We start from the raw sequence: 57671 nt of genomic DNA on the forward strand, positions 1-57671 counted from the left end.
ATAAGTAATCTAAACTAAGTTCTTCAAAGTTAATTATCAGAAATTTTTCTAAAAGTTTTGGTTCTTTTTTTAGAATATTAAAGTATTCTCTGACCATTATTCCAGATATAATATGAACGGCATCAGGCGTGACAGGGATATTTTTTTTATCATTTAGTCCGGCGAATATTTCCGATAAATTTTTAGATTTTCCTTTTAATAAAGTGATTACTTGCCCTATATAAGCATCAAGACCTGCATGGATAAAGTAGATGTCTTTAGGAATCTTATTATAAAGTATATTTCTGGAGGTGTAATTATCCAAACAGTCAAAAACAACTACGTTTTTGAAATCAAACACAAAATTTTTATCAATTGCTGTATTTATTTTTATGATATTACAACTTGAATTTATGGCGTTAAGTTTTAATTTTGCTATATCTACTTTGTATTTTCCTAAATCATTTTCATTATATAATGATTGTCTGTTGAGGTCTGATTCGTCAATTATTCCAGAATCACAAATGATTATAGTACCTACTCCTGCCCTGGTTAAAGATTCTGCAACTATACACCCGAGTCCCCCTATTCCTGCGACAAAAACGGACTGTTTAAACAGTAAATTCTGAAATTCTTCAGACCAGTATACGATTTGTCGACTATATCTGCTAATAAGTTATCCTCCAGCACCGGGTGGAAATATAACTACTTCATCATTTTCATTTAATTGTGTTTCAAGTAGATTAAGATGAAAGATATTTTGTTTGTTGACTAAGATTATTGTACCGGGGATAATTTTACCGTCATTGTCAACTAATTTTTTTTTGAAGTCAATTTTTATTTTTTCTTGCAATATGATTAAGAGTTGTTTTACGTCCATTTCAGAGAAATAGGGAATTGACATTTCCTTTGTTTTTAGCAGCGCTTGTAGTGTCCCATAAAATTTAACTTTTATCATTAGGAAATCCTATACAACTTATGTGCATATGTATTATGTTTTGATAATAAATGGCTTTCTGGAAATCTTTCTCTTGTTTTTATCATATCATAATATATTCCGGCTTCATTAGTATTGTTTAGCAATGTGATACCTATGACTCTGTTATCCGAATCTAAAAAAATTTTCCTATAAATTCCGGTAAATTCATTAAAAAATGTTTTAATTTTTGGTGCATCATCATTGAAGTATCCTATTACTGCGAGGTCATAGCCGAAAACTTCAGTAGTATTATTCTTTAAGCTACCTTCATATTTGGTTTTTATTCCTATTGAATTAAGTCCAGCTATTTCACCTTGCTCTATTGCTGTAATCCAGTTGCCCTGTATAGTCTTTTCCCCTGTTATAAAATCATTGCCTTCAGCCACGTCTCCTGCTGCATAAATGAAGTCAATGTTTGTTTGACAGTATTCATTTATTAATATTCCATTATTGCAATCAATACCTGACTTTAAAGCAAGTTGAATATTTGGTGTAACACCTTTTCCAATTAACAGGACGTCGGTATCCACACTTTTTCCTGATTTGAGTTTAATGTGTAATTTACCATTATCTTTATAAGACGATATATCGTCATTCTTATAAATAGTTAGCCCCTTGCATTTTAGTTTTTCTTCAAGGATTAATGAAGCGTCTTTGTCAAGGACTCTGCTAAATATTCTGCCTGAGCCAACTATTAGATTTTTCTCCACATCATCTTTTAAATGAGATAATACCGGTATACTTACAAGCCCTGCACCTATCGCGGTGACACTTTTTGCACCACTTAGTAGTTTGTCAAGTTTATCCGCGTCGGACATATGCCTTAATACAGTAGACCTGTCAGATAAAATATCTATGGATGTTGCTTCCGCACCAGTAGCAATTATCAATTTGTCAAAATAAACTTTGCTTGAGTCACTTAAAATTACATATTTAGCTTCTGTGTTTAATTCAACAGCTTCGAGTCCAAAAAAAGTGGTAGTATTAAGGTCTTTATAAAACTGTTCATCGGTAAGATATAAGGACTCTCTTGAACATTTTTTCCCAATAAAATAAGGGGTCATTACTCTTGAATAAGCAGGACAATTTTCTCTGTCAATTATTCCCAAAGAAACGGTTTTATTATGTTTACGAATAGATTTGATGGCACTTATGCCGGCAGCACTGTTTCCAATTATTAGTATATCAAACACTTCCATTGCCAAACCTCAAGAAAAAGGTGGCTTTTATGCCACCTTTATTATTAAGTTTACAGTCCCAAATCCTTTAATTTTTCCTCTGTAGGCACCCCGTTTTCCCAACCCCTTAATTTGTAATATTCAGGGAGCATTTCATTAAGTTTTGCAACATTTCCCTTCATCGCTCCATCAGGTAGTGGTTCTTCAAGAAGACGTTTAGGAAGAGTATCCTGAGCAGGGTCAATGCCCGCTTTTAAATTGAATAATCTTTCCAAGTTCCATATTCTGTCACCAATTTTTAACACATCTTCATCTGTAAGGTTGAAGCCGCAAGCAGCATTGAGAAAATCTTTAAATTCCGGGACTCCTAATGCAAATGTAGTAAACAAGCATATTCCTGTTGAATCAACTACCGCAGTAAAATCTTGAAATGTTTTAGTCCACTCTGCTTTACCTTTTGTTTCTTGAGGATCAAGTTTTTCAGGTAAACCTAATATTTCAGGAGAGACCATATAGCCTCTTACGTGGCAAGCACCCCTGTTAGTAGTGGCGTAATTTAGTGCCATCCCTTGTATGCCTCTTGGGTCATAAGCAGGAAATTCAAGTTTTTTGACAGACATGGACAGCTCTTTTGTTTTGTAAAGCTCAGCTAACCTATATGAACCAAGGGCGATTTTTTTCCCAAACCCCTCACCTTTGGCAGTCATTTCTGTTAATGCTATAAGAGCTTCGGCATTTCCAAAATTGAGTTTGAAGCCCACTTCATCCTCTTTGATTAAGCCTTTCTCGTATAGCTCCATTGCGCAAGCAATGGTACCCCCAAGAGAAATTGGATCCATCCCATATTCATTACAAATATAATTTGCTTTTGAAATTGCAGCTAAATCACTTATTCCACAGTCTGCGCCAAGTGCCCAAATTGGTTCGTACTCAGGCCCCTCCCCGGCATATCCGTACTTAGGATCGACAACTTTTGTAACCCTTCCGCATCCGATAATACATCCCATGCAACTTTTATTTCTTTTCAAATATTTTTCGGCTAAAGTTTCGCCCGATATTGCTTCGGCAGATTCAAAAACGCCTTCCTTAAAATTTCTTGTTGGTAAGGAGCCACTTTGATTTATTACGTTTACTAAAATTGCTGTGCCGAGAGCTGGTAAACCTTCAGAAGTTACAGGGTTTTGCTTTAACATAGAATAGGCTTTTAATGCAGCATTTCTGTAAGCTTTAGGGTCGGCAACTTTAACCCCGCCTGTACCTCTTACAGCTATTGCTTTTAAATTTTTAGAACCCATTACCATACCCACGCCACTTCTTCCAGCAGCTCTATGTTTGTCATTAATTATACATGAAAACATTACCTGATTTTCACCGGCAGGGCCTATGGATGCAATCTTTGCATCACCATGAAATTCTGAGTGTATAATATCTTCCACTTCACCGGTAGTTTTCCCCCATAAGTGAGATGCATCTGCGAGTGAACATTTATCATTATAAATTTTTAAATATACTGGTTTTGGCGATTTCCCCTCGACAATGATCATATCAAAGCCGGCATATTTGAGCTCACTTGGGAAGTATCCGCCGGAGTTTGAACTTGCAATAGTTCCGCTTAGTGGGGATTTTGTTATTACCATATACCTGCCGTTTGCAGCTCCGTAAGTTCCTGTAAGAGGGCCAGCTGCAAAAATTAGTTTATTTTCCGGCGACATCGGATCGATATTAGGCTTAATTTCTTCTGTCAAATATTTGACAGCTAAACCTCTTCCCCCTATAAATTTATTGGCCCAATCCATATTAAGATTTTCTATTTGGCATGTCCCTTTTGTTAAATTAACTCTTAAAATTTTTCCTGCCCATCCAGCCATATTACACCTCCATCTGCCCTTCTTTCATTGTTTTTGCAAAAGTTAGTATTTTTTGACGAAGTGGTTTGTCCTCTTCAGAGAAAGTTAAGCACTTAGTAGGACAGAAAGTTACACATTCAGGAAAGTCATCTCCGCAAAGATTGCATTTATCTACTTTTCCAATCTCAGGAACATACTTTATCATTCCAAAAGGGCAAGCACTTACACAAGTGCGGCAGCCAACACATTTATTGTGATCAACGGTAACAACGCCTGAAGTAGCATCTTTGGAAATGGCATTTTTGGGGCATGCTTTAAGGCACCACGGCTCATCACACTGCATACAGGTAACTGTAATAAACTTTGCTTCTTCAAGAAAAACTTCATTGTAGATTCTTGATTTACTTGGCGCGAATTCTCCGTAATTCTTAAATGAGCAGGCAAGTTCGCAAGCTTTACACCCCACGCATTTAGAAGGCTCGATTCGTATAAGTTTTTGCATATTAACCTCCCATTTAGGCTATTGTATATAAATTATATCACATAAAATAAAATTTACCATAAAAAACTGCAAATTGAATAAATTTTGTTTACAAAACTTAAAAATTATAGTTTATAAGTGAGAAATAGTTTATTTTAGGAGTTGGTATGGACGAGAAATGGTTAAATGAGTTTGCCGAAAAATTAAAGGTTTTAGGGCATCCTGCACGTCTTAAAATGGTGATAGGGTTGATGGAAAATGAGTGTAATGTAAGTAAAATTTGTGACGGGTTGAAAATTCCACAAGCTACAACAAGCCAGCATATTTCTCTTTTGAAGAGCAAGGGTATCCTTGAGGGACGCAGAGAGGGAACAACAATCTGCTACAAGCTTGCGGATAAAGCTGTAGAGGGTATGTTGAGAAAACTCATTGAAATTACCGGTTTTGAGATAGACTGCAAGTAGGCTAGGCTTATACACCAAGCAGAGATTGACATTCATAATATTTTTCTATATAATCTAACACTTAGGCTAGTAAGAAATTAAGGTGTGTTTACTGATTGTGCATAGTATCGCGTTTTATACAATAGTAATTCTGGGTTTATAAAATCAAAAAATGAAATAGAAAGGGGAAAAAAATGAAAGTTACAGTTAATGATGCAGAAAAGTCACAAAAAGAGTTGTTGGTAGAAATACCTTATGAAAAGTATGAGGAAGCTTTTGAGGCTGAGTACAATAAAATAAAGCCAAATGTCAAAATTCCTGGCTTTAGACAGGGGAAAGCTCCAAAAGAAATTGTTATTAAAGAGTACAAACACAAAATTAGTGTAAATGCACTTGAAAAGCTTGTAAACAATAGCGTCCATGAGTCGATTACAAAAAACAATATTACACCTTTAAGTACTCCTAATGTGAAAGATGTTAAATTTGAAGAGGGTGAGCCAATTACTTTTAAAATATATGTAGATGTTTATCCTGAAGTAAAAGTAGAAAAGTATAAAGGCTTTGAGTTTGTAAAGGAAGTGGAAAAGGTAAAAGAAGAAGATGTAAATAGAGTTATAGAGCAGATAAGAGAGAAAAACACCTCTTTTGAACCCGCAGAGGATGATTACGCTGTTGCTGAAGGCGATATGGCAGTAATTGATTTTGTAGGTAAAGTTGATGGGGTAGAATTTGCTGGGGGGTCTGCAAAAGATCAATCTATTGTTGTAGGAAGCAATACCTTTTTGAAGGATTTTGAAGATGGTGTTCTTGGTATGAAAAAGGGTGAAACAAAGGCAGTAGAAGTAAAATTCCCTGACAATTATCATGAGAAATCTTTAGCCGGGAAAGTGGCCATATTTGATATTACCGTAAAAGAGGTAAAAAGAAAGTCCGTCCCTGAGCTTAATGATGATTTTGCAAAAGATGTGGATGAAGAGTGTGAAACATTAGAAGATTTGAGAAAAAAAGTAGAAGAAGATTTAAAATACGAAGTAGATATGATGGCAAAAGAGAAGCTTTATGATGATATTTTAAAGAAGCTTACCGATGAGAATCCATTTGAAATCCCTCAGTCTATGATTGATGACCAAGCACTAAGGCTTGCTGATCAGACTTTACAGCAGTATCAATATATGTATGGAGTATCTCCGGAAGCATTGGGACTTAATCGCAATCAGGTAGCTGAAAGTATGAAAGAAAGAGCTGAGTTTCAGATAAAAGGTGCACTCATTTTGAACAAAATTGCTGAACTTGAATCTATTAAAGTGGAAGAATCGGACATTGATGAGAAGATAAAAGAAGTTGCAGAAAGAATGAAAAGAGATTTTGAAGAGTATAAAAAAGAGCTTACTGATAGGAAAGTAATTGGAAATGTAGAAAATAATGTTCTTACTGAGAAGATTTTTGAATTTCTCCAAAAGGAAAATAAAGTTGAAGAAAAGATAGTCGATAAGAAGGAAGAAAATATAACCGAAGATGGCGAGGAAAAAGCTGAATAATAAAGGTGGTCAAATGAGCTATTATGTACCTTATGTAATTGAACAAACAGGGCGTGGAGAGAGAGCCTACGATATTTATTCAAGGCTTTTAAAAGACAGAATAATTTTTCTTGGTACTCCTATAGATGACAATGTGGCTAATGTGGTAATTGCTCAACTTTTGTTTCTTGAGGCAGAAGACCCGGACAAAGATATTTATATATATATCAACAGCCCTGGCGGTGTAATTACCAGTGGACTTGCGATTTATGATACTATCAGATATATAAAGCCTGATGTATCAACAATTTGTCTTGGTCAAGCAGCCAGTATGGGTGCTGTGCTTCTGGCAGCAGGGACAAAAGGTAAAAGATTTGCTGTGCCAAATGCGAGAATAATGATCCATCAGCCACTTGGTGGTTTTCAAGGGCAGGCAAGGGATATAGAGATTCAGGCCAAAGAAATTCTGCGACTGAAAATGATATTAAATGAAATACTTTCAGAGGCAACAGGTAAGAGTATTGAACAACTTGAATATGATAGTGACAGAGATTTCTTTATGAGCAGCCTTGAGGCTAAAGAGTATGGGCTTATAGATGAGGTTATAACAAAAAGGGGTTGAAAATAAGTTTAATTAACTTATTTTGAGCATTTGGAAAAAGTCCCTTTTTTGTTTGTGAGGTGAATATGGGTAAGAAAAAAGAAATGCTGTATTGTTCTTTTTGCGGCAAACAGCAGGATGAAGTAAAAAAGCTTATTGCAGGGCCGGATGTTTTTATCTGCGATGAGTGTGTGGAACTGTGCAATGATATTTTAAGTGAAGAAGCTTTAGAAACAAGCAATACAGGTGATATAAAACTTTTAAAACCTGAAGAAATAAAAAAACTTCTTGATGGGTATGTCATAGGCCAGGATGAGGCTAAAAAGGTTTTGAGCGTTGCTGTCTACAATCATTATAAAAGAATATTATTCTCTAAGAAGACAGAAGTGGAGCTGGAAAAATCAAATATTTTGATGATTGGGCCGACAGGTACTGGTAAAACATTGCTTGCTAGGACACTTGCAAGGATACTTAATGTTCCTTTTGCAATAGCTGACGCTACAACATTAACTGAAGCAGGATATGTGGGTGAGGATGTTGAAAATGTAGTCTTAAAGCTTCTACAGGCTGCCGATTACGATGTTGAAAGAGCACAAAAAGGGATTATTTTTATCGATGAGATAGATAAAATTTCCAGGAAAACAGACAGCCCTTCGATAACGAGAGATGTAAGTGGTGAAGGTGTTCAACAGGCGCTTTTAAAAATTGTTGAAGGAACTGTTGCAAATGTTCCACCTCAAGGTGGACGTAAGCATCCTAACCAGGAATATATACAGGTTGATACAACCAATATACTTTTTATCTGTGGTGGTGCATTTGATAAGCTTGATATGGTTATTAAAGAACGCTTAGGTAAAAAGGCAGTTGGTTTTAATTCAAAGTCTGTTAATGTGAGTAAGATGAAATTCTCCGAGATTACCAAAAATCTTCAACCTGAGGACTTGATCAGGTATGGGCTTATTCCTGAATTTGTAGGAAGGCTTCCTGTGGTTGCAGTGCTTGATGATTTGACAGAGGAAACGCTTGTTAAGATTTTAAAAGAGCCTAAAAATGCAATTGTCAAACAGTATGAAGAGTTTTTTAAGTTTGATGATGTAAAGCTAAGTTTTACAGATAGTGCGCTAAGGGCTGTTGCCAAGAAAGCGATTGAAAGAAAAACAGGTGCCCGCGGTCTCAGGTCTATTATGGAAGATATAATGATAGATATTATGTATGACATACCTTCAATGAAAGGTTTGAAGGAATGTGTCATAAATGAAGATGCGGTAAATAAAAAGGGTAAACCAATACTAATTTTTGAAAACGAAAAAGAATCAGCATAAGGGGGCGCTTTAAGCGCCTTTTTTTGTCTCTTAGCGCCAATAGTTTAAAAGGAGAAAGTGTATATGGAACAGTATACGTTAATCCCTTTGAGAGATATTGTGGTTTTTCCAACAATGATAACTCCTATTTTTGTAGGACGGAAAAGGTCTCTTAATGCGGTTGAGATAGCTAACGATACAGATAAAAAGATATTTTTGACACTGCAAAATAAAGCAGACAGTGAGAACCCCAAAAAGGAAGATGTCTATCAGGTTGGTGTGGTTGCCGAAATACTGCAAACATTAAAACTTCCGGATGGGACTGTAAAGGTTTTAGTGGAAGGGTTATATAGGGCTAAAATAATTGATTTTACTGAAGATATTGATTGTAACTATGTTACTGTCGAGAAGCTTGAGGAGATAACCAAGGATGATAGCATCAATGAAATTCTAAGGGAAAGCCTTTTAAAGACATTTTCCGAATATATTAAACGTTTTGGTAAAGTTCCAAAGGAGTTATTTGAAACAATTTCAGAAGTTAAAGATTTAACAAAGCTTATTTATATGGTTGCTTCCAATGTGGCTACAAAGATAAATGAGCTGCAGGAGGTACTTGAGATAGATGAATTGGATGGTAAGATTGAAAAACTGATTGAAATAATTGAGACAGAAATTGAAATTTCTAAGATAGACGAGAGAATAAAGCAGAGAGTAAAAGCTCAAATGACAAAAGCTCAGAGGGAGTATTACCTTAATGAGCAGATAAAGGCAATAAACAAAGAGCTTGGGCGGGACGAAGATCTGAAAGCTGATCTTCAAGAGATGGAAGACAAAATAAATTCTTTAAAACTTAATGAGCAGACAAGGGAAAAGGCACTTAAAGAGCTAAAAAAGTTAAAAGCAATGCCACCGATGAGCTCTGAAGCCACTGTTGTAAGGAACTATCTTGACTGGATTATTTCTTTACCTTGGAATGAATACACTGAAGATAAACTTGATATAAATAATGCAGAAAAGATACTGGAAAGGGATCATTTTGGGCTCGAGAAACCTAAAGAGCGAATATTGGAATTTTTAGCGGTTAAACAGCTTTCAGAGAGCCTTAAGGGGCCTATTTTATGCTTTGTTGGACCTCCGGGTGTGGGTAAAACTTCTCTTGCAAAATCCATTGCAGAATCAATGGGAAGGAACTTTGTCAGAGTGAGTCTTGGGGGTGTTAGAGATGAGGCAGAAATAAGAGGGCATAGAAGAACATATATCGGCTCTTTGCCAGGTAAGATAATACAGTCAATGAAAAAAGCAGGCAGTATGAATCCTGTTTTTTTGCTTGATGAAATTGATAAAATTGGAGTTGATTTTAGGGGTGACCCTGCTTCAGCACTTTTAGAAGCGCTTGATCCCGAACAGAATTCAACATTTGTTGATCACTATTTAGAAGTTGAATTTGATTTATCGAAAGTATTTTTTATTACGACAGCTAACAGCCTTGAGACGATTCCTCATCCTTTGCTTGACAGGATGGAGGTAATAAGAATTTCAGGTTACACCGAGAAAGAAAAATACAATATTGCAAGGAAATTTCTTATTCCTAAGCAGCTAAAAGAGCACGGGCTCGATGACGACAGGGTTAAAATAACTGATAGTGCAATTATGAGCATAATCAGACACTACACTAAGGAAGCAGGGGTAAGAAATTTGCAACGGGAGATAGGCTCAACTATCAGAAAAGCAGCCAAGAAGATTGTATCTGACCCAAAGGTTACAAAAGTAGAAGTTACAAGCAGGAACATCGAAAAAATTCTTGGACTTAAGAAATTTAGAACAGAAGAATACAAGGAAGATAAAGGGATTGGGGTTGCTACCGGGCTTGCATGGACACCTTTTGGCGGGGAGATTCTTCAGACGGAAGTTGCTGTATTTGAAGGAAACGGTAAACTTATTATCACGGGGCACATCGGAGATGTGATGCAAGAGTCTGCACAGATTGCTTACTCTGTTGCCAAAAGCAGAGCTTCATCTTTTAATATACCTGGTTATATGTTTAAAGAGTATGATATACACTTACATGTCCCTGAAGGTGCTGTGCCTAAAGACGGACCATCAGCCGGTATAACTATGGCCACAGCCATAATTTCAGCATTATCCGAAAAGCATGTAAACTTAAAATTTGCAATGACCGGGGAATTAACACTAAGAGGGAAAGTGCTCCCTGTCGGAGGGATAAAAGAAAAGGTCTTGGCTGCCCACAGGAATGGCATAAAAGAGATTATTTTACCTCTTCAAAATAAAAAGGACTTGACAGAAATACCCGAAGATGTTAAGAGTACAACCTGCTTCCATTTGGTTGAAACAATCGATGAAGTGTTAAGTAAAGTTATATTAAAATAAAAGGGGTGATTAGTTTGGCTACTAACGCAGTTGTAAAAGTTGAAGGCGACAATGTAGATTTCGCTATAAGGCTTCTCAAGAAAAAAGTTGAAAGAGAAGGTCTTATTAGAGAGATCAAGAAGCATGCTTATTACGAAAAGCCAACGGAAGTTAGAAGAAAGAAAATTCTTAAGGCTCGTCGTAAGCAGCAGAAGCTTGTTAGAAAACTTCAAGAAAAATATAAATACTATTAATGAAAACCCGGCTGAAAGCCGGGTTTTTTATTGTTGGTAGTACCCAAAAAAGTATTCTTTAATCAATTTCAAAATAAAAGTCAATTAATGCACTCATAAAAAAATTGAAATCACTCTATTTTACAAGAATTTAGTATTTTAAGGTAAACTTATACAAGACATCAAAGGGGTAAAATTAGATAGCGCTATATTTGTCTGCACTTACTGCAGTTATAAAAGATGATTAGCCAGAAGAGCAGACTGAGTGGTGAGGAGAAAAATATTTAAAATTTAAAAAATAATATAACGAATTTTCCGTCGTTATCTGTGCCCCCAGTGGCTAAATAAAAGAAAAAATCAAACTTTTACTCAGGTGTGCAAAAAATTGGGTAACGGCAATAAAGAAAATTGATTGACAATCATGTTAATACCATTTATTTACAGTTATCTCTTATCGAGAGTGGCAGAGGGAACGGGCCCGCTGAAGCCACAGCAACCGGTTTTTAACGTCAGGTGCTAAGTCCCGCCCTGAAGTGCAGGGGTAGATAAGAGGGCTGAGTATAAATATTCAGGCCTCTACCGAATAAGGATTAGAGGCCTTTTTTAGTATATTCTTGACCCTTTGTACCCCCTTAATGAAGTAAGGAGGATAGATGAAAAAATCAGTAGGGATAGTAAAACCTCAATACAAAACATTTAAAGATGATTTCTTTTTTGAAAGTGGGCGAGTGTTGTCCCCTATTACAGTTTGTTATGAAACTTATGGACAACTAAATGAAGATAAAAGTAATGCAATTTTAATTTGCCATGCATTGACAGGTGACGCTCATGCCGCTGGTTATCATTCGGTAGATGACCAAAAGCCTGGATGGTGGGATGAAATGATTGGGCCAGGCAAGGCTTTTGATACGGATAAATACTTTGTGATTTGCCAAAATTTCTTGGGATCATGTTGCGGTACTACTGGACCTGCCTCTATAGACCCATATACTGGTAAACCGTATGGATTAAAATTTCCTGTTTTTACAGTGAAAGATATGGTTAAGCTTCAGAAAAAATTGATAGATAGTCTTGGTATACAAAAGCTTCTTACTGTAGCGGGTGGTTCAATGGGTGGGATGCAGGCACTTGAATGGGCCGTTACCTTTCCTGAAAAGGTAAAGTCAATAATCCCTATTGCAACTTCAGGAAGAATTACACCTATGGCGATAGCTTTCAACACAATCGGGAGAAATGCCATAACGAAAGACCCTAATTGGCAGGGTGGCGACTATTATGGAAAAAGTTTCCCGAGAGATGGGTTAGCCATTGCCAGAATGGCAGGGCATATTACATTTATGAGTGATGCCTCGTTTCATAAAAAATTTGGGAGAAGGTATGCAACCCTTGAAGGTATTTACGATTTTCATGGATATTTTGAAGTGGAAAACTACCTAAGATATAATGGCTACAAATTTACGGAGAGATTTGATGCCAACAGTTACCTATATATAATAAAAGCGATGGATATATTTGATCTTTCTTACGGTTTTGGGTCATACGAAGAAGCCGTAAGTAAAATCAATGCAAAATCTCTCTTTATTACTTTCACATCCGATTTTTTGTTTCCAACGTACCAAACAGAGGAGATTGTAAACATACTAAAAAAGCATAAAAGGGATGTAAAGTGGGTTAATATTGAGTCAGATTATGGGCATGATGCATTTTTACTTGAGTTTGATGTTCAGACAGAGGAGATAAAAAATTTTTTGGAGAGTGTTTAGGTGAAAGAAGGGTTTGATTTTGCAAGTTTAAACTATTTAAATAGTAGTGACCATGTTTCCGGTGCAGATTTGTCATTTATAAAAAGTTACTTTAAAGATAAAAGGTTTGGATTAATTCTTGATATTGCAACTGCTGCCGGGCACTGCAGCAAAGTGTTTGAAAGTAAACTTAAGGTTGGCATAGATTTGAGTCTTAATATGCTAAAAACTGCAAGAAGTGAATTCGGCATAATTCCCGTATGTGCAACTTCCACGCAAATCCCTTTTTTAGATCAAACGTTTGACCTTGTCAGCTGTAGAATTGCCATGCATCATTTTGAAAATCCGGGGCGATTTTTTTCTGAGTCCAATAGAGTACTTAAAGATAGAGGAATTTTAGTTTTGGTTGATAGCATAGTAGACGTAGAGGATGGGTATTTGAATACTATAGAATATTTTAGGGATAACACACATATCAGAAGCCTTACGGTAAAAGAAGTCATTAATTATGCCAATAATTTTAGACTTTTAAATTATGTGCAGACTAAGAGGAAGCATACCTTTTACGATTGGGCCAAGAGGCTTAATGCCGACGATGAAAAGGTTAAGCAAATTGAAACTAAATTTATTAATCTGCCAGAAAATATTAAACAAGAACTTGATGTTTGTATGGAAAATGGTAAGGTGATTAGTTATACAGATAAAAAAGGGATATTTATATTTGAGAAATACGATATCAGAGCTTAGATTACAGTCTGTTTCTGTAGCAAATATATTTAGTAATATAAGTTTAACCTTCAAATCCGATAAAATTTATGCAATTTTTGGTAAAAGTGGCGCCGGTAAGTCTACACTTATAAAAGCCATAAGTGGTAATATTAAGTACAATGGCGATATTTTTCTTGATGATTTAAATGTAAAGCAGTTAAGCCCTCAAAAACATCGGGTATTAATAAATTATCTGCCTCAGGAGTCATATCTTACGGGAAGAGTAGTAAGAGATAGCTTTGAAGATTTGAAAAAGCTAAAGATTCATAAAAATCTTGAGATAAACTTTGAGTATATTTCTGAACTTATTCAAAAACTAAAATTGCCTAAAGAGATATTAACCAAAAATATTAACCAACTCTCCGGTGGTGAGAGGCAGCGTATTGCATTAATCCGTTCAATTTTGCTAAAGCCAAAATATATCCTACTTGATGAGCCGACATCTGCACTTGATGTGTATAGTGAGGGGGTGACTCTTGATTTCTTTAAAGAGCAAAATAAGCACAGGGGTGTAATAATTGTCTCTCATTCTGTAAAAATTATAAAGAACTCTGATGTGAAAATATTCATGGACAAAGATGGTATTAAACTTTTTGAAAACGATATAGACGACGATTTTATATTAGAAACTATAAGGGACAAGGATGAAGACTGAGATAGTAGATATATCGTTAATATCTATGATTATTGTATATTTTTTGGCTTTTATTTTATTTTTGGTTTTAAAAAAAATAAAGTCAGGAAATGAAAAAAAATTTCTAAAGGCTTTAACAAGGATGAGTATCCAACTTTTTATAGTTGGTTACGTACTTAAATATATATTCGCAGTAAACAGTCTTACAATTATAATTATTATTTATCTTTTTATGTCGGCTTTTGCTACCTACACTATCATAAGTAAGGTAAATTTTAAAATAAAGCATCAGTTTGTAATTGTATTCTTCCCGATATTTTTTATAGGACTTTTGCTTACTGTATTCTTTTTGCTGTTTATAGCGAAAACATCCCCTTGGTATGATGCGAGGTACTTTATCCCTATTGCAGGCATGGTGTTGGGCAACTCTATGAATGCCTGTGCTTTGAGTATAGAGAGATTAGTAAGTGAGATAAAGACAAATACTTTGAAAATTGAAACACTTATAAGTTTAGGTGCAACACCTTTTGAATCGGTATCGGATGAAATTTTCAAATCAATCAGGGCTGCAAGCCTGCCTATTATCACAAATATGAGTGGCATTGGGGTTGTATTTTTACCAGGACTTATGACAGGACAGATACTTTCAGGGACAGATCCGATTATCTCTATTAAGTATCAAATTGCCATAATGATTTGCATAGTTTCCTCTTTAAGTTTTTCTTCTATTGCGATAATATTTTTGACATACAAAAACTTTTTTACTATACGTGGTCAATTGAAAAAGGAAATTATAGGTGAACAAAGTGTTTAAGAGGGTTAATCTTCCCGTTGTGGGCAGATGGTTTGTACTTGGCACTATTGTAGGATTGGTGGCAGGTATCGGTGCGATTATATTCTTTACTCTTTTGCAAGGGTGCGCGTACATATTTATGGACTATATTGTTGGTTTGAGAATAGAAGAAACTGCCGGAGAGCCTTCGCTGTTTGGCCATGCTACGACTGAATTTAAGAGATGGATGTTATTTATTATGCCTGCATTTGGCGGTCTAATTAGTGGCTTTTTGGTGTATAAGTTTGCGCCTGAAGCAGAAGGGCATGGAACTGATGGTGCGATAGAAGCTATTCATAATAAGAATGGTTTTATACGATGGCAGGTGCCTATTGTGAAAACAATAGCAAGTGCAATAACTATTGGTACCGGAGGCTCGGGTGGTAGAGAGGGTCCGATAGCACAGATAGGAGCAGGATTTGCATCATTTTTGGGTAATTTTTTACACCTTACCGACAGGGAAAAGAGGATTTTGACAGCTGCGGGAATGGGTGCAGGAGTAGGAGCTATTTTCCGCTCACCCCTTGCTGGTGCAATATTTGCAGCTGAGGTATTATATTCAAACTCAGATATGGAATATGAGATTTTATTGCCTTCAACAATTACTTCCATTATTGCCTATTCCGTGTTTTGTAGTATGTATGGTTGGGAGCCCCTTTTTGCAACGCCTAACTTCAGGTTTGCGAACCCACTTGAATTAATAGGCTATTCAATTTTGGGGTTTGCCTGTGCACTGTTTGGTTATATATATGTTAAAATATTTTACTCAACCCATAATTTCTTTAAAGAGTGGAAGATAAACAGATATTTTAAACCGGTAATAGGCGGATTTTTAACGGGAGTTATTGGTTTTTTTATACCTCAGGCACTGTCCGGCGGGTATTCTCAAATTGAACTTGCGATGTTGGGTGAGCTTAGCATCTGGTTTGTTTTTGTGCTGATATTTGCAAAGATTTTGACTACGTCGTTTAGTATCGGGAGTGGCGGTAGTGCTGGTATTTTTGGACCATCAATGGTAATCGGTGCATCTGTCGGCGGTTTTGTAGGTCTTTTGTTGAATAAGCTTATTCCGTTTGCTGTTTCAGACCCGGGAGCTTATGTTGTAGTGGGAATGGCAGGGTTCTTTTCGGGGATAGCCAGCACCCCTTTGTCCACAATAATTATGGTTAGTGAGATGACAGGAAATTACCATCTCCTTGTTCCGGCTATGTGGGTAAGCTCTATGTCTTTTTTACTCCTTAGAAAAGTCAGTATTTATAAAAGTCAGGTTGACTCAAGAAGTGATTCTCCGATTCACCGTGGTGAGTTTTTTATAAGAGTGCTGCAAGATTTGAAGATTAAAGATATTATGAGAAAAGATCCGATAGTGATTAGAGAAGATATGAAGTTTATGGATATAGTGCATTTTATTCCTACCACAAAACATAACAGTTTCCCTGTGGTGGATGAGCACTATAAACTTATCGGAGTTTTAAAATTTGAAGAGATAAGGGAGTTTGTATTTGAGGAGGGGCTTGAAGATATTGTCGTGGCTAAAGAGATTTGCGACACTCACCCGGATGTCGTTTTTCCTGACAATAGCCTTGCTGATGCCATAGAGAAAATAGGCTTCAAAAATACCGAGCTTCTGCCTGTAGTCGATTCAGAGGAAAATTTAAAACTGCTCGGAATTATCACCAGAAGAGACATTATCTCCACGTATAACAAGGTAATGCTCAAACAGAAAGATGCACAAAAAGGAGAATTTTAAGGGATAAAAAAAGTCCCTCCGGGTGGTAAACCCAAGGGACTTTATATTTATCTTTTTAATACCTTAAAGACTCTTGCCGTAGGAAAGTTGTTGTAAACTTCTTCATACAGATCTTTGTCATAGTTCCCAAGTATATACTGCTGATTAAAATTTGATTGGTAAAGGATTTCAGGTATTAGCTGTATGGAAAATATATTATTGTTTCTCATAAGTAGCTGCAGGGTATTACCTGCCTCTTTTATCTCCGATTTATTAACAATTTTACCGTTATTGACAAAAACTATTCTTCGCAAGAAAAAGTTGTTCCCACCGGCTGTTGCAATTCCTGAACTTAGATTGATAGTTATGCCTGTACAGTAAAGGGTATTGTTTTCAATTTTGGAACAACTGAGTTCATTATAAGGTGTCGGATATGCCTTTTTCTCTTTAAAGTCCCAATTTCCGAAAAAAGAGATGGCACCAAATTTACCTATCATATCCCTTGTGTAAAGGATGTAAACATTCTCACCTTTAAAACCATCATTGTAACCGTAAATTTCCTTCAGCATATCTTCGGCACTAATATTATCTTTCACGATTGCCTCATTTAAATAATCAAAACCGTAATTTTCAAGATAAGCTAACATTTTATACAGATTTTTTTGGTTTGTTTCCGTAAAACCTCGTGCTACAAGTGTAGTTCTGAGTCCACCATGGGCTCCCCCATCATGATAGGTGGCAAACTCAGGGATGTCCATTAATGCATATCCGTAATCCCACCAAGTGAAAACTGCAGAATTTTTAGGGAGTTGTTGTTTTAGCTCAATAAAACTTTTTGTAATATCCGGTGCAATTGAAGGCCTTATTACATAAGAATATGCAGTATAATTGGCAGTGGCAAAGAACAAGATAAACATCAAAGAGATGCTGACTATGCTTGTCACAATTTGCTTGAATTGCAATAGCTTTTCAACATGTTTGATAATTTCCATAATTATTACGCCTATGCCAACACCTACAAATGGGACTAAAAACATTGCAAATCTGTTTGAGCCTACAAGGGACAACATACCCAAAATAATGACAGGTGTAATTGGGAGCATTTTTACAAAATTTTTAAGGTATAGATAGGCTAAGCCAGCAAATCCTACTATGACAAATCCCCAAATCTCGTGAATCATTTTAAGCGTCTGTATTAACCCTCTCTTTTGACTTTCAGTGATTGTTTGCATAATATCAGGCCAAGAAATTTGTCCTGTGGGTTGTGGGAAAAAATATGAATTAAAGAACCCAATTAACTGAGCTATACTGTTTACAACGTATAGTGGGTTTGAAAAAAGTAAAAACAGAGCGGAGAGTATCAGCAAATCTTTTAGTTTAAACTTTTGGAAAAATAGATAGAGCGTCAAAAATACCAAGTAGACAAATATAAACCCGGGTTTCTGATACCACCATACAAACCCTGTCATTGAGATTCCAGCCAATGCCGAATGTATATAATTTTTTATTTTATTGTTCTCTTTTGCAATAAATAAGATAAATAAAGAGATAAGTATTGGGAAGAATATATTTAAAAGGTCGGTGTCAACTCTTCCCATTGTGCTCCTTACGTAATAAGCGTAGCTGAAACTTCCCAACAGTCCGCCTAATACGGATGATTCACCGTAGTCAAGACGAAAAAAGTAGAAAAATAGCGGGATACAAAATAGCCCTGCAAGAAAAGGGATTAGCAGCAGTCCGGATTTGTAATAATCTAATCCGGTAATTCTATGCGTAAAACTTATCATCCACACGAGCATGTTAGGACTTTTATTATAACAAGTCATGTCAGGATATTCTTTAAGAGGATTGATATAATCTTTTCCCAGTTTGCCATTATCGTAATCTTTTGCCATTTTCAGCCAGTAGTAAGCATCAAGTGTAGTCATAGCAGTGATATTGTCCACAAAATAGAGAGAGCGATTTTCCTCCCATTTTTTGTAAACTTCGTATCTTTTATAACCGGATAAAAAATAGACTGCGAAAATAGAAAATAATATAATTAAAAATGTAATTTTTTTCATAACTTCCTCCGCTGACAAATCTTTTAATATACCGGACTTTCTTTTACAATAGAAAATAATTGAAATGAATAATTTCTTTTTAATACAAAAAATCAGTTGAAATTTATTATGTTTAGTACTAATGAGCATCTTGAAGAAACGTTTCAAGAGGTGGAGAAAGGTATATGAATATAACTGCTACAGTTATGTTGCTTGTATTAAGCAATATTTTTATGACTTTTGCATGGTATGGTCATCTGAAGACATTAGGCTCAAAGCCTCTTATTATTGCTATTTTGGCGAGTTGGGGGATAGCTTTTTTTGAATATATTTTACAAGTGCCGGCAAATAGAATTGGGCATAAGGCACTCAGCTTAGGCCAGCTTAAAATTATTCAGGAAGTAATAACTTTATCTGTTTTTATCCCTTTTTCGGTTCTTTACATGAAAGAAAAGCTTACAATGGATTATCTGTATGCCGGAATTTGTATTTTAGGTGCGGTATTTTTTATCTTCAGATCAAAGTTTATGTAAAGCTTTCTTCATTTTAAGGGCGCTGCATCCGTCGCCATAATAGCATGGGATCTCTTTTACTGTTTTAAATCCGTATTTTTCGTAAAGTGCTATAGCTGGAATATTATCTTTTCTAACTTCAAGACTTATATAATTAAGTCCGCAAGTTTGTGACAAAATATGCTCTAAAAGGGTTGATGCAACCTTTTTCCCTCTAAAATAAGGGTTTGTCGCGATACTGTAAATTCTAGCATATTTTTTTCTTAAAAAGACTACGCAGTAGCCGGCGATTGTGTTGTCAATTTCCGCAACGGCTATCATGTTATTTACTTTTAAGTGGTATTGTAAGTTTCTGATTGACATGGGGAAGTTGCTTTTATCAAAAATTATCTTTTCAAGATCTGCAATAGTTTTGAGATCTTCCTTTTTTGCTTTTCGTATAATCATATTTTTTGATAAATTGTATATTTTGGCAAAAGTGTGTGTGGTCTGTAAGACATTTTAACCTTTTTCAGGTTTTCAAGCCCCATATCATCTCCGACGTTTATGAAAGTAATATTATAAGTATCTCTTAAAATTTTGGAAAATTCCCAAAATATATATTGTGCAGCCCCAAGAGTAAAGAAATCCGTTTTTTCAATTATAACACTTGCGGTTTTTTCGTTTAGCTTCTCCCCAACTGTAAATCCTACAATTTTTTCGTCGAATTTCAATACAATCCCTAATATCTCAAGTTTATCAAAGTAATGTAGCGTTCTCTTTATTGCAGCTCTTTCCCAGTTTATCCCATCTATGAATGTGTCCATATCTACATTGGGAAGATATTTCATCCTGTTTACCACCCAGTTGTTGGTTAGTTCAAGTATTCCGTTGTAGTGGGCTTCAGGGTTAAGCATTTCGATGGATATATTTGGATAATTCTTTTTAAATTTATTTATTTCATTTCGCTTAGTGGCATATGAGTTCCCTCTTAAATTTATGAGGTCATCTGCAAGGTAGACGTAATCTATATTTTTCTTTTCGATTATGTAGCTGTCGAGTGCCTGGAATATGTCGGCATCCTCAGAATACTCAATAAAAGATTGAACGAAATATGAGCTTACATATTCTATTTTCGATGAAGTAATTGAAGAGTTGTTTTTGTTCATTATATCAAAGCATATCATCATCGCATCATTAACATTTTCAACTTTTCCTATTGGTGGTAAGAGCATGCTAAGCTCTCCGCCTGCAAGATTGAACAGACAGAATGTATCATTAACAATAGTATAAAAGCCTGAAGTTCCTGACAGCCAAATAAAATTTGCCGCAAAAGAGTAGTCACTTACATCTACGTCGGAAGTAATATACTTAAGATATGATTCCATTAAACTTTTTGTTTCGATTGTAAAGGGTTTTAGGTGATAACCTTCGATGGATAATTCGGTCATAATGACCTCCCATATATGATTTAGCGGAGAATAGTAAAAGAAATAAATAAATCAAGCGAAAAATGTAGTATGATAGAAAAATTATTTGTTTCAATTGGTGTGAACTTTTTTTATTCAAAGAGATTGTGTATAATATGTATAACAGGTATAATATAAAAAAAGGGGGATGTAAAATGAATTTCAGAGAGTTTTACGTAGGGATAAATTTCCCTGATAAATTAAAGAAACTTGAATCTTTGGCCTATAACCTTTGGTGGACGTATAACAATCCTGCCAAAGATTTGTTTAAAATGATAAATCCCGATCTTTGGGAAGAGAGTGTCCATAATCCGATTGCAGTCCTTGCTTCCCTTGACCAAAAGCGGATTAATGAGATTGCAAGCGACCCGGTATTTTTATCAAGGCTTGAAAGCGTATGGGATTTGTATATGGAGTATATCCAGACTCCAAAGTGGTTTGAAATAAGAGATGACATCCCAAATAAGGATAAGATGCTTGTAGCTTATTTTTCAATGGAATATGGTTTACATGAATCTATACAAACTTATGCGGGCGGACTTGGGATATTGTCAGGAGACCACTGCAAATCAGCAAGCGATATCGGTCTCCCTTTTGTAGCTGTCGGGCTATTATATAAAAACGGCTATTTCCACCAGTATTTAAATAGTGACGGTTGGCAGCTTGAAGACTATCCCAATAATGATTTTTCTATGATGCCTATACTTGAGTCATCCGATGAAAACGGGAACAAAAATTATATTGAAATAAACTCTTCCGAAGGGGTTATAAAGGCAAAGATTTGGCATATACATCTCGGTATGGTGAGATTTATCCTGCTTGATACGGATATCCCGGAGAATAGTGAAAGTATAAGAAAAATAACAGGTAAGCTTTACGATGGTGATTTTGGAATGCGGATAAAACAAGAGATTTTACTCGGAATCGGTGGTGTAAAGGCGCTGGAAAAATTGGGTATTAAGCCCACAGTTTTTCATTTAAATGAAGGTCACCCTGCTTTTGCTATATGCGAAAGGATAAACCAATTAATGCTATTAAATAATCTTAGCTTTGATGAGGCTTTTGAATTTGTTAAAAAAACTACCCTTTTTACTACGCATACACCTGTGCCTGCAGGGTTTGATGTTTTTAGCGAGGGTGAGATATTTAGATATCTTGGGAGTATCTATTCAGGGGCTCCTTTGAAGGTAGAGGAAATTATTAGGTTTGGACGATATGAGCCTAATAACAGAGCAGAGCCATTTTCTTTGGCAATTTTTGCTATCAAAGGGAGTGTGTATAGAAATGGTGTCAGTAAGCTTCATGGTGAAGTATCTAAAAATATATTTAAAAATTTATGGCAGAATATTCCTCAAGAATTTATTCCGATAGATTATATCACCAACGGTGTGCATCTGCCTACTTGGGTGTCAGATGAATGTAAAAGATTATATAACAGATATCTGGGGGAAGAGTGGCATCTGAAACCACATAAATTTGAAGTATGGGAAAACATTGATGATATCCCTGATCTTGAATTGTTTGAGACAAAAAACTTACTCCGCTCAAGGCTTATTGAATATGTTAGAAGAAGGCTGAAAAAAGAGGTTAAGAAAAAGGGTGGCTCACACAGTGAGATGCTGAGTGCTCAAGAAGCTTTGCGCTCGGATGCTTTAACCATAGGCTTTGCAAGAAGATTTGCCACATACAAAAGAGGGTATCTCCTTTTTAAAGATTTGGAAAGGTTATCCAAAATACTTAATAGCTCAAAAATGCCGGTACAAATAATAATCGCCGGTAAAGCACACCCAAAGGACAATGGTGGGAAAGAGATAATAAAGCAGATAAAGCATATTACAAGACAGTCAGAGTTTAAAAATAAGGTTATTTTCCTTGAGGACTACGATATACAAATGGCAAAATATCTGGTGAGAGGTGTGGATATATGGCTTAATAACCCGAGACGTCCAATGGAGGCAAGCGGCACAAGCGGAATGAAGGTGGCTGCAAATGCGGGGATAAATTTTTCGATATTAGACGGTTGGTGGGATGAAGGTTATAACGGCACAAACGGCTGGTCAATTGGGTTTGGAGAAGATTATACCGATGAGAATTACCAGGATTTTGTGGAGAGTGAAGAGATTTATGATAAGCTTGAAAATGAAATAATACCGTTATTTTACGATAGAGATAAAACAGGTATCCCGCGGGAGTGGATAAAGGTCATGAAAAGCTCGGTAAAGTCAGTATCTTCATTTTTTAACACCACGAGGATGGTAATGGAATATACTGACAAATTTTATAACGAACTAAACAATATGTATTTTGAGATGTCCGCCAATGATTTCAAAGAGCTGAGGGGGTTTGTTGATTGGAGAAGAAAAATTAGCGGTATGTGGCACTCCGTGCAAGTGGGTGAAGGTTATTTTGAATATGATGAACTTATGGTTGGGGAAAATATAAAACCTATTTTGAAGGTTGATATAAACGGTTTGGTGCAGTCTGATATTGAAGTGTTGTGTTTTATTAAAAGGGAATGTGACAAAGGGGAAGCATATCGTATTATCCCTTTAACCTTTTCTAAAATGGAAAATAACTTTTCCGTATATGAAGCTGATGTTACACTTGAGTGCCCGGGAAGATTTAAAGCAACATTTTGTATTTTGCCAAAGCATAAATTTATAAAAAACAGATTTGAAAATAACATATTCATCTGGGCTTAAAAGGGGGATATTATGAAAGCGATAGTTATGGCCGGCGGGTTTGGCACGAGGATTCAGCCTCTTACCACTTCTTTACCAAAGCCGATGTTGCCAATTTTAAATAAACCGATGATGGAGTATATAGTTACAAAATTACGTGATGTCGGAATAACGGAAATAATTATTCTTCTTTATTATAAGCCTGACGTTATTAAAAGTTATTTTGGTAAAGGGGAAAAATTTGGAGTAAATATCAAGTACATTTTGCCGGACAGTGATTACGGCACAGCCGGGGCGGTCAAAAAGGCGGAAAAACTTGTTGGCAATGATGATTTTATAGTCATTAGCGGAGATCTTGTGACCGATTTTGCTTTGAATGAGATAACAGGATTTCACAAGCTCAATGATGCTTTTGGCACTATTTGCCTGACTCAAGTGGAAGATCCTTTGCAGTTTGGTGTTGTTATTACGGATAAAAATGCCAAAATCTTAAGATTTCTTGAAAAGCCCGGCTGGGGAGAAGTATTTAGCGATACTATAAACACAGGGATTTATGTATTCAAATCGGAAGTTTTTAAATATATACCTGAGGACAAGCCATTTGATTTTTCAAAAGATCTTTTTCCGGCTCTAATGTCAAGGAATATCGATCTTTATGGATTTACTGCAAAAGGTTATTGGCGTGATGTAGGTAACCCAGTTTCTTACAGAGAAGTTTTTCAAGACATATTTTCAGGTGCATTAAATCTTAATATAGGCCAGGTTGTCCATGATTTAAATCATGCAAAGGTCTACTGCCTTGAGGATTGTTCATTTGATGAGTCTAGTGTGAGCGGTATCGTTTTTATGGGGAAAAATGTTAAAATTGACCCGAAAGGGATTGTTAAAAACAGCAGTATAGGTAGCAATGTTACAATAGGTAAAAATTGTGTCATAGAAAATTCGGTAATCTGGGATAATGTTGTGATAAATGACGGCTCTGTGATAAACAATTGTGTCATATGCAACGATGTAATGTTGGGTAGAAATGTAAATATATTAAGAGGCGGGATTATTGCAGAGCATACCGAAGTGGGGGACAATGTAACTTTTGAAAAGGACATAATGGTCTGGCCTAACAAACATATTGAGAGCGGCTCCATACTAAGCTCCAACCTTATTTGGGGGGACAAGTGGAAAAAATCAATATTTGAAGGCGGAAAGGTTTCAGCAAGGACAAATGTAGAGTTATCTCCTGAGATGGCAGCCAAATTAGGAGCTGCCGTTGGCAGTGCGCTTTCCAAAAATTCTTATGTAATTTTAAGCAGAGACTATCACAGTGCGTCAAGAATGATAAAGAGGTCTTTTTTGGGTGGGATACTTTCAACAGGAGTTAATACTTACGACTTAAAACTTGCTACCCCTTCAATGGCAAAATGGTACATGAAAAATCTCAATGCTTCGATGTGCATATATTTCAGGCAATCTCATATATCATCCACGGATACGGAGATAACATTTTCCGATGGGGACGGAATGCCAATCGATTCAAATATGGAGAAAAATATTGAGCGGATATTTTTTCGTGAAAATTTCAGAAGAGCTACTCACGAAGATATCGGTAAGTTGATTGATCTACCTCCAAAGAGTGATGAATATATTGCTAATATTTACAATAATCTTGACCTTGATTGCATAAAAAGGGGGAATTTTAAGATAGTAATGGACCTTTTCAATGGCACAGGCTCTACTATTATCCCTTCCATTATGACAGGTGCAGATATTGAGACTGTAGTATTGAACGCTTATTTTGATGAAAAAAAGTTATCAAGGAGCTTTCAAGGGATTCATGACTCGATGAGTCAGGTTTCACAAATCATAAAGACTTTAAAGGCAGATTTAGGTTTTATTATTTATCAAAATGGAGAAAGATTGCAGATTTTTGCTGATAACGGTCTTGCACTTTCGCACGACAGGGCTGTAATGGTTATTTTAAAACTGTTAAGCATGTCTACTGAAAAGAGATTAAAAGTATATTTGCCGATAATGATGCCAACTGTTTTGGATAACGAGTTTGAAAATATCGATATCGTTAGAGGTAAATCGAGCGGGCTAAAATATGATTTTCTCAAAGAGTTTAATTTTATAGGTTGGGATAAACTCTTTATGAGCTTCCCAAAATATGCCATCTGCCCTGATGCCGCTTTTAATGCTTTGAAACTTCTCGAGCTGCTTGCAAAGACCGGAAAATCATTGAGTGAAATAGAAAAAGATATACCTGAGTATCACTATGCACATAATATAATTAGTTGTCCGTTAAGTAAGAAAGGCTACATTATGAGGAAGATGAGTGAAGATGCAATGGATAAAGATGCTTCTTATATTGACGGGGTCAAAATAAAATTCAGAGATTCGTGGGTACTTATGATACCCGACCAATTTGCCGCAGATGTTCATCTTTATGTTGAAGCAAAGAGTGAAGAGAGAAAAGAGGAATTGTTGAAGGAATATATTGAAAAGATAAATACTTGGTTAATGGAAGAATGAAAAAACTTTATCTTCAATTTATATGGCATATGCATCAGCCATATTACAAAGAGGCATCAACGGGCGAGTATTTGCTCCCTTGGGTGTTTTTGCACGGTATAAAAGATTATTTGGAAATGCCTCGATATTATGAACTTTATGATATTAAGGGGACATTCAATTTTGTCCCTTCACTGCTTATCCAATTAGAAGATTACAAGAGTGAAGATGTAAACGACAGACTTATCAAATTAATTAAGAAAGACGTCAAAACTCTCGAAGATAAAGAGATAGAATTTCTTGTCCCATCCCTTTTTATGGCAAATTTAAAAAATATGATTTCATCTTCTGTCAGATACAAAGAGCTTTATGACAGATATTCCGGCAGTGAAAAATCTGAGAATAAGCTTTTCATTTTCAATAGTCAGGAGATTTTGGATTTGGAGGTACATTTTCTTATAGCTTGGACAGGCGCCTTTATTAGAAGTGAGTCATCATTTATAAAGTCATTAATTGTAAAGGACATGAACTTTACTGAGGATGATAAGAGGTCTCTTTTAAAGATTCTTTTTGGTAAAATTTCTTATATTTTTGAGTATTATAAAAAACTTTCGGATATGGGGCGAATTGAATTAAGTGTCACCCCTTATTATCATCCTATCTTCCCCCTCTTGTTAGATATGAATTGTGCATATGAATCAAAAAAAGATATTAAATTACCTCTGGAAAATCTGCGACTTGATGAGGATGCTAAATGGCACCTTAATGAAGGGGTTAAAGAGTTTGAAAGAATTTTCGGGGTAAATCCTACCGGTGTTTGGCCTGCGGAAGGCTCTGTCAGTGATGAAACAGTTACAATTTTTTCTGATAAGTTTAAATGGTGTGCCACGGACGAAGATGTGCTTGGTAATTCCCTCGGAATAGATTTGAAAAGGAGTGACAACAGAAAGAGACTTTATAAGAGGTACATTTTTGGGGATGAGAAGATTTCTGTGTTTTTTAGGGATAAGTACTTAAGTGATTTAATAGGGTTCACTTATGCAAATATGGAGCCTGTTGAGGCTGCATGCGATTTTATAAAAAAATTGCAGCATATTTATGAAATATGTGATTTTGATCCTATAGTTTCCGTAATATTGGATGGTGAAAATGCGTGGGAATTTTACAAAAATAATGCGTTTGATTTCTTTTCGGCACTTTATGAAAGGTTGATGAAGCTTGATTTTATACAAACAGTTACCCCTAAAGAGATGTTAAAAGCTGATGGGGTAAAATTAAAAAAGGTTGTTGCCGGTTCTTGGATTTACGGTGACTTTACTACATGGGTGGGGCATCCTGAAAAAAATAAAGCATGGGAATATTTGTATGAAGTGAAAAAAGATTTAATTAAATTAAAGGGGGATGATAATATTGAGGAGGCGGAAAAGTTTTTACATATAGCAGAAGGGAGTGATTGGTTTTGGTGGTATGGTGATGATCACTACACTGTGCAAGCTGGAACATTTGATTATCTTTTCAGGAGCAATTTGATTAATGCTTATAGGCTGTTAAATGAAAATGTCCCCGGATTTTTGTATGAGCCAATAAAGAAAAATGGTAAATCTATCCAAAGCATATCAAAGCCGAAAAACTATATATATCCTAAAGTAAATGGTAGAATTGACAGCTATTTTGAGTATCTTGGCGCAAGTCGTGTTAATTTAAAATACGATATGTCATCCATGAATGTAGGGGAAAGTATATTAACCTCACTTGTGTGGGGTTTTGATGAGAGGAATTTTTACTTTTGTCTTGAGCTTGACAAAGAAAAGGTCAATGAGGATGACACATTTGTTGAGCTCAAAATTTTATCCCCATTTGAGCATGTTATTAAATATTATTTTAAAAATGGTAAAATAGAATCAAGTATTTCAGATGATTTGTTTCAAATTGTTTATGAAGAGGTTCTTGAAGGGTCTATTGGGTTAAATTTATTTGAAACTAAAAGGGTGAGCATTTCATTCTGTGTTGTCCGAGGTGGTGCTATTTTAGATAGGGCACCTGTGTATAATCCGCTCGAAATAAAATTAGACAGTCTTGATTCAAAAGATTGGTTAGTATGAGGTAATTATGGGAATACCTGTATTGTTTGGTATCCACTGCCATCAGCCGGTGGATAATTTTAAAAATGTGGTTGATGAGATAATTGAGAAAAGTTACAAGCCTTTTTTTGAAAAAGTTTTTCCACACAAGTGGTTTAAATTTTCGGTACATTTTAGCGGCTGGCTACTTAACTATATAAGGGTGAATTCCCCTGAAACTTTTCAGCTGATGAAGAAGCTTGCTAATGAGGGGAGAATAGAATTTTTTACGGGTGGTTTTTATGAGCCTGTGTTATCGGCTATCCCCAAAAAGGACAGAATAGGGCAGATAGCAAAACTTTCAATGTTTATAAAAGATTACTTTGGTCAAAAACCAAAAGGGTTGTGGCTGACCGAGCGTGTATGGGACCCTTCCATTATTCCTGATATTGCTGAATGTGGTGTTGAATATATGTTGGTGGATGATTACCACTTTCTTTCCGTCGGATTTCATAAAGACAGTTTGAATGGATATTTTCATACGGAGCAGGACGGATATTTAATGAAACTTTTTCCAATAGACCAAAAGTTAAGGTATTTTGTTCCTTTTAAGGAGCCTGAAGTTATACTGAATTATCTGAACGATGTTGAAAATAAGGGTGGCTATTGCGGTATATTGTTTGATGACGGAGAAAAGTTTGGCGTATGGCCTAAGACATATGAGTGGGTTTATGAAAAAGGGTGGTTTGATAGATTTATGTCCCTTTTTGCAGACTCTGAGCATAAGTTTAAATTATATTCGGAGTTTGCCGAAAAAAATAGGCCGAATGGCTTTGCTTATCTTCCTCTTACATCTTATATGGAGATGGGGGAGTGGTCACTTTTTGCGGATAAATTTATAGAGCTTAAAAATCTTGAAAATTTTCTAAAGACAACGGATTACAAAGATTGCATAGAGACATTTGTCAAAGGTGCAATATGGAAAAATTTTCTGGTCAAATATCCTGAATGCAACCAAATACACAAGCGAACATTGAAGCTTTCCAAAGAAAACAAAGGGGATAATGAAAAATTGACAGACTTGATTTACAGGGCACAATGCAATGATGTGTTGTGGCACGGTATCTTCGGAGGGATTTATCTGCCAAATTTGAGGGATAATGCGTATAAATATATTATTGAGGCAGAATCGATAGTTGATTTAGACAAATCAAAAATAGATAATATTTACGAAGAAGATATATTGATGGATGGTTACAGGCAAGTTGTAATTAACACAAAAGGATTAAAATATATTTTCAATACAGGTGTTGGGGCCGGTTTAATGTCCTTAGACTTGAAAAATTACGGACTAAATCTTCAGAATACAATAAGCAGAAGGTTTGAGGGTTATCATAAACAACTTTTGGACGACAGAAAAGAGGCAGTAGAGGATACCGGAATTAGCACAATTCATGAAATGAGTGTGGAGTTGTCTGAGGATGTGAAAGGTAAGATAGCTTTTGACTGGTACAATAGATACTCTTTTATTGATCATTTTATTGAAGAGTATGATTTTAATGCGGTAAAAAGATGTGAATTTAAAGAATTGGGAGATTTTACTAATCAGCCGTTTGAATATACAATATCAAAAAATAATGTGAGATATTTTAGAGATGGTGGAGTTTATAAAAATGGAGAAAAACACAACACAACAGTTTCTAAATCTTTTAATGCAATAGATAAAGGGATATCCTTTGAATACGAAATCGTTACAGATTATGGAAATATTTATTATATGCTTGAGTTAAATTTTCATTTTTTTGACAATGAAAAAGTTACTTTAGATGGCAATTCATTTGAAGGTATATTTGACGGCAAGAATAAATATCTAATATGTTCAGAAAATCCAGAGCTTAAAATAGAGATAAATTTTAGTAAAAAAACTCCTATTGCTGCAATAGGATACAATGTAGAAACGGTATCACAATCTGAGTCAGGCGTAGATTTGACGTTGCAGGGGCTCAGCCTGAATTTTATATTTAAAGTGGAAAAGGGGATTAAGTTTAATGGTGAACTTTTGTTTGAAGGGGGACAGTTTTGACAGAGATGAGATATAATCCTTTAAGCGGTGAATGGATATTGGTTTCGCCGGACAGAGGTGAAAGAGGTGATTATTTTGTTCATGAAAAGGATAATGACCATTTTGAACAATCAGGATGCCCTTTTTGTCCGGGCAATGAATCTCAAATAGGGAATGTTATATATAAAATAGAAGACAGAAAGATGTATTCAAATGAGCCTATTTTAAAGGTTATACCTAATAAATATCCTGTTTTTACCGTTGAAAAAATTCCTGAGTCTTTTTCTGTGGGCCCTTATGATTATCATTCGACAGTGGGTGCTCACGAAGTCATAATAGAGAATATGAAACATTCACTCCCTCTTTATGAATATACAGAGCAAAATTGGGTTGACCTTTTTGAAACAGTTAAAGTGAGAGGATTAGACCTTAAGAATGACATAAGGATTAAATTTATATCTTTTTTTAAAAATTACGGTTTTCTTGCGGGCGCTACAATGAAGCACTCTCATTCTCAAATAGTGGGGATGCCTGTAATACCCCACAGAATTACGGAAGAGCTTGAGAGGGGAAAAGATTTTTATGAAGAGAAAAACAGATGTATTTTTTGCGATGTTTTGAAATTTGAAAGATTTTCAGAAAGGGAAATTGTTACGACAAAATTTTTTAGTGCTTTTATCCCCTATGCTTCAAGGTATCCTTTTCAGCTTGACATATATCCGCTAAAACATGGACATGATTTTTTTTGCATTACAAAAGAAGAGAATTATGACCTTGCCGGGCTGTTTAAAAATATATTTGAAATATATCATAACGCTTTGGGAGATATACCATTAAACATCATACTTTACACATCCCCCTTAAATCTTGATGGTCCAACGGCTGATAAATTTAAATACATAAATCTTTTTTATCATTATCACATAAGGATAATCCCGCGAATTAACAAATACGGAGGGCTGGAGTGCGGTTATGGTCTTCATGTCAATCCTGTTCCCCCTGAAAAGGGAGCTAAAATATTAAAAGGTGAGATATGAAAATTGTGCATATAGCAAGTGAGGTTTATCCATTTTCAAAGACGGGTGGGCTTGCGGATGTTGCATATTCTTTGCCGGTCTCTCAAAAAAAGCTCAAACATGATATTTATGTCATTACCCCTTTGTATAAAGGTATTTTGGAAAAGTTTGACAAAATAAAATATACCGGGAAGAAGACCTGGGTGGATACAGAGCTTGGTGTTTTTGAGTTTGGGATTTTTAAAACAAAGATGAATGGGGTCACTTTTATCTTTTTGTCAAACATATTTTTGTTTGAAAGAGGAGGATATTATGGCGAAGACGGGAAGGATTATCCCGATAACTTTTTGATTTTTGGAGGTTTTTCCAAAGCAGCACTTAACGTTGTAAAATATATTATAGATGGCGCTGATATAATTCACTGTCATGATTGGCAAACTGCACTTACCCCTGCACTTTTGAAGACTGAATATCAAGATGTTGAAGCAAATATAGTTTTGACAATCCACAACCTTGCATTTCAAGGACTATTTAAAATTGAAGATGTTTTAAAATTAAAGATAGACCCTTGGCTGTGTGGGTTTGAAGGGCTTGAATTTTACGGGTTGGCAAACTTTTTAAAGGCAGGCATTTTGATGTCTGATTTTGTGACTACCGTAAGTCCAACATACTCTCAAGAGGTTATGACTCCTGAATACGGTTTTGGCCTTGAAGGGGTTTTGAAAAAATGTTCTTTTAAGTTTGCAGGGATTTTAAACGGACTTGATTATAAGATTTGGAATCCTAATACAGACCCTTTTATTGTTAAGAAATATAATAAGAGAAGTTACAAAGATAAAATTTACAATAAAATAGAGCTTTGCAAAAGATGTGAAATGGTCGAAGATTTGCCGCTTTTTGTATTTGTTTCAAGGTTTACGGAGCAAAAGGGGATTTCAATTCTTATTGATGCTTTAAAGGTATTTACTGATGAGGCTAATTTTATTTTGCTTGGAGATGGGGATAGCATTGTAAAACAGAAGCTTGCATTACTTGATAAGCGTAAAAATGTAAAGATATTTTTTGGATACAAAGAAGCCTTGGGCAGACAGATGTATGCCGGGGGAGATTTTTATTTGATGCCTTCAAAATTTGAGCCGTGCGGAATATCTCAGTTAATTGCAATGAGATACGGTAGTGTCCCTATTGTCAGAAAAACAGGGGGGTTGAAAGATACTGTAAAGGATTTATATTTTGAGGGTGGACACGGTATTGTTTTTGAAAATTACTCTTCAGAAAAGCTCATTGAGGCAATATGGAGAGCAATTGATGCTTACAATTCCGCATTATTTGATAAGCTGATTTTGAACAATATGAAAAAAGATTATTCTTGGGTGAATACTGCCAAGGAATATGTTAGAATGTATGAAAATGTTTTATATAAATAGGAGGGCACTGTGAAGTTTGAACAGCTTAGCAAGAAAGAGCTTTATGCCAAAGCAAGAGAGCTTGGTATAAAGGGGCGAGGGAGGATGACCAAAAGTCAGCTTGTTAGTGCCATAGCTAATTTTTATAAAGCTGATGAGCTGCTACAAAGGTCTGCACCGGTTGATGGCATACATTTTTATCAAGTGGGATATGAGACTAAAGATGTAAGTGAAAAAAAAGAATTTGTGGCGCCTGAAACCAAACAACAGGAGTATGTTATCCCTGAAAAGTATGGTTTTGATTATGTATATGTTTTGCCTATAAATCCTATATCGGTTCATATCTTTTGGGAAGTTACGGAACAATCTTTAAAAAATTTTTCATATGAGTTTGGGATAAAAGAGCCAAAGCTTTGTATTAAGCTGATTTATGATGGCGGAGAATACATTATTAAAGATGTCGCAGATTTCGGAAGTTATTACTTTTCAAGTGAGTTTATTGTGAATAAAAAGGTTTGGGCTGAGATAGGCGTGCTTAATGAAGATGAGTTTTATGCCATTGCTGTCAGCAACGAAACAATAATCCCTTCAGACACTATTTCGGTAGAAGAGGGGGAGTTGTTTATGTTAGTCAAAGATAATATTACCAAAATAATCAATATTTCCCTTGGCGGGGATGCAAAAGGGTTAGATAGCAACCTGATTGCGAAGGGATTATTAAACAATGTAATTTCTTCAAAAAAGTTTAGAGGGGAAAAATGAAAACATATTGGATGTTGGTATTACATTCTCATTTGCCTTTTGTTAAACATCCTGAATACGACTATTTTTTGGAAGAACATTGGCTGTATGAGGCTATTACGGAATGTTACGCTCCGCTTCTGATGAATTTTGAAAAACTTTTGGATGAGGGGAGAGATTTTAATGTGACTATTTCACTTACCCCTCCACTTTGCGAAATGCTCAGCGATAAGTTTTTGATGGACAGGTATCTTAAATATTTGGGCAGGACTTTGGAGCTTTGTGATAAAGAGGTTAATAGGACGAAAAATGAATTTGAATTTAACAGACTTGCTCAATTTTATAAAGAAAGAATTTCTTCAATAAAGAGATATGTTTTTGAACAGCTTGGTGGCAATATTTTAAATGGTTATAAAAAATTTATGCACCTCAATAAAATAGAAATAATTACATGTGGTGCTACTCATGGTTTTTTACCGTTTATCAGTGTCAATGAAAAGGCTGTCAATGCACAGATAAAGATTGCGGTGGAATCCCATAAAAAACATTTTGGGATTCAGCCTAAAGGTATATGGCTTCCAGAATGTGCTTATTACGAAGGGCTTGATAAGATTTTGGCGGAAAATGGGATAAAATATTTCTTTGTAGATACTCACGGTATTATTTTTGGTAAGCCAAAGCCTGTTTATGGTGTTTATGCCCCTGTATTTACCCCTGAAGGGGTGGCAGCATTTGGAAGGGATGTCACTTCTTCAAGGCAGGTTTGGAGCTCAAAAGAAGGGTATCCTGGGGACTACAACTATAGAGATTTCTATAGAGATGTGGGTTATGATTTGGATTTTGATTATATAAAGGATTATATTGTGCCTGACGGGACAAGAGTTTTTACGGGGTTAAAATATTATAAGATTACCGGTAACACGGAGCATAAAGAGCCTTATAATCCTGAAGTTGCATTTAACAGGACAATTGACCATGCAAGACATTTTGTTCACGAGAGGGTAAATTTTGCGGGAGAAGTTTCCAAATATATGGACAGACCTCCTCTTATTGTATCCCCTTATGATGCGGAGCTTTTTGGCCACTGGTGGTTTGAGGGGACAGATTTCATATATAATCTTTTCAGAGAGCTTTCATACAGGGATGATGTTATTTCAACTACGCCTATGAAATACCTTAATGAATTTCATACAAATCAAATAGTTAAAGTAAACCCATCTTCATGGGGTGACAAAGGTTACTTCGAGGTATGGCTTAACGGGGCAAATGATTGGATATATCGCCACCTTGTGAACATGAGCAATTTTATGACGGAAGCTGCGACCAAATTTGGTGATTCAACAGATAGAAATGTGATAAGATGTTTAAATCAAATGGGTAGGGAGCTACTACTTGCTCAAAGTAGTGACTGGGCTTTTCTTATGACGACCGGCACTGCAATAGAATATGCCGTAAGGAGGACAAAAGAGCATATTCACAACTTTTTGAGAATCCACTCTATGTTGGAAAGTGGGGATATCGATATAGAGTATGTTTCTGCTCTTGAGTTTAAAGACAGTATTTTTTCAGACTTGGATTTGAGAAAGTTTTACAAGTAAAAAAGGGGGATATCCCCCCTTTTTTGATAGTTGTTTTATTAGAAGCGACTTGCATTACATACCTTTTCCACCGCCGCCGTGACCGCCGCCATTTCCGCCACTACCACCGCTACTACCACCACTGCCACCATTTCCATTGCTGCCACCGCTTCCGCTGCCCATTCCTGAGCTATCACCGTAGCCTGAACCCATATTACCGCCGTTTCCGTTTCCAGAGAGCCCCTTTGAAATATCGCTACTTTTTGCTCCCATTTGAAATCCGTTTTGCATATTTTGGGCTAATTGATTAGCATCTCTTGTTTTTGCCATAGTTTTAAACTGATTCCTTATTTCCGCAAGTTCACCTGCATTATAGCCTTTTTCGATTGCTTTTGTCATAGTTTTTTCTATCAGGTTTGATTGCACTCTTGCCCTTGACATATCTTTTACGCATTCTGTTATTTCGGCAGCTAATTCAGGCTCACTTTTTAATTGACTGTGGGACATGATATTTTCCATGGACTGTTTACTTATTCCTGCTGCCAAAGCATCGGCAATGTTACCCATTATTTTGCTTTTTGTTTGCTGATTAAAAGCCAATTGCTCCGTTAATTGTTTGGCATAGCTGTAACGTTCTGTGAGCTGATTAAGTGCATTTTCAAGCTGTGCTTCATTTGCCCTTTTTGCAAGCCCTTCCATTACCTTTTCAGCTAAAGGCTCAGCGGGCAAACCTGCCTGGTGAGCTTGAGCAATTTTGCTTAAAACTCTTACCTTTACTTCTTCTTGCATCTGACTCTGGACAACTGCATTATAGGCATTGAGCATAGTTTGGTTGTTAAGTCCTATGGAAAGATTGGTTTTTAGTTGCTCTTTTACCAGTGTTGTTGCTTTGGTTAAAAGTTCATTTTCGTTAGCTTGTGCAAATGTAATATTTGCTGTCACTGTGAGTATTAATACTATTAGCATTTTTTTCATAGCTACCTCCTTCTGATATATAAACTGCGGTACGGAGAAAAGGTTACATATCAAATATGCAGTTGTAACCTCCAAAATCGTCATATTCGATTAATGGGCAGTCCGCCTTTATTAAGCCTGTTTCATCGGTAAAGAAATATTTAAATTGGGATGCTTTTTTCACTTCATAATAATATCCGAAACTTGTTTTACTCATTTTGTGAGGGGTATATCCGTCCAAACTGTAATGGAAAGTCGGCTCTGACTTATTTTTTAAAAAGAGGACTATTTTGTCCGTATCAATCTTAATGCTGTGGGTGGAGCACCCAGAAAAAAGTCCTGCTATAATAAATGATAGGATTAATAAGTAGGTTTTATTCATTTGCTATACCTCCAAAACGGAATTTATATTTCCAAAGTCATCCTGCTCTATAAAAGTGGATGTGGGATCAGCCAACACTTGACCGTCAGCAATTATGGCATATTTGTGTTCCCCTTTGGTAAGAGGGACAGTTATTTCCCAATAGTTGGAGTTATTTATTCTTTTCATCGGGATTTTATGCCAATTTGTAAATGTCCCGGAGAGCTCTACATTGCTTGCACTGTCGTTGTAAATTACAAATCTATATTCTTTTTGAATGTTATTTTTGCTAACAGCTTCAGGTTTATTCGCAGTTATTTTGCTCCCTAAAAATGCTAACCCTATGAAAAAAAGTGCAGCTACTGCCAAATGAATAAACTTGCGTGATCCCCTATATTTTTCAACATGAAATTGCGGAGGGGTCTTTTTATTGAGTTTATCCCTAAATAATATTTCAGAGTCCAACATCTCTATAGTTTCAGAATAAAAGGTATCATCCACTTTTACGTTGACTACAAATTCCCTTTTCTCAGGCAGCGTAAGCTCATCATCTATAAATTGGCTTATTAAAATTTCTTTCATGCTAACCTCCTTTTAAAGTATTTTGTATCTTTTTTCTTGCCCTGAAAATTTTTACCTTGATATTAGAGACTGAAATCCCGGTAATAGCGCTTATTTCATCATATTTAAGCCCATCTACCGCGCTCATAAGGAATAATTTTTTTTCTTCGTCATCAAGCAGCGCCAAAAGAGCATCGGCTTCCATTGAATTATCACTACCTGTTTGTTCATATGATAATGTTATATTTTCAGTATTAATATGTTTTTTATTTCTATTGTATTCATCTATAAATAAATTTTTGCCAATCTTGTAAAGGAGCATAGGGGAAAGCTTATCTTTATATTTTTTTAATATTTTGAAGTAGGTTTCTTGGAATATATCATCAGCAAGGGCACTATCTCTTGTCAGAGAAAGGAGGTAATGGTAGAAACCTTTTTTCGTTTGATCAAAAAAAACCTGAAATTTATCCATAAATTGTAGTGTAATATTAAAAGGGTGGCAGTCCACCCTCTTTTATCTGCTTGTGGCTCCAAACCCTGTGCCATCTTTTGGCTGAGGCTGAGTGCCGTCTCCATACCCTTTGCCGCTGCCGTCAAGAGCTCTGTCCCCTGTCTTAAATCCGTTTTGAGTCGAGCTTCCACTATAGCTGTGCATTGAGGCTTTTCCGTTTGAGCTCCCTTTTGAGCCCCCTTTCCCTTTTGCAAAAGAGTTTACTGAAGTAAATGTTAACAAAACTACAACCATTAAAGCAATCGTTTTTTTCATTTTTTACCTCCTTGATTTGATATCTATAAAACTGTGCAAAAGAGAAAAGGTTACAAAAAATATTTAAAATTGATTTTTTATTTTGGCATTTATGTTGCTAATATTTATTCAGGAGGAAATTATGAGGAAACTTTTTCACCTGATTATAGTTTGTATGTTGATTATCTCAATTTATGGGTGCAGTGCACTTAAAACAAATGTCAACGATGCAACAGACCTTGTTTTTTCGGCAGATACGGGTGTACTCCTTATGGCTGCACTGATAGAGATGAATACTAATTTTTCATCCCTAATATACGATAAAACAAAAGCAAAATTTAAAGACTACTCCTTTGTCGCAAATAAAAAAATCGAGCTTAAAAAAAGATTTTTTGTGATTCCTCCAAAAAATTATTTGGGAGAATACGATTTTGAGACAAAGAGACTGGTGGAAAATGTTATCGTTTTAAATAAGCTTGGGGAAGTGACACAGGAAGCCGAATTGGCCGATTATGTAATAATATTAAATTTTGATGAGTCTATTACAAAAGTTTTCGGGGAAAATTTTATCAGGGAAGAGATAACTGTTTTTGATAAAAATGATGCTATTGTTTCCCATATGGCAGTTACCGTTCTGTCAAAAAGTGACAGCAATTTTTTTTATTTTCCCGGCAAAGCGGCAAGACCTGTATCATATCTTAAAATCAAAGGTTTAGAATATTTGATAGATAAAACTTTTCCAAAAGTCTTCGATATGAAAAAAGGGGGGAAAGATGCTTAACGGGCTCTATGTGGCAGCAAGCGGGATGCTTCAAATGGAGAAAAAGCTTGATGTTTTAAGTAACAATTTGTCCAACATAAATACAGCTGGTTACAAAATGGATACTCCTACTTTTGAGAGTTATCTGAAAAAAGAAGAGGATTTTCCTCAAGATATTATCAGGCAGAGCAAATATAATCAGACAATTAATGCAGTATCAAGGCTTGCAGAGGTAGCAACCGATTTTTCTTCAGGCAACATAAGGCAGACAGGGAATCCTTTTGACTTGGCACTTAGCAATCCTGATGCTTTTTTTGCTGTTGATACGCCTTTTGGAATAAAATTTACTAAAGCCGGTAATTTTAAAATTGATAATGATGGTTACCTTGTTACTCAGCAAGGGTATAGGGTATTATCAAGAAATGTTGAAAATAATGAAGGGATAAGAATTCCAAACGGAAACATTTCGATTTTGGGGAATGGTCAGATTACGGTGGACGGCACGGTAGTAGATAATCTTTATGTGGTAGAATTTGAGGATAAGTCAAAGCTTCAAAAGACAGGATATAACCTTTTTACTGCGATAGATACCTTACCGGAAGAATCTGAAAACCCACGTGTAATGCAGGGGTATTTGGAGGAAAGTAACATAAATCCGGTCAGGGAGATGGTTAACATGATAAGCACACACAGAGTTTTTGAGACATATCAGAGAGTTATCAGGACAATGGACACCCTCAATGAGAGAGCGGCAAACGAATTGGGAAAAATAGCTTAAGGAGGATAGATTATGTTAAGAGCACTTTGGACAGCAGCAAGTGGGATGACTACCCAACAAATTAATATTGATAATATTGCAAATAACTTAGCAAACGTAAATAATGCAGGGTTTAAAAAATCAAGAGTTAACTTTCAGGATTTGCTATATCAGGAGCTTCGTCCCGCTGGCGCAATAACTGCTACGGGCATTTCTCACCCTACGGGGATACAGATAGGTCTTGGTTCAAATGTTGTGGCAACTGAAAAGATTTTCAGCCAGGGCAACTTCCAGCAAACAGGTAACATGCTTGATATTGCAATTGAGGGGGACGGTTTTTTTCAGGTTACGCTTCCTGACGGCAATATCGGTTACACAAGAGCAGGTTCATTCAAACTCAACAGCGATGGAGATATAGTTACTCCTGAAGGTTATTTACTTGAGCCAACAATAAATATTCCTGAAAATGCCACAAGTATTTCTATCGGGACTGATGGGACGGTTTCAGTTACTTTACCCGGAGAGGTTGAGACATCTGAAGTAGGAAATATCGAGCTTGCAAGATTTATAAACCCATCAGGTTTGAAATCTATCGGGAACAATATCTATCTTCAGACAGGTGCTAGCGGTGAGCCTACGACTGGTGTGCCGGGTGAAGACGGTATCGGTAGCATTGCTCAGGGTGTACTTGAAATGAGTAATGTAAATGTGGTGGAAGAGATGGTTAATATGATTACCGGTCAAAGGGCATATGAGATAAATTCCAAGGCGATTCAGACCGGAGACGAGATGCTTCAGATAGTTAATAATTTGAAATAAGTTATGGTTAGACTTATATTAATTGTACTTTTAACTTACAGTTTGAGCTTTGCAGGCACATTAACTGTCGATACCGATTGTGTTTATCTTGACGAAATAGATAAAATGTTTGAACACAAGCCTGCCTATTGCGGGCTTGAATACAATGAAAGTGTCAATATTTATCTTACTAAAATTGCACAATTGACTAATTACGACATAAAACTTCTCAGACAAAAATTTCCTGAGAAAATAGTCGTAACGAGGAAAGGTGTGCCTATTGAAGAGAAAGAGATTTTCCAAAAGCTAATAAGTGAGCTAAACAGATTTGAAGGCTTAAAATTTAAGGTTAAAAAGATAAATTATAACAAAACTATATTTGCAAGTGCGAAAGGAGAATTTCAGGTCAGAGTAAAAGAAATTCCATTCGGGTCGACTGATGTTTATATCAATAACGGACAAAGAGAGTATCGAATTTATGCATATGTTGAGACATACAAAAAAGGTTTTGTGGCGACAAGCAAGATTGATAAAGGGGCAGAATTTAAAAATAACTATACAGAGCAGCTTGTAAATATAACTAATATCAGGGATATGTTGGCAGATGATTTGGATGAAAAACTTGCCAAATCAACAATCTATACAGGTAAACCTATTTTGGAAAAAAATACCTACAGAAAGCCCGATATTTTTAAAGGTGAAAAGGTAAAAATATTATTCAGAGATAAATTTATTGCTGTCGCAACTGTAGGGGAAGTACTTGAGAATAGTTATATAGGTGAGAAGTTGCAGGTTAAAAATTTGGATTCAGGAAAAATTCTAACTGCTGTATATAAAGGTGAAAAGACCGCACTTGTAGTATTCTGATAGGTAAAAATTTCTCAAAAATTTTGGCATAAGATATGCTATTTCAAATGCAAAGCATAAAAAGTTGTTTGAGGTGGCATATGAAAAAGGGTTTTTTAATAATATTGGCAGTTTTGCTAATCTTTACAGGTTGTTCAAAGAAACCTAAAGTCGATTCCAATGTTTCAAAATTAAGTTACAATGAAGAGGTCGCAAAATATAATAATGCATTGAAGCAAAAACAGCCATCCCCGTCCTTATGGGCCGATGTTGGTAATTCGGGAGTTATGTTTTTGGATTACAAGGGGCGGTCTCTTGGGGACATAATCATTGTAAAGATTATTGAGTCTTCTTCAGCCACTAATTCTAATTCCACAAAAACAAGCAAATCATCTGCATATGACAGCGGTATTACAAATTTAATGGGGCTCCCTTTGAATTTGGGTATGACAAATTTTTTAAAGAAAGGGAATGCATTTGACCCAACCGTAGCAGCAAGCACATCCAACTCTTTTACGGGTTCGGGTGCAAAGAAAAAATCTGACTCGGTATCGGCTACAATTGCTGCAAGAATCGTAGATATTTTACCTTCCGGAAACCTTGTGATTGAGGGGAACAGGGAGATACTTGTTGATCAGGAAAAGCAGACTATCTCTGTAAAAGGTATAATTAGACAAAAAGATATAGATGCAAACAATACGGTACTTTCCACTGCAATAGCCGACGCCCAGATTACATATACCGGAAAAGGTGTATTAAGTGATGCCAATAGGAAAGGGTGGCTTGGCAGTGTAATAGACTGGGTATGGCCGTTTTAAGGGGGGGTAAGATGAAAAAATATTTAATTATCATGATGTTGCTTACTGCGTCCTTTTTAGAGGCGAGCGTAAAGATTAGAGATATCGCAACTATAGATGGGATAAGGGACAATCAGCTTATCGGATACGGACTGGTTGTAGGGTTAAACGGTACGGGTGACAAATCGGGGACTGAGTTTACCATACAATCGTTGGTTAATATGCTTGATAGAATGGGTATAACCGTAGATAAGGCTAAAGTCAGCGTTAAAAATGTTGCTGCAGTTATGGTGACAGCAAAATTATCTCCATTTGCCGGGACCGGTACAAAAGTGGATGTGGTCGTTTCCTCAATTGGGGATGCTAAAAGCCTCGAAGGTGGAACACTCCTTTTGACACCGCTTTCTGCTCCAAACGGTCAGATTTATGCTGTGGCTCAAGGACCAATTTCGGTAGGTGGGATGAATGTCTCTGCGGGTGGTGCAGGTGCAGTAAAGAATCATCCGACAGTTGGCAGGATACCAAACGGTGCATTAATAGAAAAAGAGATACCGTTTAATTTGAGCAGTGATTATTTGAGCTTGAGTTTTAGCAATTTGAGTATTTCAAATATAGTGCAGGCAAAAAATACCATAAACAGATATTTTGCTGAAGACATAGCTGTCATTGCAAATCCTACGACAATAAAGATTATTGTTCCTCAAGAATTTAAAAATAATTATTATGAGTTTGTTAACAAAGTGATTAGCCTTGAAATTCAGCCTGAGACATTCGCCAAAGTAGTAGTAGATGAAAGGACGGGGACTATTGTTATGGGCTCTGATGTTAGGATTTCAACTGTTGCGGTGTCTCATGGTAACTTGACAATAAAGATAACAAATACTGTCGAAGTTTCTCAGCCGGCGCCATTTTCAGAAGGGCAGACGGTAGTAACAAATAATCAAGAAGTCCAAGTTGAAGAAGAGGATGCAAAATTAATGATGATACCCGAAGGTGTAAAAATTAGTGACCTTGTAAAGGCACTTAATGCCATTAAGGTTTCCCCAAGAGATTTAATCGCGGTATTGCAGGCAATTAAAGCAGCAGGAGCTTTGCAAGGTGAGTTGGAGGTAATCTAATGATTAAAAATATAGGTGGAGATAATATAAAGATAGCAGATATTCAAGCAAAAAGGCTTGAAAAGGCGTGTGAAGAATTTGAGGCTATGTTTTACAATATAATTATGAAAACTGGCAGACAGGGGAGTTATGAGTCGGATTTTATAAAGAAGTCTGAAGGTGAAAAAACATTTACTGAGATTTTTGACTTTGAAGTTTCTAAGGCTGCAGCTAAAAATTCCTCAGGCGGTATTAAAGAGATGCTTTTATCCTTTTTTAAGGAAAATTATTCTCAGAGTGAAGGAAAAAAATACTCTATACTCTCGGAAAATGCGTCAAAAACAGTTAAAAATAGCCTGAAAATTATGGCATGAAATTTGGAATATAGAAAGTGAACTTTAAAAGGTTGTAATTTTTGTTAAAGTTATTTAAAATTCTGCCGATTATCCAGTTGTAACTGGAGGAGACTATGAGAATTGAAGACAAAATTAACATTGCTTATGAAAATTTGGGGAAAGCTGTCAAAAAGGATAGTGAGCAGGCTAAACCGAGTGGTAAAGAAAGGACCGCAAAGGATAAGGTCGAGCTGTCTTCTTCAGGCAAGGTTGATAGTCTTGTGTCCAAGGTTAAATCTGCACCGGAAGTAAGAGCTGAGAAGGTTAGTGAGATAAAGAAGCAGATTGAAACCGGTACATATGATTTCTCCGGCAGAAAAGTGGCAGAAAAGATAGTTAATACTGCTGTAGACGACCTGTTTTAAAGTTCACCTAAAGCTAAAAATTGGAGGAAGATATGGAAACAATCCAGAACCTTATAGGTGTGCTTAAAAGTCAACTGAATCTGCTGGAAGAGCTTAACTCTATAATAGAGAAAGAGAAATATTATATAACTCATTGGGACATAGACAAGGTTATTGAGGTTGCAAAGCAAAAGGATACTGTCATTTACAAAGACAGGGTTTTGGATGAAGCCAAAGATAAGTATGTTAAAAAGTATTGCAATCTAAATGGCTTGGTTGGGAATAATCTTAATGACATTATAGATCACCTTTCAGATTCTCCTGAGAAACAGGAATTAATGGATTTGAAAAAAAGACTTACAGAGCTTGCGGCTAAAACTCACAATGAAAATCTTGCCATTAAAGTCCTTTACTCTACAAATCTTAGGCTTATATCAGATTTTTTTGATAAAATAGGAATTTCTACCGGGCATTCTTACAGCAGTAGCGGGGCAAAGGCAGCCAAATTAGCTTCTTTTACAAGAAGCGCATAAAAGGGGATTGGTATGTCCAATATTTTCGGTACTTTATATACCGGTATTTCGGGGCTGATGACATCACAGGCAGGGATTGATGTAACTGGTCATAATATAGCCAATGCCAATACGGAAGGGTATTCAAGGCAGCGTGCCGTTATTTCGACTCAGAATCCTCTCCTTGTAACCCCCGGACCTTTTGGAAGGGGCTCAAAAGTAGAGTACATAGAAAGGACATATGATAATGTTTTGGCTGACAATTTAAGAAGGGAGACATCATCCCTCAGCTATTGGTCTTCACTCCAAACATCTCTTGATGAAGTGTCTATCTATTTTAATGAGCTTGAAAGTGGTTCTGGCCTTGGAGATGCTTTGAAAGACTATTTTAATGCATGGCAAAGCTTGGCAAATACGGCACCGGATAACTCTGACGAGTCTCAGGTTAAGAAGATTGAACTTATTAACAAAACGGATATTTTGACCAGCAAGATTCAGGAAAGTTATACACAGCTTGAAAGATTGCAAGGCACTTCGGATTTTAAAATTGAGCAGTATGTAAATGAGATTAATGATATAGCTGAAAATATAAGGCAGATAAACATACAGATAGGTAAAGTTGAAGCCGGGGAAAATAAGGCTAACGATTTTCGTGATCAAAGAGAGTTACTTCTTAACAAACTGTCAGAGTATGTCAATATAACCACTTCTGAAAGGGATGACGGGCAGATTGCAGTTTTAGTTGGTGGAATTACTCTGGTGGATTCGGATGTAATTAATGAGATATATACTGTCAAAAATGAAGATAATGACAATCATTACGATATATATTGGGGGACAAAAGGGAGCAATAACCCATTGGTGGATATAACTTCTAAAATATATTCAGGCAAACTTGCCGGAGAATTAAAAACAAGGGATGAAACACTAACTTCTTATAAAGGCAAGCTTGATGAGCTTGCTCAGACCCTTATAAAAGAAACCAACAGAATACATTCTACAGGCCTTGGGGTGGAAAGGTTTAACTCCATAACATCTACAAACGGGGTGCAAAGTCCGACATTTATTTTTACAAGGGATGCCGGTAAATTCCCTTATGATATAAATGAAGGGACATTTAGAATTGCCGTCTACAATAGTGAAGGTGAAGTATCAGGGAATTTTGATATCGATATCAACCCTGAAGAGGATAATCTTTATTCGGTAATAGAAAAGATTAACCAGGCAGGGGCAACTGTGGCAAGCGGTAAAATTTCGGCGCAGCTTTCAAGTGGGAATACAATAAAGATTACCGCTGAAGAAGGTTATACTTTTTCTTTTGTGGAAGATACGACAAATTTTTTGGTGGCATCAGGCCTTTATGGCTATTTTAAAGGTTCAGGCGCAAGTGATATTGCAGTAAATGATTTTCTTGCTACCAATCCTAATTTTATAGCAACTGCCAAATCTACCGCACCCGGAGATAATTCAAACGCCCTTGAATTATCAAATTTGAAATTTAGTAAGCTTGTAAATGGGAATTATTCCATTGATGAATTTTACTCGGTTTTTACCACAACCATCGCAGCTGATAAAAATCAAGTAAATACATTTTATGACTCAAAAAAACAGTCTGTTGACCAATTCACCATGAAGTTGGAGCAGATAAAAGGTGTCTCCATTGATGAGGAATTTACAAACCTCATAAAGTTTCAAAAAGCTTACGAGGCAAACGCAAGATTCATTACTGCGGTTGACCAGATGATAGACAAGCTTATCAATGGGGTCGGACTTGTTGGCAGATAGGGGTGACATATGCGCGTAACTTTTAATTTATTACCTTTTAAATATATGTCCAACTTGGAGAAATCTCTCACAAAGCTGACAGACAGCAATGAAAAGGTGACAGTGGGCAGGACATTGCTAAAGCCTGAAGAAAGCCCCATAAATTATGTAAGTGCTATTAATGTTCAAAGGACAATAGATGAAGCTGATCAGTTTAAGTCAAATGCAGAAAATGCACTATCTTGGATTACAAATACAGATAATGAGCTGCAAAGGGCAATAGACTTATTAAGTCAGGCAAAAAACCAATACGCCATAGCGGGTGCCAATGATAGCCAGAGTGCTACCAGTCGAAAAGCACTTGCAGGGGATGTAATCAATATCTTGGACTCAATGGTTGATATTGGTAATGCAAACTATATGGGAAGATATCTGTTTGCAGGCTTTGAGACTGAAACAACTCCTTTTACTGCAGATACAAGGGAAATATCTTCTGTAAGCTCAGATAACTCTGAGGTGGAAGTTTATACGAGAAAAGTTTTTGGGGACATGCCGGAGCCTGATGAGGGTGCTTATTCGATATATTTAAACAAGGATGCAAATACTGATGTCGTGACAATTTCCGTTTATGATAAAAATAATAATATTCTTTTTCTTGACTCAAACGGTAGCGATGAGACGGCTAAAGGTGGCAACAGGACAAGCACTTCTATTTCAGTTAAATTTGAGCCGGGGAAAGTTATAAATACGGGTCTTGGTTTTGCGGTGAAGCTCCCTGAAAGCGATTTTACAAGCAGCAAGATAGATTTTTACTTTAAGCCCGGAGATGATATCAGATACCATGGGGATTTGGGAAAAATTAATACCAAAATCGGATATAATCAGGAAGTTACTTTAAATCTTACAGGCAAAGAGGTATTTCTTGAGGCTGACAGAGTGTTAAAATCTACAAGATACAACACAGTAAAAGGTTTGGGGATAACTTCTACCACAAAGTTTTCTCAGATAGATTCGGCAAATTTGGGGGATGCAGACTATATTGATATTTCAGGGACTGACCATTACGGATATAAAGTCGGTGCGGCAAAATTATTGTCTGTCAATAGTGCGACACTTGACATGACAGATAAAAATGATTCGGAAAGGTCTGTATTATTAAAATATGCCGGGAAAGATTATCTGCTCACAATGGACAAAAGAGCATATCAAGATATGGACGATGTGATATTTAGCTTGAATAGAATGCTTGAAACAAATGGTCTTGGGAATGAGATAGAGGCAAGTGCCGATGGTGATAAAATACTTTTTAGTACCACAAGAGCTGGCAATATGGTTAATTTTGAGCTTTACGGCTCAAGAAATAATACATTAGGATTTGAAGGGAATATTGAAGTAAGTGATGAGATAAATCTTACAGGTGCTGCAAATGTGGATTTATTGGTCCCGAATTCATCTGTAGCCAGCACGGTTAATTTTAGCTCAATTGATGAAGCATCTGTCGAAAGCGCAATAACTACGGCAGTAGGGAATAACTATTCCGTTATTAGCCCAATTTATACATCATCAAGTGCGACTTTCAGAGTCGTAACATATGACCCGAATATGAAATATGAAGTAAAGGGTAAAGATACAAGATTTGAGATTAATTATGATGATTTTGATATTACAAATAAGATTTCTGTTGATTTTACCGGTGTGAGTGCGTCAGCATCAACTGCCACAGAATTTATTATTAATGGTGAGAAAATTACTTTTACCCCGGTAGATGAAAATTCAGATGGCAATATAGAAAAATTTGAAATAAAAAATGCACTGGATAATGCCTTAAAAGCCAAAGGGCTCAATTTTAACTTATCTTATGAAATTTCAAATGTAAGTGTAAGTGCAAATGCTACTTTTGACATTAAGTTTAATCTTGAAAATATAAATTACGGTTCAGACTCATATCTTGCTGTAAGTCACAACGGCACTACAAAATTTGATAATGCCTACGGCAGTGATTTCCCCGTGGCTACAGAAAAAAGGGTGGGAGATTTACTTGACTTTATAGAAGAGCTTTACGGATACACTGTCAAGGCAAGTATTGAAAATGGCAATATCTATGTAAGAGACTTGCGATCAGGGGAAAGCAAATTTACCCTCAGATTTGCTGAAAGTAACAAAGGGCTTGGTTATCCCGAAGTGAATAGGAATGTGACCCTTCTTGGCAAATATAATGGAAATGGCGATGATACATGGCGAGTTACCATAAATCAAAATGCTGTTAATCCTACCGATTTGGATGTGACAGTTATCGATGCTAAAGGTGGAACAATACTTACAAAGACCGTTACCGGGTATGACGGCAGCCCAATCGATCTTGGCTCAGGTGTATCTGTTGTGGTTGATTCAAGTTCAAATCAGTCCTTTGAAGTCAGCTTGAAGGCAAATTCGAGCTTTAGTCTTGGGGATATGAATATTGTTCAGGAAGGTAAAAATGTAGATATATTCAGGTCGCTAAAAAATCTTTACGATGCACTGAATATGAACATTCCCCAAGAGGGGATAGGGGCTCCAAGCGCTTGGCGTGACGAAAGCCTTAAGTCTACAGCAAGCCCTTATCTGGATGGGACATTTAGAGGTAATTATAATGATGAGTGGACTTATGAAGTCCAGCCTGTCGGGGATAAAACTGAATTTTTCATTCAACAAGAGCTAAGCACTTCAAGTGTAGGCAATTTATCTTTACCTTCTGCAAACCCCTTGGACTTTGATGTTTTGGTGTCTGACAATAGTGGAAATGTTTCAAACGTAAGTTTTAATATTTTAGCAGGTGGCACATCAGACGATTTGTTAAATGCTATTAATAAAAACCCAACCCTTTTGGGACTAGGCATTAAAGCAGAAGTTCTTAACAATAAACTTGTAATAAAATCAGGCAGCGGTCTGAAAAATGTGGAGATTAATGCAAATGACTCTACTACTGCGGCTGCACTTGGGCTTGGCAGTAGTGAAAGATTTGTTTATTCAAAACAGACACCTGTGTTAGAGCTCGAAAATACAACGGACTTAGAGCGGACACTTACATTTAAGTATTTTGACGGTACAAATTGGAATAATAAGTCTGTTACCGTAGATGGTAAGAAATATAATTCCATAGATGAGTTAGCCAATGAGATAAATTCCAAAATAGCAGGCAGTGTCGACATAGTTGCCTCAAATGTTAACGGCAATTTAGCGTTTAATTATGATACTGATAACAATAATGATATAACCAACCTGATTTTAGAAGGGGATTATGCCGGGACTTTAGGGTATTTTAAGCCCGGAGATGAAGTAAAAATAAAGGTTTCAGGTAGCAGTGGTGAACTGATAAATTATGTTTCTCTTAATACTGCTGGGAAGTTAAAAGATGTAGGTGATGGTGTGAAATTAGCTTTTGATGCAGGCAAGCTTTATACAGCGGACTCCTTCACTTCGACGGTAGGCTCAGGAATAAACTATGAAATACCTGTCCTTGACAAAGCCGAAACTCAGATAACTACAAACTTGACTTTGACAGGCACAAGGCAAAATAGAGTGGATTCTCTGATTAATTTTCATACGACTATATCTACTTCCAATGAAGAGATTAAGGCTAAATATCTTGGAGCCACTGAAATAGATATGACAAAAGCTATTACGGAATTTCAACTGGCACAGCAGGCTTATCAGATGGCTATGTCAACTGCAGCTAAAGTGCTTCAGATGTCGATTATGGACTATTTATAATAAATATTTTATAGAGGTGTAAGATGAGTGCACAAAAAGTTTTGAAAAAAGAGGAAAATATGGAGAAAAAAGTTTTAAATTCACCTAAACTTGGCAAGTTTGAGTATACCGAAGATGATTTGGTGACTATGGTATCACCTATCTTAGGATTTAATGAGCTATCAGACTTTCTATTTATCTCTTCTGAAGAGTTTTATCCTTTTTCTTATTTTCAATCAGTTCAAGATGAAAATGTTACTTTTATCCTTGCAGATATAAAAATATTTTTCCCAGATTATTCTCCAAAGTTTAATAAAAGGGATTACAAAGTCTTACAGATTGAAAAAGATGAAGATATGGCACTTTTCGGACTTGTAGTAGTTAAGGATGACCCTCAAGATGCTACTATAAACTTAAAAGCCCCTGTGGTGATAAATACTAATAAAAAACTTGCAAAACAGATAATTTTAGAAGATGATATTTATAAAGTGAAGACGCCGCTCTTTAGCAAATAGGGGAAGCATGTTAGTTTTAACGAGAAAGCTTAATGAAAGCCTGATGATTGGGGACGATATAGAAATAAAGATTGTGGATATATCGAGTAAAAATGTGAAGATAGGGATAGAAGCCCCAAAAAATGTGCAGGTATTCAGAAAGGAAATTTATGACGAAATTAAGCAGGAAAATATTGAGGCCATCAACAGGGATGTGGTGTCACTGATAGATTTTATGAAAAAGAAGAAGTGACGGCTATTCCTTAGAGATTAACCTGTCCACTTTCTGGCTAAGCTCCTTGATTTTACTGTTAAGCTTAAGTATGTAAGAAAATATCAATACCCATATGACAGCATAAGCAGAGAATAAATACCAGAAATTTTTCATATTAACCCCTTCTTTTATTCGTTTTCTATTGTAAGAATTTTTCTTTCCAAAGCTTTAATCTTTAAATTTTTGTTCATCAGCATCAGGTATAAAAATGTAAATGCGATTACTGACACGATTAGGCTTGTAATCATATCAGGATGAAGCCCGCCGCCACCTTTTTGTAAAACATTTGGGTGGATTGTCCTCCACCATCTGATAGACAAGAAAACTATCGGCACGTCAATAAAACCTACGATACCAACCGCTGCAGCAAACTTAGCCCTTTTGTCCTCTTCATCTATAAATTTTCTTAACATTAGGTAACCCACATAGATAAACCACAAAATGAGCGTGGTAGTAAGCCTTGGGTCCCAAGTCCACCATGTCCCCCAGAAAGACTTTGCCCAAATGGGGCCTGTAATAAGGACAATAGAGCAGAAGATTATTCCTATTCCAGCTGAAGAAGAAGCTATATCATCAAAGATATACCTGTTTGTGGCAAGCAAGAAAATACTGCATATAAATGTCACAAAAAAAGCAAAAAAGGCAATCCAAGCGCTGGCCACATGAAAATAAAATATTTTTTGGACAGGGCCCATCACTTTTTCCACCGGAGCATAAATAAAAGCAAAATAGAGTGCCACAAGGATAAGAATAAAAGATAAAAAGTCGATTACTTTTTCCAGTTTCATAATCACTCCTCAACTATGTAGTCAAATATAGCATATACAACAAATGTAAATATCAAGTCAAATGCTGCGATTAATCTAATCCATCTGTCAGCATCAGAAATCGTATCCCCTTTAATAAAAATATTTATAGACTGTATTGCAGCGAGTATGATAGGGATCATCAAAGGGAGCAAGAGTATCGGAAGCATAACCTCTCTTGTGCGGGATTTGACGGATATTATGGAAAAAAGTGTACCAAGTACAGAAAAACCGTAAGTCCCTAAAATAAAAACAGGGATTGAAAGGAGTGTATGCTTAAATATGTTTACATTATAAAAGATTGTAAAGACGGGGATAGTTACTATTTCCATAAATATCAGGAATATAAAATTTGACAATACCTTACCAAAGAAAATTGCACTTTTGTCAACCGGAGCCAAAAGCAAGGCATTGAGATTGCCGCCGTTAATTTCGCTCATCATAGATTTATTTAGCCCTAATATGCCTGCAAACACTATTGCCATCCATAATATCCCACCTACAAGGTCAATTTTGTATTCTGCACCGGGCTCAAATATAAAGCTGAATACTATTACTGTAAGTAGCGAGAATATGAGCATGGAGTTTATAACCTCTTTAGATTTCAGCTCAAGAAGGATATCTTTTTCAAATATATGGTAAATGGTCTTGAAATACTTTTTCACTTTTCAATTCTCCAAAGTTGAAATATAAATGTCTTCAAACTCGCTTTCAGGTATATTTTCCTTTTTCTCAAATAAAGCAATCTCCCCTTTTTTCATGATGGCAATTTTTGAGCCGAGGTCATACCCTCTGCTTAAATTGTGTGTAACCATAATAATCGTTTTTTTATTTTTAAACTGTTCCCTGAGTATGTTGGTCAGAATATAAGAAGCATGTTGATCTAATCCTGTATAAGGCTCATCAAGGAGAATAATTTCAGGGTCGTGGATAAGCGCTCGGGCAATAGATAGCCTTTGTAGCATACCTCTTGAGTATCCTCTTACATAATCATTTTTTCTATTTAACAGTTCAACTTTTTTTAAAATTTCCTCTACTTTTACTTCTATATTGTCTACGCCATAGATTTTTGCATAAAACTTTAGATTATCAAAAGCAGAAAGATTTTCGTAAAGAAAAGGGAGGTGAGATATTACCCCAAAAGTTTTTCTAAACTCATCAGGTTGTTTAGTCAAATCTATTCCACTAAAATAGACTTTACCCTTAGTTGGCCTTGTTTGTGCAGAGAGAATTTTCAATAGGGTGGATTTGCCTGCACCGTTTGGCCCAAATATAGAAAGAAAGTCCCCTTTTTCTAAAGAAAAGGAGACCCCTTTGAGTGCATCTATATGCCCATAACTTTTTTTTACGTTGTCAAGCTTTATAAAATTAGTTTTATTTTCGCTTGAATTGGAAAATTCCATGCAATCCGCCTAAAACCATTATAGCACATCCTATCCATATCCACACGATAAAAGGTTCAAATATGGCTTGAATTCCAATAATATTTTCGGGCTTTGAATAAGAAGCGAGTATCAAATAAAGATCCCCTTGAGGTTTCGTATGAATTGAAACTTCAGCAAAAGGCTCTTTGTTATTGTTATAAAATCTCCTTTCCGGAGTCATCGTTATGATATATTTTCCATTTTCATAGACTTTAACAGGGGAATAAACAGAGACATAGTTTTGCTTTTCTTTTATTACGAGATCGCCAACCTTTAGTTCATATTTATAGAATGAGATCGTTTCTCCAGGTGCCACAACCTTATCTACAGAAACGTTATAAAAAGAAGAGGCTATTACCCCGTAAGATAACACAACTAAACCAAAGTGAATGATTAAAGCTCCGTAAAGTCTGCTGTTACGGTAAATTATACCAATTCCGTTCCTTTTAATTCCTCTGAAAATTTGTAATAAAATTGTAAATAAAGAGAAAGATGTAAAAGCGAAAAGCACTAAAGGCAATGGTTTAGTGTAACCGTAAACGTAAATCAGTGTGGTTGCCACGACCATGAATATAAATGATGGCCATAAATTTTTTATAATATCAGCCATTTTTGAGTTACCATAGGGGAGAAGTGGACATAATCCACTTATAAGTATTATCAGCATAAAGAAAGGGGTAGATACTTTATTATAATAAGGTATCCCAACACTGAGTTTGCTTGGGAAAAGTTGTGTCAATATCGGTAAGGTTGTTCCAAAAAGTATAACAAGCATAAGTGCAGTAAATAGCCAGTTTGTTATGTAAAACATCCCTTCTTTGGAGACAACAGAGTAGTTTGCTTCTTCTTTCATATTTTTAAAGTTGGAAATTAAGAAGTAAATAAATCCAATCCCCGTGATAAGTATGAAAAATATAAAAAACGGTCCAAGAGCTGACTTGCCAAAACTATGGACAGAGTCAATTACACCGCTTCTTGTTAAGAATGTACCAAATATACAGAGCTCATAAGTTAACAATATCAGTACATAAGTCCATATTTTAAGTTTTTCCTTTCTTTCATACATTATTGCTGAATGTAAAAATGCAGTTCCCGTCAACCAAGGCAATAGAGAGGCATTTTCTACAGGGTCCCATGCCCAATAGCCTCCCCAACCAAGCTCTACGTATGCCCATTGACCGCCGAGCACTATTCCGATGGTCAAAAATATCCAGCTTAAAATAGACCAACCTCTTGTTTTTACCACCCAACTGCTTGAGTTGTCATTGTTAACCAGCGAGCTGAAAGCGTGGGCAAATGCTATCGTAAATAGGACAAACCCTAAATATAGTGTGGGTGGATGGTAAAGCATCCCTGGGTTTTGGAGTAAAGGATTCATTCCAAGTCCATCGGCAGGGAAAAAATCAAGCTCTTTAAAAGGGTTAGTTACAAAGTTTGTAAGTAAAAAGAAAAAACCACTTGAAAGCGAAAGTGCAAAAAATACTCCCGCCTTGTATTTGAGACCATACTTTTTGATTCTAAATGCCTCTATTGAAGAGCATACGGCAATTAACCATCCCCAAAACAGCAATGAGCCGGCTTGCCCTGCCCAAAAACCACTTATTTTATAAATAAGCGGAAGCTTGCTGTCAGTGTATTGAGCTACATACTCAATCTTAAAATATCCTGTGGCAAGGGCGTACATAAGTATGATTGATGCCAAAGTTATTAATATTGTTTGAATGTGAATGAAAAGAGTCCCATATTTGTCATATGTTTCCGACTCTTTTTTCATCGATGAGCCAAACAGTATGACAGCTATAGCACTGCTAATAAGACCTAAAAATTGTAATAAATAACCAAAGTTTCCCATAAAAGTCCTCTCCTAAAAAGTTTACAATTAGATACACATAATAAATAAAAGTTCAAGTTTTAAATCATTCTAATTTATATTGTAATATTTGAATATTTATATCTATTTCTTCTCCACTTCAGCCTCATACTTTGAAGGGCACTTTGCTAAGAGCGTAGTGGCCTTGAAGGTATTGGTATCTTTGTCATATTTCCCTTCAACAATGACCTGTACCTCTTCGGTAAATGCATCAGGTATTATTCCGTTGTAAATGACATTCATCTTCTCACCGGTACCGTCAGCCATTACAAATTCTAAGTGTTGATTTTTAGTATCTTTTACAACGGTTCCGTCTACCACATCACCACTTACCCTTATCCCTTTTGTATCATACTTTGACGGGTCTTTTATAAGTTCATGTACTTCCAAATAGTAAACTCCACTCTGCTTAAACCCTGTAGAGATAAGATAAAAAACTGCAGCAATGACAATTATCCCTATTATCGCTAGCTTTGTACCTTTTTTCATATATACCCCTTTTTTCTTGACTTATTTTACATGTATTATTATCTTCTATGAGGTTTATACAAAAAGAAGGTTCAATGCAATGGAAAATTTAAGTTTTTTTAGTGCTTTTTTAGCGGGTATTCTATCTTTTTTGTCCCCCTGCGTTTTGCCCCTCTTACCAGGCTATATATCTTTTATTTCAGGGGAGTCCATTGAAAGCCTTACAGCTTCTGATAGTAAGACCCCCAGGGCGAAGGCTTTTTTAGGTGCGATATTTTTCGGGTTAGGTTTTAGTCTTGTTTTTGTTAGCCTTGGAGCTACTGCTACTGAGTTTGGTAAAATATTAAATGAATATAGATTTGTGCTGGAGAAGGTTGCAGGTGTTGTGGTCATAATTTTAGGTATCCACATGGTAGGAATATTTAAGATAAATAAGCTTCTTGTTCAAAAAAAATGGAATTACAGAAAAGGGAGGGCACCGTTTTTTGTTGAGGCATTTTTGCTCGGGGTGGCTTTTGTTTTCGGTTGGACGCCTTGTATTGGTCCTATCCTTGCAGGAATTTTGGCACTTGCATCAAAACAGGATACGGTTTCTCAAGGTATAATTATGCTTTTTAGCTATTCATTGGGACTTTGGATTCCATTTCTTTTATCTGCTCTTGCATTGGGCACTATCATATCATTTATAAAAAGGGCAGGCAATTTTGTTATTTGGGTTGAAAGGGTTGCTGGACTTATGCTTATCACGATAGGTATTTTAATGGTGTCAGGCTCTTTGACGATTATAGTATCTTATATTACAGATATTTTTCCTTCATTAATAGAGTTTGCAAAATAGTCATAATTTCTCTTTTAAACTGCAGACGCTGCAAACATTATTAAATGATGGCTCGCCGCAGACGGAGCATTCCAAAGGCTCTTCTTCGTAATTTATTTCGTTTTGCAGCAGAGGGTGCATATTTGTTAAAAAATCGAGGTAAAATCTAACCTTAAAAGCTAAAATATCTTCTTCTATTCTGGAGATGATCTGTTTGTTTTTTATTGAAGAGGCACCTATACTTTTTGGGCACTCCATTTTGATATAATCTATTTTGCTATAAAAACTGTACATTGCACTCTCTTTTTCGGAAATGCGGCAAAAAGGTTTTACTTTTTTTACGAAGCCTTTTTTTGCGGGGAGGACAGGGTGCTGCCTTCTTAAGTAATCGACTTTCCAATTTATCGTATTGCCAAAGAGTACGGCAACTTCATCATCAAGATTGTGGCCGGTTACCAATATGTCATACCCGTTATCCTTGGCAGTTTTGTTAAAATAGTATCTTTTTACCGTTCCGCATACAGAGCACACAGGTTTCTTGGTTTTTTTGCTTAAGCTTATTATGTCGGAAATTTCTTTATTCATATCAATGATTATCAATTTTTTATCAATTCTTTCAGCCATATTTTGGGCAAATATTTTGGATTTGTTGGAATATCCTTCAATTCCTAAATCTATGTAAAATCCATCGGCATCATAACCCAATTTATTTAATATATACCAGAGATTTAAACTATCTTTTCCTCCGGATACTGCAACTAAGAGCTTTTGTTTTTTACCAAACATTTTAAATTTTTTAATTGTTTCTTCGGTTCTTTTTTCTACCCATGAGATGAAATGTTCTTTACATAAATTAAGTCTGTAAGTGGACAGCATAACTGTTGCAGGGGTATTTACCCCTTTATCTTTACATACCTTACATTTGGCTTGCATTCTATCCCCCAGAAATGACACTTACTACTTCAATGTCGTCCTCTTCTGTTACCTTTTCGTGCGGCTGTCTGATTTCACCATTTATCACTACAAATGCTGTCTCTGGTGTCAACTTTAATTTTTTTAAAATATCCCTTACTTTTACTACGCTATTTTCAAAGGCAATCGTAATGTTTTCGTCCCTATACTTCATATTAATTTCCATATTTACTCCACAAAATTTTGTTACATTTCATAGCAGTCATTTACGGACAAATCAACCAAAAGGGTATATTTTAATTAAAATTATAACATTTATGGAAATGAATATTAAATCGTGTTAAAATTAACTATGATTTGTTTAGGAGGATTTAATGGGGCGTTCGAATATTGTCAAAAAAATATCTGTTGATAAGTATGAGAAGGGGATGAAAATAATTAAGTGTGATAAATCTTGGATAGACCCGAAACTTTATACCACAAATATAGCTGCAGAAGAAACTATTGAAATACTTAAATCATACGGGGTTAAAGAGATTGTAGTAGAATTTACACAAGAAAATGACAACTTTGAAGAAAAAAATATTGAAAAAGATGAAGAGGAAAAATTACGAGAAGAGGTAGAAAAGAGCCTGACAAGTCTTGTTTTGTCGGACTTAAGCTTTGTCCAAAATGTTTATCCAAATTTGGTAAATAATGTAAAACATTTTTTTGATAATGCTTCTAAGGGACAATTAGATAAAGAAACAGTATCTGAAGTGACAGATACTGTTTGTGAAAGTACATTAAAAAATCCGATTTTTGTAGTAAACATAAGTAAATATTCTGATAATTATGAATATCTGTATAATCACAGTCTAAATCTTGCATTTCTTGCAAACACGATAGGTGTAAAGTTAGGGTATACTGAAGATAAGATTAGAGAGCTTACAATGGCTGCACTTTTACACGATGTGGGAAAGGTATTTATAGATCAAAATATATTAAATAAAAGGGGGAAGCTTAACGACAGAGAATTTGCAGAGATAAAGAAGCATCCTATTTTGGGTTATAAGTATCTTTTAGATAGCGGAGGATTTACTGAAAATGTATTACTTGCAGTTTTGGAGCATCATGAGAAGGGGAATGGTGAAGGGTACCCAAGGGGACTTAAAAGTGCAGAAATATCTTATTATGCAAAGATAATTGGGATAATTGATTCTTACGATGCTATAACAAATGATACCTGTTACAGAAGTGCTTACGCACAGGATAGAGCGATTGAGCTTTTATACAGTTTTGCAGACATACATTATAGTAAACGATTGTTGGATTTTATCGTAAAAATTATCAGGTTCCACTCCTTAGGTACGGTTGTAAGGCTTGACAGTGGGGAAGTAGGATTAATTGTGAAGCAGTTTTTTGATAATAGAGAGCCGGTAGTACTGATTGTCAGGGATGTGAAAAAAAAGGTAGAACCCCCGGTGCTGTTTGATTTGAATTCGTACGATATCAAAACAGGACAG

At 35.9% G+C, this 57671-nt stretch carries 56 protein-coding genes and 1 riboswitch (1 of these 57 running past the window's edge); of the genes, 35 read left to right on the forward strand and 21 right to left on the reverse strand.

Annotation, left to right across the window (positions count from 1 at the left end; all coding sequences use genetic code 11):
• The 5 genes from LF845_RS00005 to LF845_RS00025 all read right to left on the reverse strand — a co-directional run.
• The coding region (locus LF845_RS00005) for a HesA/MoeB/ThiF family protein (protein ID WP_341352883.1) at positions 1-652 on the reverse strand (652 nt) is incomplete at its 3' end.
• 3 nt (positions 653-655) lie between these two features.
• On the reverse strand, positions 656-937 hold the full coding sequence (locus LF845_RS00010; protein WP_242818930.1) for a MoaD/ThiS family protein: 282 nt from the start codon (positions 935-937) through the stop codon (positions 656-658).
• A complete protein-coding gene (locus LF845_RS00015; protein ID WP_242818931.1) occupies positions 937-2157 on the reverse strand; it encodes an NAD(P)/FAD-dependent oxidoreductase in 1221 nt (406 codons plus the stop codon). Before LF845_RS00015 ends, LF845_RS00010 begins: the two co-directional genes overlap by 1 nt.
• 50 nt (positions 2158-2207) lie before the next feature.
• A complete protein-coding gene (locus LF845_RS00020) occupies positions 2208-4004 on the reverse strand; it encodes an aldehyde ferredoxin oxidoreductase family protein (RefSeq protein ID WP_242818932.1) in 1797 nt (598 codons plus the stop codon).
• 1 nt (position 4005) lies between these two features.
• Complete coding sequence (locus tag LF845_RS00025) at positions 4006-4485, reverse strand: 4Fe-4S dicluster domain-containing protein (RefSeq protein ID WP_242818933.1); 480 nt, start codon at positions 4483-4485, stop codon at positions 4006-4008.
• A gap of 146 nt (positions 4486-4631) precedes the next feature.
• Between LF845_RS00025 and LF845_RS00030 the strand changes: the two genes are divergently transcribed.
• The 11 genes from LF845_RS00030 to LF845_RS00080 all read left to right on the forward strand — a co-directional run bounded on the left by LF845_RS00030 (position 4632) and on the right by LF845_RS00080 (position 16652).
• The gene (locus LF845_RS00030) at positions 4632-4928 is read left to right on the forward strand and encodes an ArsR/SmtB family transcription factor (RefSeq protein WP_242818934.1); all 297 of its coding nucleotides are present in this window, start codon (positions 4632-4634) and stop codon (positions 4926-4928) included.
• 173 nt (positions 4929-5101) lie between these two features.
• Entirely contained in the window at positions 5102-6445 is a 1344-nt protein-coding gene (gene tig, locus LF845_RS00035) for a trigger factor (RefSeq protein ID WP_242818935.1), read from the forward strand.
• Between the two features lie 13 nt (positions 6446-6458).
• The gene (gene clpP / locus LF845_RS00040) at positions 6459-7046 is read left to right on the forward strand and encodes an ATP-dependent Clp endopeptidase proteolytic subunit ClpP (RefSeq protein ID WP_242818936.1); all 588 of its coding nucleotides are present in this window, start codon (positions 6459-6461) and stop codon (positions 7044-7046) included.
• Positions 7047-7111: 65 nt separating this feature from the next.
• Positions 7112-8347, forward strand: a complete 1236-nt coding sequence (gene clpX / locus LF845_RS00045; RefSeq protein WP_242818937.1) for an ATP-dependent Clp protease ATP-binding subunit ClpX — start codon at positions 7112-7114, stop codon at positions 8345-8347.
• 63 nt (positions 8348-8410) lie between these two features.
• Positions 8411-10714, forward strand: coding sequence for an endopeptidase La (gene lon, locus LF845_RS00050; protein ID WP_242818938.1), 2304 nt, complete (start codon positions 8411-8413; stop codon positions 10712-10714).
• Between the two features lie 5 nt (positions 10715-10719).
• Positions 10720-10947 carry a 30S ribosomal protein S21 gene (gene rpsU / locus LF845_RS00055; RefSeq protein WP_242818939.1) on the forward strand — a complete coding sequence of 76 codons (228 nt, stop codon included), beginning with the start codon at positions 10720-10722 and terminating at the stop codon, positions 10945-10947.
• A 427-nt stretch (positions 10948-11374) separates the two neighbouring features.
• Positions 11375-11478, forward strand: a riboswitch (SAM riboswitch).
• 101 nt (positions 11479-11579) lie between these two features.
• Complete coding sequence (metX, locus tag LF845_RS00060) at positions 11580-12689, forward strand: homoserine O-acetyltransferase MetX (protein WP_242818940.1); 1110 nt, start codon at positions 11580-11582, stop codon at positions 12687-12689.
• Entirely contained in the window at positions 12690-13415 is a 726-nt protein-coding gene (locus LF845_RS00065; protein WP_242818941.1) for a class I SAM-dependent methyltransferase, read from the forward strand.
• On the forward strand, positions 13390-14091 hold the full coding sequence (locus tag LF845_RS00070) for an ABC transporter ATP-binding protein (RefSeq protein WP_242818942.1): 702 nt from the start codon (positions 13390-13392) through the stop codon (positions 14089-14091). The genes LF845_RS00065 and LF845_RS00070 overlap by 26 nt, the downstream gene beginning before the upstream one ends.
• Positions 14081-14884, forward strand: a complete 804-nt coding sequence (locus LF845_RS00075) for an ABC transporter permease (RefSeq protein WP_242818943.1) — start codon at positions 14081-14083, stop codon at positions 14882-14884. The genes LF845_RS00070 and LF845_RS00075 overlap by 11 nt, the downstream gene beginning before the upstream one ends.
• On the forward strand, positions 14877-16652 hold the full coding sequence (locus LF845_RS00080) for a chloride channel protein (protein WP_242818944.1): 1776 nt from the start codon (positions 14877-14879) through the stop codon (positions 16650-16652). The genes LF845_RS00075 and LF845_RS00080 overlap by 8 nt, the downstream gene beginning before the upstream one ends.
• Positions 16653-16699: 47 nt before the next feature.
• On the opposite strand, the gene LF845_RS00085 is transcribed toward LF845_RS00080, so the two are convergent.
• Complete coding sequence (locus tag LF845_RS00085; protein WP_242818945.1) at positions 16700-18694, reverse strand: STT3 domain-containing protein; 1995 nt, start codon at positions 18692-18694, stop codon at positions 16700-16702.
• Positions 18695-18858: 164 nt separating this feature from the next.
• Between LF845_RS00085 and LF845_RS00090 the strand changes: the two genes are divergently transcribed.
• Positions 18859-19206, forward strand: coding sequence for a DMT family protein (locus LF845_RS00090; RefSeq protein ID WP_242818946.1), 348 nt, complete (start codon positions 18859-18861; stop codon positions 19204-19206).
• Here the strand turns inward: LF845_RS00090 and LF845_RS00095 are convergent.
• Positions 19192-19632 carry a GNAT family N-acetyltransferase gene (locus LF845_RS00095; protein ID WP_242818947.1) on the reverse strand — a complete coding sequence of 147 codons (441 nt, stop codon included), beginning with the start codon at positions 19630-19632 and terminating at the stop codon, positions 19192-19194. The genes LF845_RS00090 and LF845_RS00095 overlap by 15 nt on opposite strands.
• Complete coding sequence (locus LF845_RS00100; protein ID WP_242818948.1) at positions 19629-20615, reverse strand: DUF2156 domain-containing protein; 987 nt, start codon at positions 20613-20615, stop codon at positions 19629-19631. The genes LF845_RS00095 and LF845_RS00100 overlap by 4 nt, the downstream gene beginning before the upstream one ends.
• A 173-nt stretch (positions 20616-20788) precedes the next feature.
• Here LF845_RS00100 and glgP point away from each other — a divergent pair, with 173 nt between their 5' ends.
• The 8 genes from glgP to LF845_RS00140 are packed head-to-tail and all read left to right on the forward strand — an operon-like array spanning position 20789 to position 34702.
• Positions 20789-23335 (forward strand): alpha-glucan family phosphorylase, encoded by a 2547-nt coding sequence (glgP, locus tag LF845_RS00105; protein WP_242818949.1) that lies wholly within the window; start codon positions 20789-20791, stop codon positions 23333-23335.
• A gap of 12 nt (positions 23336-23347) precedes the next feature.
• Positions 23348-25840: a sugar phosphate nucleotidyltransferase gene (locus LF845_RS00110; RefSeq protein ID WP_242818950.1), complete on the forward strand. Its 2493-nt coding sequence runs from the start codon at positions 23348-23350 to the stop codon at positions 25838-25840.
• A complete protein-coding gene (locus LF845_RS00115; protein WP_242818951.1) occupies positions 25837-27921 on the forward strand; it encodes a glycoside hydrolase family 57 protein in 2085 nt (694 codons plus the stop codon). Before LF845_RS00110 ends, LF845_RS00115 begins: the two co-directional genes overlap by 4 nt.
• Before the next feature lie 7 nt (positions 27922-27928).
• Positions 27929-29962 carry an alpha-amylase/4-alpha-glucanotransferase domain-containing protein gene (locus tag LF845_RS00120; protein ID WP_242818952.1) on the forward strand — a complete coding sequence of 678 codons (2034 nt, stop codon included), beginning with the start codon at positions 27929-27931 and terminating at the stop codon, positions 29960-29962.
• A gap of 5 nt (positions 29963-29967) precedes the next feature.
• Positions 29968-30978 carry a galactose-1-phosphate uridylyltransferase gene (locus LF845_RS00125; protein WP_242819138.1) on the forward strand — a complete coding sequence of 337 codons (1011 nt, stop codon included), beginning with the start codon at positions 29968-29970 and terminating at the stop codon, positions 30976-30978.
• Positions 30975-32384, forward strand: coding sequence for a glycogen synthase (locus tag LF845_RS00130; RefSeq protein ID WP_242818953.1), 1410 nt, complete (start codon positions 30975-30977; stop codon positions 32382-32384). The genes LF845_RS00125 and LF845_RS00130 overlap by 4 nt, the downstream gene beginning before the upstream one ends.
• A gap of 9 nt (positions 32385-32393) precedes the next feature.
• Entirely contained in the window at positions 32394-33125 is a 732-nt protein-coding gene (locus LF845_RS00135) for a DUF4912 domain-containing protein (protein WP_242818954.1), read from the forward strand.
• A complete protein-coding gene (locus tag LF845_RS00140; protein WP_242818955.1) occupies positions 33122-34702 on the forward strand; it encodes a glycoside hydrolase family 57 protein in 1581 nt (526 codons plus the stop codon). The genes LF845_RS00135 and LF845_RS00140 overlap by 4 nt, the downstream gene beginning before the upstream one ends.
• Positions 34703-34756: 54 nt before the next feature.
• On the opposite strand, the gene LF845_RS00145 is transcribed toward LF845_RS00140, so the two are convergent.
• The 5 genes from LF845_RS00145 to LF845_RS00165 are packed head-to-tail and all read right to left on the reverse strand — an operon-like array spanning position 34757 to position 37323.
• Positions 34757-35656: a hypothetical protein gene (locus LF845_RS00145; protein WP_242818956.1), complete on the reverse strand. Its 900-nt coding sequence runs from the start codon at positions 35654-35656 to the stop codon at positions 34757-34759.
• Positions 35657-35699: 43 nt separating this feature from the next.
• Entirely contained in the window at positions 35700-36017 is a 318-nt protein-coding gene (locus LF845_RS00150; protein WP_242818957.1) for a hypothetical protein, read from the reverse strand.
• A 3-nt stretch (positions 36018-36020) separates the two neighbouring features.
• On the reverse strand, positions 36021-36578 hold the full coding sequence (locus LF845_RS00155) for a glycogen-binding domain-containing protein (protein WP_242818958.1): 558 nt from the start codon (positions 36576-36578) through the stop codon (positions 36021-36023).
• 1 nt (position 36579) lies between these two features.
• On the reverse strand, positions 36580-37029 hold the full coding sequence (locus LF845_RS00160) for an RNA polymerase sigma factor (RefSeq protein WP_242818959.1): 450 nt from the start codon (positions 37027-37029) through the stop codon (positions 36580-36582).
• Positions 37030-37071: 42 nt separating this feature from the next.
• The gene (locus LF845_RS00165; RefSeq protein ID WP_242818960.1) at positions 37072-37323 is read right to left on the reverse strand and encodes a hypothetical protein; all 252 of its coding nucleotides are present in this window, start codon (positions 37321-37323) and stop codon (positions 37072-37074) included.
• Positions 37324-37444: 121 nt separating this feature from the next.
• Here LF845_RS00165 and LF845_RS00170 point away from each other — a divergent pair, with 121 nt between their 5' ends.
• From LF845_RS00170 to csrA, 13 genes are all read left to right on the forward strand, one after another.
• Entirely contained in the window at positions 37445-38083 is a 639-nt protein-coding gene (locus LF845_RS00170) for a hypothetical protein (protein ID WP_242818961.1), read from the forward strand.
• A complete protein-coding gene (gene flgF / locus LF845_RS00175) occupies positions 38076-38840 on the forward strand; it encodes a flagellar basal-body rod protein FlgF (RefSeq protein WP_242818962.1) in 765 nt (254 codons plus the stop codon). The genes LF845_RS00170 and flgF overlap by 8 nt, the downstream gene beginning before the upstream one ends.
• Positions 38841-38852: 12 nt before the next feature.
• Positions 38853-39638 carry a flagellar basal-body rod protein FlgG gene (flgG, locus tag LF845_RS00180; protein ID WP_242818963.1) on the forward strand — a complete coding sequence of 262 codons (786 nt, stop codon included), beginning with the start codon at positions 38853-38855 and terminating at the stop codon, positions 39636-39638.
• A gap of 3 nt (positions 39639-39641) precedes the next feature.
• A complete protein-coding gene (flgA, locus tag LF845_RS00185) occupies positions 39642-40484 on the forward strand; it encodes a flagellar basal body P-ring formation chaperone FlgA (protein ID WP_242818964.1) in 843 nt (280 codons plus the stop codon).
• Between the two features lie 80 nt (positions 40485-40564).
• Positions 40565-41281 (forward strand): flagellar basal body L-ring protein FlgH, encoded by a 717-nt coding sequence (locus LF845_RS00190; protein WP_242818965.1) that lies wholly within the window; start codon positions 40565-40567, stop codon positions 41279-41281.
• Between the two features lie 11 nt (positions 41282-41292).
• The gene (locus LF845_RS00195; RefSeq protein ID WP_242818966.1) at positions 41293-42378 is read left to right on the forward strand and encodes a flagellar basal body P-ring protein FlgI; all 1086 of its coding nucleotides are present in this window, start codon (positions 41293-41295) and stop codon (positions 42376-42378) included.
• Complete coding sequence (locus LF845_RS00200; protein ID WP_242818967.1) at positions 42378-42731, forward strand: rod-binding protein; 354 nt, start codon at positions 42378-42380, stop codon at positions 42729-42731. The genes LF845_RS00195 and LF845_RS00200 overlap by 1 nt, the downstream gene beginning before the upstream one ends.
• A gap of 95 nt (positions 42732-42826) precedes the next feature.
• The gene (gene flgM / locus LF845_RS00205) at positions 42827-43117 is read left to right on the forward strand and encodes a flagellar biosynthesis anti-sigma factor FlgM (RefSeq protein ID WP_242818968.1); all 291 of its coding nucleotides are present in this window, start codon (positions 42827-42829) and stop codon (positions 43115-43117) included.
• 32 nt (positions 43118-43149) lie between these two features.
• Positions 43150-43629, forward strand: coding sequence for a flagellar export chaperone FlgN (flgN, locus tag LF845_RS00210; RefSeq protein ID WP_242818969.1), 480 nt, complete (start codon positions 43150-43152; stop codon positions 43627-43629).
• Positions 43630-43641: 12 nt separating this feature from the next.
• The gene (gene flgK / locus LF845_RS00215) at positions 43642-45393 is read left to right on the forward strand and encodes a flagellar hook-associated protein FlgK (protein ID WP_242818970.1); all 1752 of its coding nucleotides are present in this window, start codon (positions 43642-43644) and stop codon (positions 45391-45393) included.
• Between the two features lie 9 nt (positions 45394-45402).
• Positions 45403-49122, forward strand: a complete 3720-nt coding sequence (locus LF845_RS00220) for a flagellin N-terminal helical domain-containing protein (protein WP_242818971.1) — start codon at positions 45403-45405, stop codon at positions 49120-49122.
• 23 nt (positions 49123-49145) lie between these two features.
• On the forward strand, positions 49146-49616 hold the full coding sequence (fliW, locus tag LF845_RS00225; RefSeq protein WP_242818972.1) for a flagellar assembly protein FliW: 471 nt from the start codon (positions 49146-49148) through the stop codon (positions 49614-49616).
• 7 nt (positions 49617-49623) lie between these two features.
• The gene (csrA, locus tag LF845_RS00230) at positions 49624-49848 is read left to right on the forward strand and encodes a carbon storage regulator CsrA (protein WP_242818973.1); all 225 of its coding nucleotides are present in this window, start codon (positions 49624-49626) and stop codon (positions 49846-49848) included.
• 3 nt (positions 49849-49851) lie between these two features.
• Here csrA and LF845_RS00235 read toward each other — a convergent pair whose 3' ends face one another.
• The 6 genes from LF845_RS00235 to LF845_RS00260 form a co-directional block, all read right to left on the reverse strand.
• On the reverse strand, positions 49852-49983 hold the full coding sequence (locus tag LF845_RS00235; protein WP_242818974.1) for a CcmD family protein: 132 nt from the start codon (positions 49981-49983) through the stop codon (positions 49852-49854).
• Between the two features lie 14 nt (positions 49984-49997).
• Complete coding sequence (locus LF845_RS00240) at positions 49998-50657, reverse strand: cytochrome c biogenesis protein (RefSeq protein ID WP_242818975.1); 660 nt, start codon at positions 50655-50657, stop codon at positions 49998-50000.
• Between the two features lie 2 nt (positions 50658-50659).
• On the reverse strand, positions 50660-51340 hold the full coding sequence (locus tag LF845_RS00245) for a heme exporter protein CcmB (RefSeq protein ID WP_242818976.1): 681 nt from the start codon (positions 51338-51340) through the stop codon (positions 50660-50662).
• Positions 51341-51343: 3 nt separating this feature from the next.
• On the reverse strand, positions 51344-52078 hold the full coding sequence (locus tag LF845_RS00250) for an ABC transporter ATP-binding protein (RefSeq protein ID WP_242818977.1): 735 nt from the start codon (positions 52076-52078) through the stop codon (positions 51344-51346).
• Positions 52050-53951 carry a heme lyase CcmF/NrfE family subunit gene (locus LF845_RS00255; protein WP_242818978.1) on the reverse strand — a complete coding sequence of 634 codons (1902 nt, stop codon included), beginning with the start codon at positions 53949-53951 and terminating at the stop codon, positions 52050-52052. Before LF845_RS00255 ends, LF845_RS00250 begins: the two co-directional genes overlap by 29 nt.
• A 102-nt stretch (positions 53952-54053) precedes the next feature.
• Complete coding sequence (locus LF845_RS00260) at positions 54054-54458, reverse strand: cytochrome c maturation protein CcmE (RefSeq protein ID WP_242818979.1); 405 nt, start codon at positions 54456-54458, stop codon at positions 54054-54056.
• Positions 54459-54537: 79 nt separating this feature from the next.
• Here LF845_RS00260 and LF845_RS00265 point away from each other — a divergent pair, with 79 nt between their 5' ends.
• Positions 54538-55275, forward strand: coding sequence for a cytochrome c biogenesis CcdA family protein (locus LF845_RS00265; RefSeq protein WP_242818980.1), 738 nt, complete (start codon positions 54538-54540; stop codon positions 55273-55275).
• Here LF845_RS00265 and LF845_RS00270 read toward each other — a convergent pair whose 3' ends face one another.
• Positions 55276-56187 carry an adenine nucleotide alpha hydrolase family protein gene (locus LF845_RS00270; protein WP_242818981.1) on the reverse strand — a complete coding sequence of 304 codons (912 nt, stop codon included), beginning with the start codon at positions 56185-56187 and terminating at the stop codon, positions 55276-55278.
• A 1-nt stretch (position 56188) separates the two neighbouring features.
• On the reverse strand, positions 56189-56392 hold the full coding sequence (locus LF845_RS00275) for a MoaD/ThiS family protein (RefSeq protein ID WP_242818982.1): 204 nt from the start codon (positions 56390-56392) through the stop codon (positions 56189-56191).
• 148 nt (positions 56393-56540) lie between these two features.
• Here LF845_RS00275 and LF845_RS00280 point away from each other — a divergent pair, with 148 nt between their 5' ends.
• Positions 56541-57671: the 5' portion of a cyclic di-GMP phosphodiesterase gene (locus tag LF845_RS00280; protein ID WP_242818983.1), read on the forward strand. It continues 108 nt past the right edge of the window; the window shows 1131 of its 1239 coding nt (coding positions 1-1131); its start codon is at positions 56541-56543; the stop codon falls past the right edge of the window.

Origin of the sequence: Deferrivibrio essentukiensis (genome assembly GCF_020480685.1) — a bacterium.
GTDB lineage: Bacteria > Chrysiogenota > Deferribacteres > Deferribacterales > Deferrivibrionaceae > Deferrivibrio > Deferrivibrio essentukiensis.

Bases quoted from the DNA above. Each gene is read 5' to 3' on its own strand.
- flgF (WP_242818962.1), top strand. From the start codon at position 38,076: ATGCTTAACGGGCTCTATGTGGCAGCAAGCGGGATGCTTCAAATGGAG.
- LF845_RS00160 (WP_242818959.1), bottom strand. From the start codon at position 37,029: ATGGATAAATTTCAGGTTTTTTTTGATCAAACGAAAAAAGGTTTCTAC.
- LF845_RS00150 (WP_242818957.1), bottom strand. From the start codon at position 36,017: ATGAATAAAACCTACTTATTAATCCTATCATTTATTATAGCAGGACTT.
- LF845_RS00085 (WP_242818945.1), bottom strand. From the start codon at position 18,694: ATGAAAAAAATTACATTTTTAATTATATTATTTTCTATTTTCGCAGTC.
- LF845_RS00115 (WP_242818951.1), top strand. From the start codon at position 25,837: ATGAAAAAACTTTATCTTCAATTTATATGGCATATGCATCAGCCATAT.
- tig (WP_242818935.1), top strand. From the start codon at position 5,102: ATGAAAGTTACAGTTAATGATGCAGAAAAGTCACAAAAAGAGTTGTTG.
- LF845_RS00010 (WP_242818930.1), bottom strand. From the start codon at position 937: ATGATAAAAGTTAAATTTTATGGGACACTACAAGCGCTGCTAAAAACA.
- LF845_RS00270 (WP_242818981.1), bottom strand. From the start codon at position 56,187: ATGCAAGCCAAATGTAAGGTATGTAAAGATAAAGGGGTAAATACCCCT.
- LF845_RS00265 (WP_242818980.1), top strand. From the start codon at position 54,538: ATGGAAAATTTAAGTTTTTTTAGTGCTTTTTTAGCGGGTATTCTATCT.
- LF845_RS00130 (WP_242818953.1), top strand. From the start codon at position 30,975: ATGAAAATTGTGCATATAGCAAGTGAGGTTTATCCATTTTCAAAGACG.
- flgM (WP_242818968.1), top strand. From the start codon at position 42,827: ATGAGAATTGAAGACAAAATTAACATTGCTTATGAAAATTTGGGGAAA.
- glgP (WP_242818949.1), top strand. From the start codon at position 20,789: ATGAATTTCAGAGAGTTTTACGTAGGGATAAATTTCCCTGATAAATTA.
- LF845_RS00020 (WP_242818932.1), bottom strand. From the start codon at position 4,004: ATGGCTGGATGGGCAGGAAAAATTTTAAGAGTTAATTTAACAAAAGGG.
- LF845_RS00095 (WP_242818947.1), bottom strand. From the start codon at position 19,632: ATGATTATACGAAAAGCAAAAAAGGAAGATCTCAAAACTATTGCAGAT.
- LF845_RS00240 (WP_242818975.1), bottom strand. From the start codon at position 50,657: ATGAAACTGGAAAAAGTAATCGACTTTTTATCTTTTATTCTTATCCTT.
- LF845_RS00120 (WP_242818952.1), top strand. From the start codon at position 27,929: ATGGGAATACCTGTATTGTTTGGTATCCACTGCCATCAGCCGGTGGAT.
- clpP (WP_242818936.1), top strand. From the start codon at position 6,459: ATGAGCTATTATGTACCTTATGTAATTGAACAAACAGGGCGTGGAGAG.
- LF845_RS00110 (WP_242818950.1), top strand. From the start codon at position 23,348: ATGAAAGCGATAGTTATGGCCGGCGGGTTTGGCACGAGGATTCAGCCT.
- LF845_RS00145 (WP_242818956.1), bottom strand. From the start codon at position 35,656: ATGAAAAAAATGCTAATAGTATTAATACTCACAGTGACAGCAAATATT.
- LF845_RS00140 (WP_242818955.1), top strand. From the start codon at position 33,122: ATGAAAACATATTGGATGTTGGTATTACATTCTCATTTGCCTTTTGTT.
- LF845_RS00030 (WP_242818934.1), top strand. From the start codon at position 4,632: ATGGACGAGAAATGGTTAAATGAGTTTGCCGAAAAATTAAAGGTTTTA.
- LF845_RS00155 (WP_242818958.1), bottom strand. From the start codon at position 36,578: ATGAAAGAAATTTTAATAAGCCAATTTATAGATGATGAGCTTACGCTG.
- LF845_RS00100 (WP_242818948.1), bottom strand. From the start codon at position 20,615: ATGACCGAATTATCCATCGAAGGTTATCACCTAAAACCCTTTACAATC.
- LF845_RS00090 (WP_242818946.1), top strand. From the start codon at position 18,859: ATGAATATAACTGCTACAGTTATGTTGCTTGTATTAAGCAATATTTTT.
- LF845_RS00195 (WP_242818966.1), top strand. From the start codon at position 41,293: ATGAAAAAATATTTAATTATCATGATGTTGCTTACTGCGTCCTTTTTA.
- flgK (WP_242818970.1), top strand. From the start codon at position 43,642: ATGTCCAATATTTTCGGTACTTTATATACCGGTATTTCGGGGCTGATG.
- LF845_RS00275 (WP_242818982.1), bottom strand. From the start codon at position 56,392: ATGGAAATTAATATGAAGTATAGGGACGAAAACATTACGATTGCCTTT.
- LF845_RS00200 (WP_242818967.1), top strand. From the start codon at position 42,378: ATGATTAAAAATATAGGTGGAGATAATATAAAGATAGCAGATATTCAA.
- LF845_RS00015 (WP_242818931.1), bottom strand. From the start codon at position 2,157: ATGGAAGTGTTTGATATACTAATAATTGGAAACAGTGCTGCCGGCATA.
- flgG (WP_242818963.1), top strand. From the start codon at position 38,853: ATGTTAAGAGCACTTTGGACAGCAGCAAGTGGGATGACTACCCAACAA.
- flgN (WP_242818969.1), top strand. From the start codon at position 43,150: ATGGAAACAATCCAGAACCTTATAGGTGTGCTTAAAAGTCAACTGAAT.
- LF845_RS00025 (WP_242818933.1), bottom strand. From the start codon at position 4,485: ATGCAAAAACTTATACGAATCGAGCCTTCTAAATGCGTGGGGTGTAAA.
- lon (WP_242818938.1), top strand. From the start codon at position 8,411: ATGGAACAGTATACGTTAATCCCTTTGAGAGATATTGTGGTTTTTCCA.
- fliW (WP_242818972.1), top strand. From the start codon at position 49,146: ATGAGTGCACAAAAAGTTTTGAAAAAAGAGGAAAATATGGAGAAAAAA.
- LF845_RS00190 (WP_242818965.1), top strand. From the start codon at position 40,565: ATGAAAAAGGGTTTTTTAATAATATTGGCAGTTTTGCTAATCTTTACA.
- flgA (WP_242818964.1), top strand. From the start codon at position 39,642: ATGGTTAGACTTATATTAATTGTACTTTTAACTTACAGTTTGAGCTTT.
- LF845_RS00260 (WP_242818979.1), bottom strand. From the start codon at position 54,458: ATGAAAAAAGGTACAAAGCTAGCGATAATAGGGATAATTGTCATTGCT.
- csrA (WP_242818973.1), top strand. From the start codon at position 49,624: ATGTTAGTTTTAACGAGAAAGCTTAATGAAAGCCTGATGATTGGGGAC.
- LF845_RS00075 (WP_242818943.1), top strand. From the start codon at position 14,081: ATGAAGACTGAGATAGTAGATATATCGTTAATATCTATGATTATTGTA.
- LF845_RS00220 (WP_242818971.1), top strand. From the start codon at position 45,403: ATGCGCGTAACTTTTAATTTATTACCTTTTAAATATATGTCCAACTTG.
- LF845_RS00165 (WP_242818960.1), bottom strand. From the start codon at position 37,323: ATGAAAAAAACGATTGCTTTAATGGTTGTAGTTTTGTTAACATTTACT.
- LF845_RS00250 (WP_242818977.1), bottom strand. From the start codon at position 52,078: ATGGAATTTTCCAATTCAAGCGAAAATAAAACTAATTTTATAAAGCTT.
- LF845_RS00255 (WP_242818978.1), bottom strand. From the start codon at position 53,951: ATGGGAAACTTTGGTTATTTATTACAATTTTTAGGTCTTATTAGCAGT.
- LF845_RS00125 (WP_242819138.1), top strand. From the start codon at position 29,968: ATGAGATATAATCCTTTAAGCGGTGAATGGATATTGGTTTCGCCGGAC.
- clpX (WP_242818937.1), top strand. From the start codon at position 7,112: ATGGGTAAGAAAAAAGAAATGCTGTATTGTTCTTTTTGCGGCAAACAG.
- metX (WP_242818940.1), top strand. From the start codon at position 11,580: ATGAAAAAATCAGTAGGGATAGTAAAACCTCAATACAAAACATTTAAA.
- LF845_RS00235 (WP_242818974.1), bottom strand. From the start codon at position 49,983: ATGAAAAATTTCTGGTATTTATTCTCTGCTTATGCTGTCATATGGGTA.
- LF845_RS00170 (WP_242818961.1), top strand. From the start codon at position 37,445: ATGAGGAAACTTTTTCACCTGATTATAGTTTGTATGTTGATTATCTCA.